Annotated in this window: 51 protein-coding genes and 1 tRNA gene (1 of these 52 only partly in view); 20 read left to right on the top strand and 32 right to left on the bottom strand. The window is 75.4% G+C overall.

The window, feature by feature from the left end; genetic code table 11:
* Positions 1 to 18 precede the first annotated feature (18 nt).
* The 4 genes from NP075_RS03045 to NP075_RS03030 form a co-directional block, all read right to left on the bottom strand.
* A complete protein-coding gene (locus NP075_RS03045; RefSeq protein ID WP_308054152.1) occupies positions 19 to 633 on the bottom strand; it encodes an RNA polymerase sigma factor in 615 nt (204 codons plus the stop codon).
* 137 nt (positions 634 to 770) lie between these two features.
* Positions 771 to 2,237 carry a MinD/ParA family ATP-binding protein gene (locus NP075_RS03040; RefSeq protein ID WP_227566241.1) on the bottom strand — a complete coding sequence of 489 codons (1,467 nt, stop codon included), beginning with the start codon at positions 2,235 to 2,237 and terminating at the stop codon, positions 771 to 773.
* A gap of 209 nt (positions 2,238 to 2,446) precedes the next feature.
* A complete protein-coding gene (locus tag NP075_RS03035; protein ID WP_227566242.1) occupies positions 2,447 to 4,108 on the bottom strand; it encodes a S41 family peptidase in 1,662 nt (553 codons plus the stop codon).
* On the bottom strand, positions 4,105 to 5,634 hold the full coding sequence (locus tag NP075_RS03030; RefSeq protein WP_227566243.1) for an amidohydrolase family protein: 1,530 nt from the start codon (positions 5,632 to 5,634) through the stop codon (positions 4,105 to 4,107). The genes NP075_RS03035 and NP075_RS03030 overlap by 4 nt, the downstream gene beginning before the upstream one ends.
* A gap of 234 nt (positions 5,635 to 5,868) precedes the next feature.
* Between NP075_RS03030 and NP075_RS03025 the strand changes: the two genes are divergently transcribed.
* On the top strand, positions 5,869 to 6,651 hold the full coding sequence (locus NP075_RS03025; RefSeq protein ID WP_227566244.1) for a uracil-DNA glycosylase family protein: 783 nt from the start codon (positions 5,869 to 5,871) through the stop codon (positions 6,649 to 6,651).
* A gap of 33 nt (positions 6,652 to 6,684) precedes the next feature.
* On the opposite strand, the gene NP075_RS03020 is transcribed toward NP075_RS03025, so the two are convergent.
* Both NP075_RS03020 and NP075_RS03015 read right to left on the bottom strand, forming a co-directional pair.
* Positions 6,685 to 7,119 (bottom strand): ATP-binding protein, encoded by a 435-nt coding sequence (locus NP075_RS03020; protein WP_227566245.1) that lies wholly within the window; start codon positions 7,117 to 7,119, stop codon positions 6,685 to 6,687.
* Positions 7,120 to 7,214: 95 nt separating this feature from the next.
* A complete protein-coding gene (locus NP075_RS03015) occupies positions 7,215 to 7,448 on the bottom strand; it encodes a PspC domain-containing protein (RefSeq protein WP_227566246.1) in 234 nt (77 codons plus the stop codon).
* Positions 7,449 to 7,897: 449 nt separating this feature from the next.
* On the opposite strand from NP075_RS03015, the gene NP075_RS03010 reads away from it, so the two are divergent.
* Together NP075_RS03010 and ligD are read left to right on the top strand one after the other, a co-directional pair.
* A complete protein-coding gene (locus tag NP075_RS03010; protein WP_227566248.1) occupies positions 7,898 to 10,807 on the top strand; it encodes a helix-turn-helix transcriptional regulator in 2,910 nt (969 codons plus the stop codon).
* Positions 10,808 to 10,844: 37 nt separating this feature from the next.
* A complete protein-coding gene (gene ligD / locus NP075_RS03005) occupies positions 10,845 to 11,909 on the top strand; it encodes a non-homologous end-joining DNA ligase (protein WP_227566249.1) in 1,065 nt (354 codons plus the stop codon).
* Between the two features lie 27 nt (positions 11,910 to 11,936).
* Here ligD and NP075_RS03000 read toward each other — a convergent pair whose 3' ends face one another.
* Positions 11,937 to 12,929, bottom strand: coding sequence for a M15 family metallopeptidase (locus tag NP075_RS03000; protein ID WP_227566250.1), 993 nt, complete (start codon positions 12,927 to 12,929; stop codon positions 11,937 to 11,939).
* Between the two features lie 183 nt (positions 12,930 to 13,112).
* On the opposite strand from NP075_RS03000, the gene NP075_RS02995 reads away from it, so the two are divergent.
* Positions 13,113 to 14,453: a hypothetical protein gene (locus NP075_RS02995; protein ID WP_227566251.1), complete on the top strand. Its 1,341-nt coding sequence runs from the start codon at positions 13,113 to 13,115 to the stop codon at positions 14,451 to 14,453.
* Positions 14,454 to 14,512: 59 nt separating this feature from the next.
* Complete coding sequence (locus NP075_RS02990) at positions 14,513 to 14,872, top strand: hypothetical protein (RefSeq protein WP_227566252.1); 360 nt, start codon at positions 14,513 to 14,515, stop codon at positions 14,870 to 14,872.
* 10 nt (positions 14,873 to 14,882) lie between these two features.
* On the opposite strand, the gene NP075_RS02985 is transcribed toward NP075_RS02990, so the two are convergent.
* From NP075_RS02985 to NP075_RS02940, 10 genes are all read right to left on the bottom strand, one after another.
* On the bottom strand, positions 14,883 to 15,593 hold the full coding sequence (locus NP075_RS02985; RefSeq protein WP_227566253.1) for a LiaI-LiaF-like domain-containing protein: 711 nt from the start codon (positions 15,591 to 15,593) through the stop codon (positions 14,883 to 14,885).
* A 51-nt stretch (positions 15,594 to 15,644) separates the two neighbouring features.
* Positions 15,645 to 15,842, bottom strand: a complete 198-nt coding sequence (locus tag NP075_RS02980; protein WP_227566254.1) for a hypothetical protein — start codon at positions 15,840 to 15,842, stop codon at positions 15,645 to 15,647.
* A gap of 154 nt (positions 15,843 to 15,996) precedes the next feature.
* Positions 15,997 to 16,069, bottom strand: a tRNA-Thr gene (locus tag NP075_RS02975).
* A gap of 78 nt (positions 16,070 to 16,147) precedes the next feature.
* Positions 16,148 to 17,671, bottom strand: a complete 1,524-nt coding sequence (locus NP075_RS02970; protein ID WP_227566255.1) for an alpha/beta hydrolase — start codon at positions 17,669 to 17,671, stop codon at positions 16,148 to 16,150.
* A 30-nt stretch (positions 17,672 to 17,701) separates the two neighbouring features.
* Entirely contained in the window at positions 17,702 to 18,838 is a 1,137-nt protein-coding gene (locus NP075_RS02965) for a DNA polymerase III subunit delta' (protein ID WP_227566256.1), read from the bottom strand.
* Positions 18,835 to 19,494, bottom strand: coding sequence for a dTMP kinase (gene tmk, locus NP075_RS02960; protein WP_227566257.1), 660 nt, complete (start codon positions 19,492 to 19,494; stop codon positions 18,835 to 18,837). The genes NP075_RS02965 and tmk overlap by 4 nt, the downstream gene beginning before the upstream one ends.
* Positions 19,495 to 19,545: 51 nt before the next feature.
* A complete protein-coding gene (locus tag NP075_RS02955; protein ID WP_227566258.1) occupies positions 19,546 to 20,559 on the bottom strand; it encodes a Gfo/Idh/MocA family protein in 1,014 nt (337 codons plus the stop codon).
* Between the two features lie 224 nt (positions 20,560 to 20,783).
* On the bottom strand, positions 20,784 to 21,800 hold the full coding sequence (locus NP075_RS02950) for a PDDEXK family nuclease (protein ID WP_227566259.1): 1,017 nt from the start codon (positions 21,798 to 21,800) through the stop codon (positions 20,784 to 20,786).
* A 370-nt stretch (positions 21,801 to 22,170) separates the two neighbouring features.
* Complete coding sequence (gene topA / locus NP075_RS02945; RefSeq protein WP_227566260.1) at positions 22,171 to 24,897, bottom strand: type I DNA topoisomerase; 2,727 nt, start codon at positions 24,895 to 24,897, stop codon at positions 22,171 to 22,173.
* A gap of 105 nt (positions 24,898 to 25,002) precedes the next feature.
* Positions 25,003 to 25,965, bottom strand: a complete 963-nt coding sequence (locus NP075_RS02940; protein WP_227566261.1) for a phosphatase PAP2 family protein — start codon at positions 25,963 to 25,965, stop codon at positions 25,003 to 25,005.
* 177 nt (positions 25,966 to 26,142) lie between these two features.
* On the opposite strand from NP075_RS02940, the gene NP075_RS02935 reads away from it, so the two are divergent.
* The gene (locus NP075_RS02935) at positions 26,143 to 26,895 is read left to right on the top strand and encodes a response regulator transcription factor (RefSeq protein ID WP_227566262.1); all 753 of its coding nucleotides are present in this window, start codon (positions 26,143 to 26,145) and stop codon (positions 26,893 to 26,895) included.
* Between the two features lie 2 nt (positions 26,896 to 26,897).
* The gene (locus NP075_RS02930) at positions 26,898 to 28,436 is read left to right on the top strand and encodes a sensor histidine kinase (protein ID WP_227566263.1); all 1,539 of its coding nucleotides are present in this window, start codon (positions 26,898 to 26,900) and stop codon (positions 28,434 to 28,436) included.
* 3 nt (positions 28,437 to 28,439) lie between these two features.
* On the opposite strand, the gene NP075_RS02925 is transcribed toward NP075_RS02930, so the two are convergent.
* The 4 genes from NP075_RS02925 to NP075_RS02910 form a co-directional block, all read right to left on the bottom strand.
* Positions 28,440 to 29,204 (bottom strand): hypothetical protein, encoded by a 765-nt coding sequence (locus NP075_RS02925; RefSeq protein ID WP_227566264.1) that lies wholly within the window; start codon positions 29,202 to 29,204, stop codon positions 28,440 to 28,442.
* 64 nt (positions 29,205 to 29,268) lie between these two features.
* On the bottom strand, positions 29,269 to 30,915 hold the full coding sequence (locus NP075_RS02920) for an ABC transporter permease (protein WP_227566265.1): 1,647 nt from the start codon (positions 30,913 to 30,915) through the stop codon (positions 29,269 to 29,271).
* Positions 30,912 to 31,832, bottom strand: a complete 921-nt coding sequence (locus NP075_RS02915) for an ABC transporter ATP-binding protein (RefSeq protein ID WP_207340402.1) — start codon at positions 31,830 to 31,832, stop codon at positions 30,912 to 30,914. The genes NP075_RS02920 and NP075_RS02915 overlap by 4 nt, the downstream gene beginning before the upstream one ends.
* The gene (locus NP075_RS02910; protein ID WP_227566266.1) at positions 31,829 to 32,491 is read right to left on the bottom strand and encodes a TetR/AcrR family transcriptional regulator; all 663 of its coding nucleotides are present in this window, start codon (positions 32,489 to 32,491) and stop codon (positions 31,829 to 31,831) included. Before NP075_RS02910 ends, NP075_RS02915 begins: the two co-directional genes overlap by 4 nt.
* Before the next feature lie 116 nt (positions 32,492 to 32,607).
* Here NP075_RS02910 and radA point away from each other — a divergent pair, with 116 nt between their 5' ends.
* Together radA and disA are read left to right on the top strand one after the other, a co-directional pair.
* A complete protein-coding gene (gene radA, locus NP075_RS02905; RefSeq protein WP_227566267.1) occupies positions 32,608 to 34,029 on the top strand; it encodes a DNA repair protein RadA in 1,422 nt (473 codons plus the stop codon).
* Between the two features lie 44 nt (positions 34,030 to 34,073).
* On the top strand, positions 34,074 to 35,150 hold the full coding sequence (disA, locus tag NP075_RS02900) for a DNA integrity scanning diadenylate cyclase DisA (RefSeq protein ID WP_227566268.1): 1,077 nt from the start codon (positions 34,074 to 34,076) through the stop codon (positions 35,148 to 35,150).
* A gap of 11 nt (positions 35,151 to 35,161) precedes the next feature.
* Here the strand turns inward: disA and NP075_RS02895 are convergent, their stop codons facing one another.
* Positions 35,162 to 35,803: a hypothetical protein gene (locus NP075_RS02895; protein WP_227566269.1), complete on the bottom strand. Its 642-nt coding sequence runs from the start codon at positions 35,801 to 35,803 to the stop codon at positions 35,162 to 35,164.
* 859 nt (positions 35,804 to 36,662) lie between these two features.
* Here NP075_RS02895 and NP075_RS02890 point away from each other — a divergent pair.
* The gene (locus tag NP075_RS02890) at positions 36,663 to 37,571 is read left to right on the top strand and encodes an HhH-GPD family protein (protein ID WP_227566277.1); all 909 of its coding nucleotides are present in this window, start codon (positions 36,663 to 36,665) and stop codon (positions 37,569 to 37,571) included.
* A gap of 22 nt (positions 37,572 to 37,593) precedes the next feature.
* Here the strand turns inward: NP075_RS02890 and NP075_RS02885 are convergent, their stop codons facing one another.
* Both NP075_RS02885 and NP075_RS02880 read right to left on the bottom strand, forming a co-directional pair.
* Positions 37,594 to 38,109, bottom strand: a complete 516-nt coding sequence (locus NP075_RS02885) for an amino-acid N-acetyltransferase (protein WP_227566270.1) — start codon at positions 38,107 to 38,109, stop codon at positions 37,594 to 37,596.
* A 49-nt stretch (positions 38,110 to 38,158) separates the two neighbouring features.
* Positions 38,159 to 39,139, bottom strand: a complete 981-nt coding sequence (locus NP075_RS02880; protein ID WP_227566271.1) for a sugar-binding transcriptional regulator — start codon at positions 39,137 to 39,139, stop codon at positions 38,159 to 38,161.
* 174 nt (positions 39,140 to 39,313) lie between these two features.
* On the opposite strand from NP075_RS02880, the gene NP075_RS02875 reads away from it, so the two are divergent.
* From NP075_RS02875 to glpK, 3 genes are all read left to right on the top strand, one after another.
* Positions 39,314 to 41,131: a glycerol-3-phosphate dehydrogenase/oxidase gene (locus NP075_RS02875; RefSeq protein ID WP_227566272.1), complete on the top strand. Its 1,818-nt coding sequence runs from the start codon at positions 39,314 to 39,316 to the stop codon at positions 41,129 to 41,131.
* A gap of 113 nt (positions 41,132 to 41,244) precedes the next feature.
* Positions 41,245 to 41,982, top strand: coding sequence for an MIP/aquaporin family protein (locus NP075_RS02870; RefSeq protein WP_227566273.1), 738 nt, complete (start codon positions 41,245 to 41,247; stop codon positions 41,980 to 41,982).
* 43 nt (positions 41,983 to 42,025) lie between these two features.
* The gene (glpK, locus tag NP075_RS02865; protein ID WP_227566274.1) at positions 42,026 to 43,546 is read left to right on the top strand and encodes a glycerol kinase GlpK; all 1,521 of its coding nucleotides are present in this window, start codon (positions 42,026 to 42,028) and stop codon (positions 43,544 to 43,546) included.
* 84 nt (positions 43,547 to 43,630) lie between these two features.
* On the opposite strand, the gene NP075_RS02860 is transcribed toward glpK, so the two are convergent.
* The 5 genes from NP075_RS02860 to NP075_RS02840 form a co-directional block, all read right to left on the bottom strand.
* Positions 43,631 to 44,269 (bottom strand): ANTAR domain-containing protein, encoded by a 639-nt coding sequence (locus NP075_RS02860; RefSeq protein WP_227566278.1) that lies wholly within the window; start codon positions 44,267 to 44,269, stop codon positions 43,631 to 43,633.
* Positions 44,266 to 44,607 (bottom strand): STAS domain-containing protein, encoded by a 342-nt coding sequence (locus NP075_RS02855; protein ID WP_227566279.1) that lies wholly within the window; start codon positions 44,605 to 44,607, stop codon positions 44,266 to 44,268. The genes NP075_RS02860 and NP075_RS02855 overlap by 4 nt, the downstream gene beginning before the upstream one ends.
* Positions 44,608 to 44,928: 321 nt before the next feature.
* Positions 44,929 to 45,516, bottom strand: a complete 588-nt coding sequence (locus NP075_RS02850; RefSeq protein ID WP_227566280.1) for a DUF3618 domain-containing protein — start codon at positions 45,514 to 45,516, stop codon at positions 44,929 to 44,931.
* On the bottom strand, positions 45,509 to 46,018 hold the full coding sequence (locus NP075_RS02845) for a phage holin family protein (protein ID WP_372456746.1): 510 nt from the start codon (positions 46,016 to 46,018) through the stop codon (positions 45,509 to 45,511). Before NP075_RS02845 ends, NP075_RS02850 begins: the two co-directional genes overlap by 8 nt.
* The gene (locus tag NP075_RS02840) at positions 46,015 to 46,746 is read right to left on the bottom strand and encodes a hypothetical protein (RefSeq protein WP_227566281.1); all 732 of its coding nucleotides are present in this window, start codon (positions 46,744 to 46,746) and stop codon (positions 46,015 to 46,017) included. The genes NP075_RS02845 and NP075_RS02840 overlap by 4 nt, the downstream gene beginning before the upstream one ends.
* A 543-nt stretch (positions 46,747 to 47,289) precedes the next feature.
* On the opposite strand from NP075_RS02840, the gene NP075_RS02835 reads away from it, so the two are divergent.
* Positions 47,290 to 48,438 carry a zinc-dependent alcohol dehydrogenase gene (locus tag NP075_RS02835; RefSeq protein WP_227566282.1) on the top strand — a complete coding sequence of 383 codons (1,149 nt, stop codon included), beginning with the start codon at positions 47,290 to 47,292 and terminating at the stop codon, positions 48,436 to 48,438.
* Positions 48,439 to 48,453: 15 nt separating this feature from the next.
* Complete coding sequence (locus tag NP075_RS02830) at positions 48,454 to 49,014, top strand: hypothetical protein (protein WP_227566283.1); 561 nt, start codon at positions 48,454 to 48,456, stop codon at positions 49,012 to 49,014.
* A 13-nt stretch (positions 49,015 to 49,027) separates the two neighbouring features.
* On the opposite strand, the gene NP075_RS02825 is transcribed toward NP075_RS02830, so the two are convergent.
* Positions 49,028 to 50,056, bottom strand: coding sequence for a family 43 glycosylhydrolase (locus NP075_RS02825; protein ID WP_227583007.1), 1,029 nt, complete (start codon positions 50,054 to 50,056; stop codon positions 49,028 to 49,030).
* Between the two features lie 164 nt (positions 50,057 to 50,220).
* On the opposite strand from NP075_RS02825, the gene NP075_RS02820 reads away from it, so the two are divergent.
* From NP075_RS02820 to NP075_RS02810, 3 genes are all read left to right on the top strand, one after another.
* Positions 50,221 to 51,015, top strand: coding sequence for an exodeoxyribonuclease III (locus tag NP075_RS02820; protein WP_227566284.1), 795 nt, complete (start codon positions 50,221 to 50,223; stop codon positions 51,013 to 51,015).
* Positions 51,016 to 51,103: 88 nt separating this feature from the next.
* On the top strand, positions 51,104 to 52,399 hold the full coding sequence (locus NP075_RS02815; protein WP_227566285.1) for a DUF4190 domain-containing protein: 1,296 nt from the start codon (positions 51,104 to 51,106) through the stop codon (positions 52,397 to 52,399).
* 116 nt (positions 52,400 to 52,515) lie between these two features.
* The gene (locus NP075_RS02810; RefSeq protein WP_227566286.1) at positions 52,516 to 53,007 is read left to right on the top strand and encodes a hypothetical protein; all 492 of its coding nucleotides are present in this window, start codon (positions 52,516 to 52,518) and stop codon (positions 53,005 to 53,007) included.
* A 7-nt stretch (positions 53,008 to 53,014) separates the two neighbouring features.
* Here NP075_RS02810 and NP075_RS02805 read toward each other — a convergent pair whose 3' ends face one another.
* Entirely contained in the window at positions 53,015 to 53,713 is a 699-nt protein-coding gene (locus NP075_RS02805; protein ID WP_227566287.1) for a DedA family protein, read from the bottom strand.
* 133 nt (positions 53,714 to 53,846) lie between these two features.
* Positions 53,847 to 56,447, bottom strand: a complete 2,601-nt coding sequence (gene clpB, locus NP075_RS02800; RefSeq protein WP_227566289.1) for an ATP-dependent chaperone ClpB — start codon at positions 56,445 to 56,447, stop codon at positions 53,847 to 53,849.
* Between the two features lie 195 nt (positions 56,448 to 56,642).
* Between clpB and NP075_RS02795 the strand changes: the two genes are divergently transcribed.
* Both NP075_RS02795 and NP075_RS02790 read left to right on the top strand, forming a co-directional pair.
* Positions 56,643 to 57,299, top strand: a complete 657-nt coding sequence (locus tag NP075_RS02795; RefSeq protein ID WP_227566290.1) for a histidine phosphatase family protein — start codon at positions 56,643 to 56,645, stop codon at positions 57,297 to 57,299.
* 63 nt (positions 57,300 to 57,362) lie between these two features.
* Positions 57,363 to 57,378, top strand: the 5' end (the start) of a protein-coding gene (locus tag NP075_RS02790; RefSeq protein ID WP_227566291.1) for an alpha/beta hydrolase. The gene runs 992 nt beyond the window's last position; only the first 16 of its 1,008 coding nucleotides appear in the window; it begins with the start codon at positions 57,363 to 57,365; the stop codon falls past the right edge of the window.

Below are 57,378 nucleotides of genomic sequence, written 5' to 3'. Positions count from 1 at the left end.
CGTCGCGCGAGCAGGCCCTCAGGCGGTCGCGTCGAACGCCGCGCGCAACCGGCTGCGGGCGCGCGACAGCGCCGCGTCGGCGCCGCCCCGCCCGATCCCCAGGGCCGCCGCCAGCGCCTCGCCCGTCAGGCCTTCCCAGGCGTGCAGCAGCAGCACCTCGCGGTCGCGCGCCGACAGGCCGGCCAGCACGGTGCGCACCGTCTCGTCGCGCACGGCACGCAGCGCCGGGTCGTCGGCGTCGGTCTCCTCCGGGACGTCGGCGACGGGCACCGGACGGCTCTTGCGCCGGTGGTTCGCGACGACGAAGCCGGCGGTCCGGTAGAGCCACGGCAGCTCGGCGCCCTCCGGCACGTCCTCGCGGCGGCGCCACGCGACGGTGAGCACGTCGGCGGTCAGGTCCTCGACGTCGGAGCGCGCGACGCGCCGCACGACGTACCGGTGCACCGCCGTGCCGTGCGCGTGCACGAGGCCCTCGAACCACGCGGCGTCGCGCGCGGGGTCGCCGGCCACGGGGACGGTGTCGGCGGCCACGGCCACGCGGACGGCCGCGACGCCGCCGCTGTCGGACGTCGTGCCGTCGGCGCCGCTCACGGCGGTTCGGACGTCGGTGTCGTGCTCAGGCTGCGCGGGCACGGCGGCTCCCGGGTCGGGCGGGGGGACGGGCGGGTGAGGACGGTGCGCGCACCGCCCTCACCCTCCGGGTGTCGCGAGACCCCGGCTTCTTGCACGTCACGGTGCACCCGTCGCCGCCCACCCGTCGCGGGCGCGCGTCAGAGGCCGTCGGCCACCACGGCGGTCGCCCGGAGCCACGCGTCACGCGTCGCCGGACGCAGGGAGGCGTGGTCGATCGGGCCGCCCGTGACGAGCGCCTTGTCGTGCGGCACCTCCACGACGCCGCGCGTCAGCGCACCGAAGTGCGAGCGCAGCCGCTGGCGCAGGTCCTTGTCGACCTTCGGCTCGGGGTAGGACAGGATCGTCACGGCCTGCCGGACGAGCTCCTCCTGCCCCGTCGCCCGCAGCGCGTCGAGCGCCCACGCGGCCGACTGCGCGGTGTCCTCGCGCAGCGTCGAGACGACGACCAGCTGGTCGGCCGACTGCACCGCGGCCTGCCAGTTGGAGGCCCGCATGTTGTTGCCCGTGTCGACGACGAGCACGCGGTAGAACTGCGTGAGCACGTCGTGCAGCGACCGGTACGACGCCGCGTCGACGCTCTCGATGGACGCCGCGTTCTCGTCCGACGCGAGCACGTCGAACTGCTCGTCCTGCTGCGTACGGACGAACTGGTCCAGGTCGCCGATGCGCAGCGTGCCGCGCTGCGTGAGGTCCGGCAGGGCGTGCAGCAGGTCGACCGCGGTGCGCGTGTGGTCCCCGTGCGACGAGCGCCAGCCCAGCGTGCCGCGGGTCTCGTTGTTGTCCCACGCGAGGGTGTAGCCGCCGCGGGCCAGGCCGAACGTCGAGGCCAGCAGCATGGTCGCGGTCGTCTTGTGCGCGCCGCCCTTGGGGTTGACGACGACGACCGTGCGCGGGCCGTCGAACGTGCGGCGGATCGCGTCGACCTGCGTGCGCCGGGCCCGCTCCTGCGCACCGGGGCGCGGCTTGACCGCACCGAACGTCAGGCGCCGCACCGTGCGCTGCCACCCCTGCTCCGCCGGTCCCTCGTGGCCCGGGTGGCGGGCGGCGAGCAGGTCGTCGAGCGTCGGCAGCGTGGTGCTGTCGGCCGAGCGCCGCTCCGAGCGCGTCCCGCCGCGGGCGGCCTCGCCGGCCACCGGCACCGCACCGGACGCCGGCTGCGCGACGACCGGCGTCGCACCGGTCGGCACGGCGGGCGTCGGCGTGGACAGGGCCTCCGGCTCGGACCAGGTGTCCACCACGGGCACGGGTGCGACGTCCGTCTCCTCGGCCTCGTCGACCCGGCCGTCGGGGTGGATGAGCAGCGCCCACAGCCCGTCCGGGTCGCGCACCTCGACGGGCAGCGCCCGCCCGGCCTCCGCGGCGATGGCGGCGATGCGCGCCGTGACGGCGGCACCGGCCTCCGCGAGGTCGGCCATCGCGACGCGCTCGCGCACGCCGTCGACGGAGATCTCACCCGTGCCGTCCTCGCGGACCTCGGCCGTGATCTGGGGCAGGCGGGGCGCGTCGACGCCCTCCGCCACGGCCGCGACCGCACCCGTCGTGGCCTGCACCGCACCCGTCGTGGTGCTCGGCTCCGTGGCCACGTTGCCGCCCTTGCGCGTCATGTCAGCTCCCTACGTCCCGCCCGGCACGCGAACGTCCGTCGACCGGCCCCCGCAGGCGCGAGCACGCCACATCCTGGACGAACGTATCGTCAGACCTGCGTGGCCGCACAACGGGCGGCACGTGGCGCTCGGCACACAGGGGCCGCGGCGGCCCGCGTCCGGGTCCGCCCGGTCGCCCGGTCCGCTCCGGGCACGGTGGCCGCCGCGGGTCACCCGCCCGCGAGCAGCCCGGTGCAGAACTCGAGCAGGTCGTGGTTGCCGTCGACGAGGTCGCGCTCGGTCATCTCGTGGTGCTCGTCCCCGACGACGCCGACGTCCTCGACGACGAGCCCCGCCCCGCGCCCGGACCGGACCATGCGCCGCACCGACACCGCGAAGCCGATGCCCGGCGGCAGCGGCGGCAGCTCGCGGCGGGCCGCGTGGTAGGCGTACTGCACGTCGTCCGCCATCCAGACGTTGGCACCGCCGGCCCCCGACGCGGCCCCCACCGAGACGACCCGCCCGATGCCGTGGTCGACGACGCCCGCGGCGAACAGGTCGCCGCACGAGTAGGTGTTCGCGTCCACGACCGCGACGACCGGCCCGTGGTAGGCGCGCTCGACGCGGTCGAACGCGTCGGGGTCGGTGATCGGCAGGTGCTGCGAGAACTCCTCCCCCAGCTCGAGCGCCGCGCGTGTCGAGCCCGCCCAGTCGGCGAGGTCGGCGCCGTTGCCGTCGGCCTCGGTGATCGCCACCATCGCCCGGGTCGCCCGGCAGGCGAACCGGGCCGGCTCCACGGGGGCGTCGGTGAACAGCCCGAGCACGCGCTCGGCGGTCTCGATGACGCCGCCGGGGTTGGCCCGCAGGTCGACGACCAGGCCCGACGGCGGCAGCGCGCGCAGGAGGCGGGCGACCTCGTCGACGAAGCGCCCGGTGTGCTGGACGTCGAACGTCCACAGGCGCAGGTACCCGAAGTCGCCGCGCGACGTGGTGACGGGCCGGGCCGCGACGGCGTCGGAGAAGTCCGTCGGCAGCCACCCGGCGTCGCCCGCGCGCGCGACGGCGTCCCGACGCTCCGCCTCCCACAGGTCCGTGGCGAACAGCAGCTTGCGGGCCCGGCGCGTGCTCTCGCCGATGGCGTCGATCGCGCGGCGCGTGCGCGTCCCGAGCAGCGTGTCCGCCGTCGCGGCCGACCGGGGCCGGATCGCCCGCCACTCGAAGCGGACGGTGCGGTCGGCGCCGGCCGCCGGGTCGTCGGCCTGTCGGTAGCCGACGTCGACCCACAGCTCGTCCGGCGGCGGCAGGTAGGCGAGCGGGCGCTGCGTGAGCGTCTGCAGCGCACGGGCGCGGCGGGCGTCGGGACGGCCGCCGGTGAGGGTGTCGGCGTACAGGTCGACGGCCCGCGCGAAGGGCACGCCGTTCCACGTGGTGACGTGCACGCCCGGCGCGAACGCCGGGTCGGGGACGTCGTCGGTGACCTTCGTGACGGCGAACGTCGGCGACGTGTAGGGCCCGAAGGACTCGACGAGGAACGGCATGGCCGCGACGTACGTGCTCGTCGCCTCGTCGGCCGACCCGACGAACAGCTGGGTGTGCTGGTCCCGCAGCCGGTTGATCAGCCGCGTCAGCGCACGCAGGAACCCCGCCGAGTCGAGGAACGGGATGTCGCGCCGCAGCGCCGCCAGGGCGGCGACGGCATCGAAGCCGTACAGCGCGCGCTTCTGGCCGTAGTGCACGTAGACGTCGGTGAGCAGCGTGGTCCACAGGTCGACGAGGTCCTGCCGCTGCGTGGCCGTCAGGACGACCGGGGACGACGCGTCGGCGCGCGGGACGACGTCGTCGAGCGGGGCGCCCGTGCGGGCCTTCCGCGCCGTGTCCCCGTCGGCGGTCACGGCAGGAACGTCGCGCGCAGGGGTGCGAGCACGCCGCCCTGGATGGGGGACGCGTCGAGGGCGTCGAAGAACGCCGCGTCGTGCTCGACGGCGGGCACCGGCGGGATCCGCACCGCGGCGGGGTCCTTGGGCGGGCCGGCGCGGCCGGTGCGCCGCGTGTCGGGCATGTCGAGGAAGAGCTCGAGCTCGGCGTCGGGGGCGAACCGGGGGCCGGCGGCGGCGCGTGCCTGCGCCGCGACGACGGCCTGCTGCGGGTCCCGCTGGACGGCGTCGAGCGTGCCGGTGACCTCCTCCCACGACCAGGCCGCCGCGGGGTCCTGCGGGTCGGGCAGCGCGACGCGTCGCGGGCGGCCACCGACGGTCGCGGTGAAGCTGGGCGGGGCGCCGGCCGCCTCCATGAGGTCGGCGTCGCCGTACCGCGGCACGCCGCCGACGACGACGAGGGCGACGTCCTGCTCGCGCGCGGCGACGACGCCCGCCCACGGGTCGCGGCCGTGCGCACGGATGACGACGACGTCGGCGAACGCCCCGGGCACCAGACGTCCGACGGGGCGGTGCCAGCACCGCTCCAGGAGCGTGCCGGGGTTGCTCGTGACCATCTCGACGATCTGCGCGTCGGTGAGGTCGTACCCGAGGTGGTCCGCGGCGATCCGCGCGACCTTCATCTCGCCAAGCAGGTTCTTCGTGCCCGACGGCCCCCAGTCGCTGCCGAGGCAGACGGTGACGCCGCGGGCGCGGGCGTCGTCGACGAGCGTGGTCTCGCCGTAGAGCACGAGGTTGGACAGCGGCGACCAGACGACACCGCCCGCGGCCGCCGCGTCCCAGTCCGCCCAGTGGGCGGCGTCCACGGCGCAGCAGTGGACGGCGATGAGCGTGCTCAGCAGCCCGTCGGTGCGCTGCAGGTCGGTGTAGTCCTGCAGGACGCGCGACCCCCGCCGCCCCTCCGCGCAGTGGTAGATGAACCCCGACCCGGCGTTCATCCGGCGCACCGACTCGGTGAGCGCGTCGGCCGTCCTGGTGACCACCGACGTGTAGATCAGGTCGTCCCTGCCCGTGCCGGCGTCCTCGCTGTCGACGTTGCGCACCACCGTGCGGTAGCCCCGGTTCGACGTCGGCCACCCCTGTGCCGCCGTCGCACCGCCGGCCATCGCGCGGACCTGCACGTACGCGAGCAGCGCCTCCGGGCACGCCTTGGCGTACACCCACGCCGGCTCGGTGACCGACCCGGTGTAGGTGTCCGCGTCCGGCCAGTGCTTGTTGTGGCGCCAGGGCTCCGTGCGGCCCGGCTCCGTCCACAGCGGCAGCGCGTCGTACGCGAGGTGGTTGTGCATGTCGACGAAGCCGGGCAGCACCAGGTCGTCGCCGACGTCGACCTCGGTCGCCCCGCTGAACCCGGCGCGGCGCCTGCGCCCCGGGGTGACCTCGACGACGCGGTCGTCCTCGATCCACACGCGCCCGCGGCGCGGCGCCGCGTCGGCACCCTGCGCCATCGGCAGGACGCGTCCCGCCAGCACCAGCTGTGCCATGACCGGCCCCCCGCCGACAGGCCCGACGTGCGGGGGTGGCGTCCGGGCGTGCACGTCGTGCTCACGGTGGATGCGGCCGCGCCACCGAGGCTCCCCCAGGCACCCGGGGCGGGTGTCGCCGATGCTACTCGGCGCGCTCCGGGGGGACACGGGTGAATCGCGGACGCCGCGTGTGGCGCCGGACCCGTTCCGCTGGGACGCTCGGGAGGAAGGGCTCGGGAACAGGGGGACCCGATGATCACCGACCCGTTCGACACCGGACCCACAGGCGTGTTCCGGACGCTGTGCCGCATCTACCCCGACGACACCGTCTTCCGCGGCGCCGACGGCTTCCGGTCCCTGTGGGGGCCGATCTTCTACCGCGGGCGCGCCAACGGCACCGCGCGCCTCCTCGTCATCGGTCAGGACCCCGCCCAGACCGAGGCGTTCACGCGTCGGATCCTGTCGGGGCAGGCGGGGCGCCGGGTGCAGGGGTTCGTCGAGAAGCTCGGGTTCACCAAGAGCTACCTCATGGTCAACGCGTTCCTGTACGGGATCTACCACCAGGGCATGGCGCTGCCGCACCTCAACGACCCCGGGATCCAGGCGTACCGCGACCGCTGGCTGCGGGCGGCGCTGGCCCCGGGCAGGATCGAGGCGGTCGTCACCTTCGGGACCCCCGCGTTCCACGCCTGGCAGGCGTTCACGCAGTCGCCGGAGGGAGCCGGGGTGGACGTGTTCCAGCAGCGGGCCCTGCACCCGACCGCGGACAAGGAGGGTGGCCCGATCACGCGCCAGGACCTCCTGGACAACTGGAACGTGGCGCTCGGTCGGCTGCACGCCCAGATCCGCGACCCCGACGAGCAGCGGCCGCTGGTCCCCTACGGGGACGACTTCACGCGGGCCGAGCTCCCCGAGATCCCGAGCCGGGACCTGCCGATGGGCCTGCAGCCCTGGATGCGCAGCACCGACTTCTGGGCGACGCTCGCGTCCCCGCCGGGCACCGAGCGCGCGAACATCTCGGTCGAGGTCCCGTAGGGCGGACCCGCGACGCCCGGCCGACGGGCGGTGTCACTCCTCCGTGTCGACCTCGAACCACACGGTCGTGCCGCCGTCCGGCAGCCGCGCCGATCCCCACACGGTCGACAGCGCCTCGACGAGCGCCATCCCGCGCCCGCTGGCCGCCGTGGGCTCGGGGTGACGGACCTGCGGGACGCCGCCGCCGCGGTCGGTGACGGCGACGCGCACGACGTACCCGTCGACCCGGACGGCCACGCGCACCGGCTCCCCGGCCGGCCCGTGGATGACGGCGTTGGTGACGAGCTCGCCGGTCAGTAGCTCGATGACCTGGTTCGACGCACCGCCGACACCCGCACCGGCCACCGCCCGCATCACCCAGTGCCGCGCCTGGCGCGGCGTGGTGCGCTCGGCGGTCAGGACCACCTCGTCGTCGAGCAGGGGCGGGGGTACGCCGCGGCGGCTGCGAAGGTCACGGACTTCTCCCACGGGCACAAGGGTGCCTGACGCGGGCCGGTCCCGCCGCCCGGGACCGCGGCGCGGACGGGTGACGGGACCGTGACCTGGACGGTCGACCGGGGCGGTCAGGGGGTGCGGGCGGGCGGCACCCACCCCTGCGACGGCATGCAGAACCACAGGCCGGCGTAGACGACCACCGACGGCCCGGGCAGGACGAGCAGCAGCACGAACACCAGCCGCACCACCCAGGTCTCCACGCCGAGCCGCGCCGCCAGGCCCGTGCACACCCCGGCGAGCCATCGTCCCGTCTGCGGCCGTGAGAGCCCTGCACGTGCGAAGGCCGCGCGTATGCCGTCCATCCGTCCTCCAAGTTCGTCGGTACGACGAGTCTGGTCGTCCGCCGCGCCCGGCGCCTCCGGGGCGGGCCCCCATCCGCCCCTGACCCGACCCCGAGCCGCCCTGAGGTACCTCAGACGCCCCCCGACGCCAGGTGCTGGGCGGTCGCCCGATGCCGCCCGGCACGCCTCAGGACGACCGTGGACGACGTGCCGGGGAAGGTCCGCGACCCGCGCGAGGGGGACCGCCGCGGACGTGACCAGGAGGACGACATGAGCACGGAGCTGTGGGGACCGGCGCTGGACGCCGAGATCGCCTACCGGCGCGAGTCGATCGAGGCCGGGGTGCGGCGGGCACGCGCCGGGAGCGCGGTACGGGCAGCCGCACCGCGCGACGCCGACCGCACCCGTGCGGCCCGCCGCCGCGGGCGTCGGTGGTGGCTGGTTGGATCGGGGGCGTGGCACGCGGTCCGATGAGCACACCGTTCGTGGCGCGCGCGGCGCAGGTCGCCCGGCTGACCGAGGCGCTCGACCGCGCGCGCACCGGCGCGCCCTCGCTCGTCCTGCTGGGCGCGGACGCGGGCGTCGGCAAGACCCGCCTGCTGCGGCACGTCGGTCAGGTCGTGGCCGGCGACGGCGCGCGCGTGGTGACGGGCCACTGCGTGGACCTCGGGGAGATCGGGCTGCCCTACCTGCCGTTCGCCGAGGCGCTGGGGGTGCTGCGGAGCGTGGAGCCGGACGCCGTGGCGGACGTCGTCGCGGCGCGGCCGGCGCTCGCGCGGCTCGTGGGCACGGCGGCGGACGTCGCGGCGCCCTCGGCGTCGGACGCCGACGAGCGGCGCGAGCTGTTCGAGGGCGTCGTCGAGGTGCTCACGGCCTGCGCGTCGCCCGGGCAGCCGCTGCTGCTGGTCCTGGAGGACCTGCACTGGGCGGACGCGTCGAGCCGTGACCTGCTGCGGTTCGTCGTGTCGCGCCTCGCGGCGCAGCCGCTGCTCGTCGTCGCGACGTACCGCACGGACGACCTGCACCGCCGCCACCCGTGGCGGCCGGTGGCCGCCGAGCTCGCGCGGCACCCGCGCAGCGAGCACCTGGCGCTCGAGCCGTTCGCCGGTGACGAGCTGCGGGAGTTCGCGGCCGCCGTCGCGGGCCGGCCGCTGCCCGACGCGCTCGTGCACCGCCTGCGTGAGCGCGCCGAGGGCAACGCCTACTTCACCGAGGAGCTCATCGAGGCCGGCGCGGACACCGACGCTCTGCCCTGGTCCCTCGCCGACGTGCTGCGCACCCGCGTCGAGCGGCTCGACGCGACGACCGTGCGGCTCGTGCAGCTCGCGTCCGCCGCTGGACGGCGCGTGCCCGAGCCGCTGCTGCGTGCCGCGGCCGACGCCGACCCCGCCAGCCCGGACGGCACCGTCGACGCGGCGCTGCGCGAGGCCGTCACCCAGCACGTGCTGGTCGTCGAGGACGGCCGGATCGCGTTCCGGCACGCGCTGCTCGCGGAGGCCGTCTACAGCGACCTGCTGCCGGGCGAGGTGTCCGCAGCGCACCGGGCGTTCCTCGTCGCCCTCACCACGGCGACCTGGCCCGGCGCGGCGGCGCAGCGCGCGAGGCACGCGCTGCGCGTCCCGGACCTGCCGGTCGCCCTGACGGCGTCGTGGCAGGCCGCCGAGCAGGCCCGGCGCGTGCTGGCCCCGGCCGAGGAGCTGCGGCACCTCGAGGCGGTCCTGCGGCTCTGGGACGCGGTGCCGGACGTCGCGGCGACGCTGCCCGAGCCGCGCGCCATGGTGCTGCGGCTCGCCGCGGGCGCCGCCAGCCGCGCCGGCGAGTCCGAGCGCGCGGTGCAGCTGGCCCGGGCGGCGGTCTCGGCAGCGGCGGACCCGGCGGCGCGCGCCCGGGCACGCACGACGCTGGCACGCCACCTGCTCGGCATGGAGGACGTCGACGCCGCACTGACGGAGGCAGCCACCGCGCTCACCGAGCTGGGCCCCGACCCGTCGTCCGAGCGCGCGTGGGCCCTCGCGACGTACGCCCGCGCGGCGCTCAACGTGGGGCGCGAGGACGAGGCGGCCGAGGTCGCGGCGCGCGCCGCCCAGGTCGCCCACGAGGCCGGTGACGCCGCCGCGGAGTCCGACGCGCTCACGACGACCGCGGTGGCCGAGCACCTCGACCACGAGCGCTCGACACGCCTGCTGACCGAGGCGCTCGCGCGGGCCGAGCAGACCGACGACCCCGCCACCGAGCTGCGGATCCGGTTCAACCTGACGACGAACGCCTACTACGCGGGCGACCTGCCGCGCGCGGCCGAGCACGCCGCGGCCGGGCGGCGGCGGGCCGCGGCCCTCGGGATGACGTGGGCGCCGCACGGTGTCGACCTGCGCACGCTCGACACGCTGATCCGGTTCGTGCGCGGCGACCTGTCGTCCCTGCCGGCGGACGCCGACGGTGCGCCGGGCTACGCGCGCGCCGTCGTCGCGGCCACCGACCTCTACGCCGCGACGGCCCGCGGGGACGCCGACGTGCCCGAGCGTGCCGCCGCGCTCGAGCCGTGGTGGCCGCGCGACGCGCTCCTCGCGCTGACGGCGGGCGGCAACGCCGTCGACGCCCTGACGTGGCAGGGCCGCACCGCGCAGGCCCGGGCGTACGCGGACCGGCTGGACGCCCACATGCGGTCCCTGTGGTCGCCGGAGTACCTGGGCGGGATCTGGCTGACCGCGCTGGCGCTGGCGGCGGTGGCCGACGAGGCGACCGTGCGGCGCGCCGCCGGCGACGACGTGACCGCGCTGCTCACGGAGGCGGGTGCGCGCCTCGCGCGCGTCGAGCACACCGCGCGGCACGGCAGGCCGCACGGCGGGCGGCTCGGGCCGGAGGGGCGCGCGTGGCTGGCGCGCGCACGTGCCGAGCACGCCCGGGCGGCGGGCGACGCCGATCCGGAGCTGTGGCGTGCGGCGGTGGCCGAGCTCTCGTACGGGCACCGGTACGAGACCGCGCGCACGCGGTGGCGGCTCGCGGAGGCGTTGCTGGCGACCGGGGACCGGGCCGCGGCGGGCGCGGAGGCGGGGACCGCGCTCGCCGAGGCCCGGGCGATCGGCGCGGTCCCGTTGGCCGAGGCCGTCGCCGGACTCCTCCGTCGCGCGCGGCTCGGGGGCCCGGCGGAGCCGCGCGGGGACGTGCTCACCTCCCGCGAGGCCGAGGTGCTGGCGCTCGTCGCGCAAGGGCTGTCCAACCGGCAGGTCGGCGAGCGGCTGTTCATCTCGGGCAAGACCGTGTCGGTGCACGTCTCGAACCTGCTGGCCAAGCTGGGGGCGTCGGGCCGCACCGAGGCGGTCACGATCGCGCACGAGCGCGGGCTGCTGGGCCGGCACGAGGCGGCCGACGCCGCCGGGTGAAGGGCGCGTGTCGGCGCGCGGCCCTACGGTGTGAGCCATGGCACAGACCTCGGCGGTGGAGCTCGACGTGCGCGGCCGCACGGTGCGGGTCAGCAGCCCGGAGCGCATCGTCTTCCCGGAGCGCGGGCTGACGAAGCTCGACGTGGTGCAGTACTTCCTCACGGTCGGTGACGGCATCCTCGGCGCCCTGTTGGAACGTCCGACGACGCTGGAGCGCTGGCCGAAGGGCGTCTTCGAGGGCGCGCGGATGGCCACGCGGCAGGACTCGACGGGCGACGCGTTCTACCAGAAGCGCGTCCCGCAGGGGGCGCCGGAGTACGTCGAGACGTCGCGCATCGCGTTCCCGTCGGGGCGGACGGCCGACGAGGTCGCCCCGAGCGAGCTGGCCGTGGTCGCGTGGGCGGCGAACCTGGGCACGCTCACGTTCCACCCGTGGCCCGTCGTCCGGGCCGACGTGGACAAGCCCGACCAGGTACGCATCGACCTCGACCCGCAGCCCGGCACCGACTTCACCGACGCGGCCCGCGTCGCCCCGCACGTCCGCGAGCTGCTCGCCGAGCACGGCCTGCAGGGCGTCCCCAAGACGTCCGGCGGTCGCGGTCTGCACGTCTTCGTGCCGATCGAGCCCGTGTGGTCGTTCACCGACGCACGCCGCGCGACCATCGCGTTCGGCCGCGAGCTGGAGCGGCGCCTGCCCGACGAGGTCACGATGAAGTGGTGGAAGGAGGAGCGGGGCCGCAAGATCTTCGTCGACTACAACCAGATGGCCCGCGACCGGACGATCGCGTCCGCGTACTCCATCCGCTCCAACGCCCGTGCCACGGTCTCCGCGCCGCTGACGTGGGACGAGGTCGACCAGGTCCACCCCGACGACTTCGACGTCCTGACCATGCCCGAGCGGTTCGCCGCCGTCGGGGACCTCTTCGCGCCGCTCGTCGCGCACGCCGCCCCGCGGTACCGCCTGGACTCGTTGCTCGAGCTCGCGGACCGGCAGGAGCGCGACGAGGGCCACGGTGACCTGCCCTACCCGCCCGAGTACCCCAAGATGCCCGGCGAGCCCAAGCGCGTGCAGCCGAGCAAGGACCGCGACCGGGCACGCTGACCCTGCGCGCCGGCCCTCGAGCGGTGCTCAGCCGCGGTACTCGTAGTGCCAGTACTCGGGGTTCGACCCGTTCTGGCGCGCCCACGCCGGCGACACCCAGCCGTAGGCCGGGCCGTTGGCCACCAGCCACGCGCGCGCCGCCGAGTCCCAGCCGTAGTCGCACGGCAGCTCGGGGACGTCGAGCGCCAGGCCCGTCCCGTGCGAGGACGTGCCGGGGACGGCCGCGACCGACCCCAGCGCAGCGCGCATCGCGACCTGCGTGTCGTAGTCGCGGTAGGTCAGGTCGAGGGCGAGGTCGTGGCCGAGCGCGGCCCGGAACGCCGCGTTGAGCCGCTCGAGCGCCGCTGCCGCGTCGGACCGCAGGTAGAAGGGCGTGCCACGGGAGTCGCGGGTCCAGGACACCGCGCTCAGCGCCGACGGCGCCAACCGGCCGTTCGAGCCGTCGCCGCCCTCGGTGGGCGTCGACGTGTAGAACGCGGGTCCGCCGTACGTCGTCGCGCAGCGGTCGCCGCCCCCGGACGACGACGAGCCCGCCGACGCGCCCGACGACCCGCGGCGCGCGGCTGCCGACGCCGCCGCACGAGCCGCCTCCTCCTCGGCCAGCCGCACCTCCTGCGCCGCGACGGCCGCCAGCACCGCCTGCTCCGCCGCGGCGACGGCGGACGCGAGGCCCCGGGCGGCGGTCGGTGAGGCCGTCGCCGCGGCGGCCTGGGCCGCGTCGAGGCGCGCGGCCAGCTCGACGCGCACCGCGTCGTCGCCGACGTCGCCCGCCGATCCGTCGAGCGTCGCACGCCCCTGGGCGACCGCGCCCTCCAGCGCCGAGCGGGCGTCCGCGAGCACGGTCCCCCCGGCGTGGGACGAGGCGCTCAGAGCCGCCCGCGCCCGCGCCTCGTCGTGCGCGGCCGACAGCGCCGCGTCGACCCGTTCCCGCGCCGCCGCGTGCAGCGCGCGCTCCTCGCGCTGCTCCGCCGACGCCCACAGGTGCAGGCCACCGCCCGCACCGAGCGCGAGCGAGACCACGGTGACGGCGGCGATGGCGGTGCGACGGATGGCGGACTCCCCTGACGGCGGACGCCCACGCTAACCGAGGGCCGTCCACGGGGCCCACCCGACCGTCGCGGGGGTACGCAGAAGGCCCCGACGCGGGACGGCTCACACGTCCGAGGGCTCAAGCCCGCTCCCCGAGGCGCCGATGTCCCGAGCATGGACACCGTCTCGCCCGCGATCGCGGCGAGGTCCGCCGCCCCCACGGGCCCCGTGCTGGCACGGTCGCTCACTCCCGGCGAGGCCGCGCACCTCGACCGGCTGCGGGACTGGCTGCGCCACGACGGCACCGACGCGCAGGACGTGGACGCGCTCGACGCCCGCTGGGAGCGCCTGCTCCTGACGCACCCCGCCGACGCCCCGGCACCGGCCGGCGTCGCGGCCGCGATCGGCATCGCGGTGGGCGACGTGCTCGTCGCGTCGGTCACCGGCGCGGTGTGGATGATGTGCCCGGGACCCGAGGGCGCCACCCCCGGCGTCCTGCTCCCGGCTCGCCCGCACATGCCCGTCCTGCCCGTGCTGGACGCCCACGCACGCTGGAGGGTGCGCTCCCCCCGCTGGACCGTCGACTACGCCGAGCGCGCCGCCGCCCACCTGCGGGCCGGCCGGCTCGAGGTGCCCACGCCGCACCCCGCGCCCGGGACGCCGGAGGTCGACACGGCGGCGGCCACGCCCGGGATTGGCAGCCTGCCCGCGGTGACCGACGCGTCGAGCACCGAGTCCGCGGCCTGGGAGGCGGCGTTCGCCGACGAGGCACAGCCCTCCGCACCGCCGCCCTCGGCACCGCAGGACGCCGCACCGTGGGTGCCGGTGTTCGTCGACGACACGCACGGCCGGCTCCCCGCCCGCACCACCACGCCACCGGCCGGGACCCCGCACGTGCCGGCCCCGCCGGAGCCCGAGGTGTGGACGCCGACGTTCGTCGACCGGCGCACCGAGGCGCCGGACGACCAGGCTCCGCCGCCCGTCGTGGCACCGCTCGATCCCGTCGCACCGCCCGCTCCCGTCGCACCGCCGGTCGTCCCACCGCTCGCTGCGGACGAGGCGTCCTCGGCCGTGACCCCCGGGCGCGGCATCGCGGTCCACACGGACCGGCCGCTGACGCCGGAGGACCTGCCGCACCGGCCGTCCGAGCGCGTCCAGGACCTCGCGCTGCGCGCCCTCGAGCTCGCCCTCGACCGCGCCGTCCGCGACGCCACCGGGTGCGCGCCGTTCGTGCTGGTCCGCGAGGGCGACGACATCGAGGTGCTCGACTTCGCGCCCTCGGCCTCGGGCCTCGCCGAGGCACGCGAGGCCGCCCGCTCCGGCGGGTACACCGCGGCGGCCGTCGCGTGGACGAGCCACGCGGACGCGACGCGCCCCTTCCCGCGGGTCGTCGTCGACGCATCGGCCCCCGGTCGTCCCGGCATCCGGGTCGCGCACTCCTTCGCGCACGACGAGGACGGCGGCCGCGAGGTCGGCGGCCCGCAGGTCGTCGGGCAGTCGGCGCCCGTCCTGTAGGCACGGCGGCCCGCCCTGCCGGCACGGCGGGCGTCGGTGGCCGGTCCTACGCTCGGCGCATGGCCGACCCGGGCACACCCTCACGGGACACCCCCTCGCACGCCGCGGCGGAGGCCCGCCTGCACGTCGTCGCCGGGGCGTTCGCCGACCGCCCGGGCGTCGTCCTGCCCGCGTCCGGCGGCCGCCACTTCGGCACCGCGACGCTGCGCGTGCACGGCCGGATCGCGGCGTTCACGCCCGGCGACCACCTCGTCGTCAAGCTGCCGGCCGCGCGGGTCGCCGCGCTCGTCGCGTCGGGCGAAGGGCTGCCGTTCCCCGACGGGCGCCCACCGATGCGCGAGTGGGTCGCCGTCGTGTCCGACGATCCCGGCGTCTGGTCCGACGTCCTGGACGAGGCGCTGATGTACGTCGGCGGGTGACGCGGCGAGGTCAGACCACCGGCGCGTCGGTGATCCCCGGCTGGACCGACCGCTTGCCGTGCCGGATCTCGGCACCGCCCATGATCGTCACGAGCCGCACGTCGAGCACCGGTCCCCCGCCGGCAGGGGGCTCGGTCTTGTTCTCCCAGGCGCCGAGCAGCGGCAGCCCGGACGTGCGGACCTCCCAGGTGCGGGGCACCTTGATCTCGACGCCGCCCCAGAACGCGAAGACGTCGACGCGCGCGGTGCCGTCGATGTCCGCCTCCCGCAGGTCGAGCTCGACGCCGCCCATGATCGCGGTCAGGCTCGCGGACCGGAACGTGCGGGAGCGCGTCCGACGCTCCGTGCCCCACCAGAACGCGATCGCCGTGATGCGCTCGCCCTGCTCGTCGCGCGCCGCCGCGCCGACGGTGATGCCGAGCCCGATGAAGATCACCGCGACCGGCCACAGGTAGTCCCAGACGCTCACGTCGAGCACGTCGAGCCGGTCGAGCAGCAGCACGACGCCGGCGACGGTGATCACCAGCGGGCCGTACCACGCACGCGGCACCAGGAGCAGGGACGTCACACCGACGAGGACCACGGCCAGCGGCCACAGCGTGGCGGCGACGGTGCCGAGGTCGACGTCCAGCGCCCCCGTGCGGTCCAGCAGGAGCACCACCCCCGCGAGCACGACGAGCACGCCGAGGAGAACCTGACCGAGGGAGCGACGACCGTCCATGACCGTCAACCTAGTGGCACCCGGCACCGGGGCGAGGGACGCAGTGCCAGGTCAGGAGACCGGGAGGGCGTCGACCGGGTGGTCCGCGCGCGTGGCGGCGGTCCGCACGCACTGCGGGCAGGGCTCGCAGTCCTCGCGGCCCTCGATCTTGTCGAACCAGGCGAGGTTCCGCCCGACCGGGCAGTCGTCGTCCTCGTGGAAGATGTGCGCCGCCGTGCTGCGGGCGGAGTGGTAGGGACGAACACGCATGTCGGCCTCCTTGCCGAGACGCCATGCCCCGTCGTGGGGGCCGTTCTCGCAGGCTAGGAGAACCGACCGATCGGGACCAGGGACCTCGGTCCGTGGTCGGGACGACGAAGGCCCCACCGCAGCGTTCACGCTGCTGGTGGGGCCTTCCGACCGGAGCCGCCTAAGGGAATCGAACCCTTGACCTTCTCATTACGAGTGAGACGCTCTGCCGACTGAGCTAAGGCGGCGTCGTCGGGCGGACACGCAGGAGCGCGGCCGTTCGGCGAGCGCGCCCACTGTACCCGGCGGGCGCCCCGACTCCAAAGTCAGCAGGTCGTCCCGTCGGCCGGGGCCTCGCCGGTGAGCAGGTACGTGTCCACGGCGCTCTTCACGCACTGGTTCGACCGGCCGTACGCCGTGTGCCCCTCCCCCTCGTAGGTGAGCAGCACCGCGGACGACAGCAGCTCGGACAGCGACTGCGCCCAGGCGTACGGCGTCGCGGGGTCGTTCGTCGTGCCGATGACCACGATGGGCGCCGCGCCCTGCGCCTCGTAGGACTCGAGCGCGCCGACCGCGGGGACGGGCCACGCCGCGCAGCCCGCGCCGCCGTAGGAGAAGAACTCCCCGACCGTCGGGGCCACGGCCTGCACCTCGGCCGCGTCCGCGCGCATGTCCGCCGGGTCCGCGGAGGGCCGGTCGTCGAGGCACATGATCGAGGAGAACGCCTCGTTCTGGTTCGACGAGTACGTGCCGTCCGGCTGGCGCCCGTAGTAGCTGTCGGCGAGCTGCAGCAGCACCGAGCCGTCACCCTTGTCGATCGCACCGGTCAGCGCCTGCGTCAGCAGGGGCCAGCTCGACTGCGTGTACAGGGGCGCGGCCACGCCGCTGAACGCCAGCGACACCGTCAGCTCGCGGTCCGTGCCCGTCGGCAGCGGGTTGGCCCGGATCCGGTCGAACATCTGCCCGATCTGCGCGAGGCCCTTGTCCGCGTCACCGTCCAGCGGGCACTGCGGACCCGCCTGGCAGTCCGTGACGTACGCACGCAGCGCGCTCTCGAAGCCGGCCGCCTGCCCGGCGGCGACCTCGCCCGAGTCGAGCGTCGGGTCGAGCGCCCCGTCGAGGACGAGGCGGCCGACGCGCTCGGGGAACAGCGCCGCGTACGTCGCACCCAGGTCGGTGCCGTAGGAGAAGCCGAGGAACGTCAGCGCCTCGTCGCCGAGGACGGCCCGCAGCACGTCCATGTCGCGCGCCGCGCTGGCCGTGTCGACGTGCCCCAGCAGCGGGCCCGTGCGCTCGAGGCATGCCTGGCCCAGCTCGCCGTTGCGGGCGACGGCCTCGGCGATGCCCTCGTCCGTCGACCAGTCCGGCACCCACGCGGTGAGGGCGTCGAGCTCCGGGGGGTCGACGCACGTGATCGGCGTCGAGTGCTGCACACCGCGCGGGTCGAACGCGACCATGTCGTACACCGCCAGCACGTCGCGCGAGACGACCTGCCGGAAGAACCCGACGGTGTCGACCGCGGACCGCCCGGGACCACCGGGGTTCACCAGCAGCGACCCCACGGGTGAGCCGCCCGACGCCGGCACGCGGCGCAGCGCGATCGTGATCGTCTCGCCGCCGGGCTCGGACCAGTCGAGCGGCACGGTCGCGTCGGCGCACTGCTCGTCGCCGCACGTGGTCCACTCCAGGACCTGGTCGTAGTAGCGGGACAGCGCGGGGTCACCGGTCGCGGACGCGGAGACTCCCGGGGTCGGGGACGAGGCCTGGTGCTTCGGCGCGACGCATCCGGTCAGACCGAGGGCGACGAGGGCGACGAGGGCGCACCGGCGCAGGGCAGGACGCGTCGGCATGCGTCTACGGTAGTCGCCCGCGCCCGGTGCTCAGCCCTGCGGACGCAGCGCGATCGCCATCGCCTCGACCGCCAGGAGCGGCGCGACGTTGCCGGCCAGCCGCGTGCGCGCCTGCCCGACGGCGTCCATGCGCCGCAGCGTCTGCTCGGGGGTGCTGCCCGCCGCGAGGGCACGCACCTCGCCCTCCTGCTCGACGTTCACGAGGTCGACGTCGGCGCCGAGCTGCACCACGAGGACGTCCCGGTACAGGGAGAGCAGGTCGACCATCGCGCGGTCGAGCACGTCGCGCTGCGCGCGCGTCGCCCGGCGCTTCTGCTCCTCCTCGAGCTGGCGCACCTGGGCACGCAGGGACGGCGGCAGGGTGTTCGCGCCCTCGGCACCCATCCCCCGCAGCAGCTCGTTGCGCTCGGCCGCGTCGCGCTCCTCGGTGGCCGCCTTGGCGTCGGCCTGCGCCGTCTCGACGAGCTCGCCCGCGGCGAGCACCGCGTCGCCGACGCCCCGCACGCGCGACGCGAGCGACAGCACGGAGGCGCGCGCGGCCCGGGCCTGCGGGTCGCGGGCGAGGCGCCGGGCGATGCCGATGTGGCTCTGCGCGGCGCGCGCGGCGACCTGCGCGACGTGGGGATCGGCGCCGTCGCGGCGCACCAGGAGCTCGACGACCGCGTCGACCGGCGGGACCCGCAGCGCGACGGACCTGCTGCGGGAGCGGATCGTCACCAGCACGTCCTCCGGGCTGGGTGCGCACAGCAGCCACACCGTGCGCGGCGGCGGCTCCTCGACGGCCTTGAGCAGCACGTTCGCGCTCTGGTCGTTGAACCGGTCCGCGTCCTCCACGACGATGACGCGCCAGCGGCCCTGCGACGGCGAGCGCTGCGCGAGCTCGACCAGGGGCCGCGTCGCGTCGACGCGGATGAACACACCCTCGGTCGCCACCAGCGTCACGTCGGGGTGCGCACCCGACAGCACGGTGGTGCACGCGTGGCACGTGCCGCACCCGTGCGACTCGCACTGCAGCGCGGCCGCGAAGGCCCGCGCCGCGTTGGACCGGCCCGAGCCCGGCGGTCCCGTCAGGAGCCAGGCGTGGGTCATCGCCGACGGGTCCTCCACGGCGTGCCGCAGCACCTCGACGGCAGGCTCCTGGCCGACCAGGTCGTCCCAGACGCTCACGACGCCCCCACCGCACCCAGCAGCGGCGCGAGCCGCTCCCGCACGAGCGCCGCGACGTCCTCGGGCGGCTGCGCCGCGTCGATCACGAGCCACCGGTCGGGGTCGGCGGCGGCCCGTGCGAGGAACGCGGCGCGCGTGCGGCGGTGGAACTCCGCCCCGGCGGACTCCAGCCGGTCGGGGTCGCCCGTCAGGCGGGCGAGGCCCACGGCCGGGTCGAGGTCGAGCAGGACCGTGACGTGCGGCAGCAGGCCCTGCACGGCCCACAGCGAGAGCTGCTCGACCTCGTCGGCGCCCAGGCCGCGGCCCGTCCCCTGGTAGGCGACGGACGAGTCCAGGTACCGGTCGGTCAGCACGACGGCGCCGCGGGCGAGCGCCGGACGCACGAGCGACGCGACGTGGTGCGCGCGGTCCGCCGCGTACAGCAGCGCCTCCGTGCGCGGGTCCAGGTGCTCGCCGTGCAGGACCGCGCGACGCAGCTCGAGGCCCAGCGGCGTGCCGCCGGGCTCCCGCGTCACGACGACCTCGCGGCCGAGCGTCGCCAGGTGGTGACCGAGCAGCGCGACCTGCGTCGACTTGCCGACGCCGTCGCCACCCTCGAAGGACACGAACACCCCGGGGGGTGCGTCGTCGACGAGGACGGCGGGGTCGGTGCTCACGGCGTCAGGCTAGCCGCAGCCGCCGACACCTCCGCGCACCGCCGACCGGCGTCAGGCGGTCGGCTCGCCCGGGTACGCGACCCCGACCTGCCGACGGATCTCGTCCATCGTCGCCATGACGTCGAGCGTCCCCTGCCACGACATGCGCGGGCTCTCGGTGTCACCGTCCGCCACGCGACGGGCGACCTCGGCCGCCTCGTACTGCAGGCCGCGCGACGCCGGCTGCTCGAAGACCCACCGGCGCCCGTCGCGCCGCTCGACGCGGAACGACGTGGGCGCGTAGAAGTTCCCGGCGACGCGGATGTACCCCTCCGTGCCGGAGATCGACGAGGTCGTCGGTGTCTTCGCCCACAGCGTCGTGCTCAGCGTCGCGAGCGTGCCCTGGCCGTACTCGAGCACCGTGGAGATCTGCCCGTCGACGCCCGTGCTCGTGAGCTGCCCGTACGCGTGCACACCGGTCGGCACGCCGAGGAAGTCGTGCGCCCACGCCACCGGGTAGACGCCCAGGTCCAGCAGCGCGCCGCCCGCGAGGGCCGGGTCGTACAGGCGGCTCGCCGGGTCGAACGCGAAGTACTGGCCGTGGTCGGCGCGGATGTTGACGATGTCACCGATCTCGCCCGCGTCGATGACCTGGTGCAGGGCGGCGACGTGCGGCAGGAACCGGGTCCACATCGCCTCCATGACGAAGACGCCCGCGGCCCGCGCCGCGTCGAACACCTCCTGCGCCTCCGCGACGTTGCGCGTGAACGCCTTCTCGACCAGCACGTGCTTGCCCGCCCGGATCGCGAGGAGCGCGTGGTCCCGGTGCTCCGAGTGCGGGGTCGCGACGTACACGGCGTCGACCTGCGGGTCCTCGACGAGGTCGCGGTAGCCCACGTGGGTCGTCGGGATGCCGTGCGCCGTGGCGAACCGCTCCGCGCGGTCCCGGTGCCGGGACCCGACCGCGACGAGCTGCGCACGCGTGAACTCGCGCACCGAGTGCGCGAACTGGCTGGCGATGCCGCCGGCGCCGATGATGCCCCAGCGGATCGGCGGGGCGCTGCGGGGGTCCTCGGTGCGAGCCATGGCGCCAACCTAGCGCCCGCCGGCGGCACCCGGCAGGCCGTACCTGCACGCCGCACCGGGGCCGAGCCTCGTCCGCGCGTGGCTCCGCCCCCGGTCGGCGGCGGACGCCCGGAGCCACGCGGCCCCGGCCCCGCACGCCCCCCTCACCCGGCGAGGGTCCGACACCCGAGACGCGTGCCCCGCGAGACCGGCCGTACGTCGCTCATGGACCTCGATGAGCCACCTCAGCCCGGTCTCGCGGGCGGCGGGTCCCGCATCGTGGACCGCGGCACGTAGCGGGCGACGGTCGCGGCGACCCGTCCCGCGCGGACGTCGGCCGCCGTGAAGCGCAGCAGCAGCGTGCCGGTCGCGACGACCGCGTTCTGCCGCTGCCGGTCACGGAACACCGCCTCCGGCGTGGTGTGCGGACCGGCCCCGTCGATCTCGACCACCAGCAGACGACCGTCCTCGAGTCGCCAGCCCAGGTCGCCCAGCGCCACGACCCGGCCCCGCCCGTCGCGCACGGGGACCTGCAGGTCGTGCGGCGCGACGCCCGCGTCGCGGCACTGCAGCCGCGCGCGCGTCTCGAGCGGGGACTGCGCACGCCCGTCGACGAGGTCCCACCACCCGGCCGCACGACGGCTGCCGCGCCGGCCGTGCGCGCGGCGCCGCACGTCGTCGAGCTGCTCGGGCGCCAGCAGCCGCCGCTGCACGGCGGAGTCGAGCACCGCGACCGCGTGCTCCCGGTCCAGCTCGCACACGGCCTGGGCCAGCGCGTCGACCGGCCCGGCGACGTGCAGGGCGCCGACCTGCTGCACCGCGCCGAGGTCCAGGCCCACGTCCAGGCACCGGACCCGGACGTCGCCGCCGGGGGCCCGGTGCGTGCCGTCGGGCAGCGCCGCCTCCGGGCGGATGCGAGCGGGCAGGCCCTGCACCCCGAGCAGCGCGAGGGCGCACGCACCCACGGCGACGGCGCGCGTGCGGTCCAGCGCGAGCACCGCGAGCCACGCCGCCCGCCGCCGCGCGTGATCGGCCGGGTGGACGCCGGCCCACACCTCGGGGCCGCCGCCGGCCGCCACCGCGAGCGCGGGTGCGGCGTCGTGCACACCGCGGACGACCGGCAGCAGCATCCCGGCGCGTCGCAGCGCCGCCCGCCGCGCGGACCCCACACCGGCCGCGTCGCACTGCCCGGAGTCGAGCAGCCCGTCCTGCACCTGGGCCGTGCGGAGCAGGTGGTCCGGGAGCGGGGCGGTCGGTCGCACGCCCCACCCGACCACGCGGCGCGTCCGCCGGCGGCGACCCTGGCCCGCCCTGTGGACGACGGCGTCACCGACCGCCCTGTGGTCGGCCCGACGCCCCCACCGACGTCCCGGACGGACGCCCCCGACGTCCCACCCCACGAGACGCCCCCGCCGCGAGACCGGGCGCAGATCGCTCACGACCCCCGTTGAGCGATCTACGGCCGGTCTCGCGGCGGGGGTGTCCCGGTGAGTGGGACGGGTCGGCACGGGACCCGGACGCCGGGGCGAGGCGCCGCGAGCTGGGCGGAGCCGTCAGCGACCGAGCCGGCCCGTCGCTCACCGGGCGAGCCGTCGCAGGGCACCCGGGCACCCCCGGCACCCGGCCGGACGGTCAGCCCTTGGCGGCGGACTTCTTCCGTGCCGGCGCCTTGCGGGTCGTCGTGCGCTTCTTGGCCGGACCGGCGGCACGCTTCTCCGCCAGCAGCTCCACGGCCTGCTCGGGGGTGATCGACTCCGGGGTGACGTCGCGCGGCAGGGTCCGGTTGGTCTCGCCGTCGGTGACGTACGCGCCGAACCGGCCGTCCTTGACGACGATCGGCTTGCCGCTCGTCGGGTCGGTGCCCAGCTCGCGCAGCGGCGGGGTCGCCGTCTGCCCGCGCCCCCGCTTGGGCTGCGCGTAGATCGCGAGCGCCTCGTCGAGGGTGATGTCGAAGAGCTGCTCCTCCGACGCCAGCGTCCGCGAGTCCGTGCCCTTCTTCAGGTACGGCCCGTAGCGACCGTTCTGCGCGGTGATCTCCGCGCCCGACTCCGGGTCGACGCCCACGACGCGCGGCAGCGACAGGAGGCGCAGCGCGTCGTCGAGGGTCACGGTGGCCAGCGACATCGAGGAGAACAGCGACCCCGTGCGCGGCTTCGGCGCCGCGGCCAGCGCCTTCTTGCGCGCGGCGGCGGACAGGCCCGGGTCCAGCTCGGGCTCCGGCAGCACCTCGGTGACGTAGGGCCCGTACCGGCCGTTGCGCGCGACGATCTGGTGCCCGGACTCCGGGTCCGTGCCGAGCACCTTGTCGCCGTCGGGCATGGTCTCGAGGAGCTCGCGGGCCTTGGCCACGGTGAGCTCGTCGGGCGCCAGGTCGTCCGGCACGGAGGCGCGGCGCGGGTCGGCGTCCGGCCCGTCGCCGGGCGCCTCGAGGTACGGCCCGTACCTCCCGACGCGCAGCGTGATGCCGTCGCCGATGTCGATCGAGTTGACCTCGCGCGCGTCGATCTCGCCGAGGTTGTCGACGAGCCCGCGCAGGCCGCCGGTCTCCAGCGAGTCGGACCGGTCACCGAAGTAGAACTCGGTGAGCCAGTCGACGCGGCCCTTCTGACCTGCGGCGATGGCGTCGAGGCTCTCCTCCATGCCGGCCGTGAAGTTGTAGTCGACGAGCCGGTCGAAGTTCTCCTCGAGCAGCCGCGTCACGGCGAACGCGAGCCACGTCGGCACGAGCGCCTGCCCGCGGTTCGTGACGTACCCGCGGTCCTGGATGACGCCGATCGTCGCCGCGTACGTCGAGGGGCGGCCGATGCCGCGCTCCTCGAGCGCCTTGACGAGCGACGCCTCGGTGAAGCGCGGCGGCGGGGACGTGCGGTGGCCGTCGGCCGTCAGGTCGGACGCCGTCAGCGGGTCGCCCTGGGCCATCTGCGGCAGCCGCGCGTCGTCGGACGCGCCCGACGACGCACCCTCGGCCTCGTCGTACCGGCCGCGGTCGCGGCCCTCCTCGTACGCCGCGAGGAAGCCGCGGAACGTGATGACGGTGCCCGAGGCGGAGAACACGGTCTCCACGGGGCCGTCGGCCGGGGTCGCGGTCGCGGCCAGGCGCACGGACGCGGTCTGGCCGCGCGCGTCGGCCATCTGGGAGGCGACGGTGCGCTTCCAGATGAGCTCGTAGAGCTTGAACTGGTCGCCGGACAGCTGCCGCGCGACCTGCGCGGGCGTGCGGAAGTGGTCGCCCGCGGGGCGGATGGCCTCGTGGGCCTCCTGCGCGCCCTTCGCCTTCGACGCGTACACGCGCGGCTTGTCCGGCACGTACTCCGACCCGTACAGCTCGGCGACCTGCCGGCGCGCGGCGTCGATCGCCTGCGTCGACAGCGTCGGCGAGTCGGTCCGCATGTAGGTGATGTAGCCGTTCTCGTACAGCGACTGCGCCGTGCGCATGGCCTGGCGCGAGCTCATGCGCAGCTTGCGCGACGCCTCCTGCTGCAGCGTCGACGTCGTGAACGGTGCGGCGGGACGCCGCGTGTACGGCTTGGTCTCCAGCGACTGCACGGTGAAGGCGGCACCCTCGAGCCCGGCGACGAGCGCCGACGCGCGCGCCTCGTCGAGGGCCACGGTGTCGCGCGTCTTCAGCGTCCCGCGGTCGTCGAAGTCCCGGCCCGAGGCGACGCGCGCGCCGCCGACCCCGGTCAGGCGGGCGGAGAACGTCGGCTCGCCGTCGTCCGCGACGGCGAACGTCCCGGTGACGTCCCAGTAGTCGGCCGCGACGAACGCCATGCGCTCGCGCTCGCGCTCCACGACGAGCCGCGTCGCCACGGACTGCACCCGCCCGGCGGACAGGCCCTGGCGGACCTTGCGCCACAGCACGGGGCTGACCTCGTAGCCGTACAGCCGGTCGAGGATGCGCCGGGTCTCCTGCGCGTCGACGAGCCGCTCGTCGAGCTCGCGCGTGTTCTCCAGCGCCCGCGTGATCGCCTCGCGCGTGATCTCGTGGAACACCATGCGCTTGACGGGGATCTTCGGCTTGAGCTCGGCCAGCAGGTGCCACGCGATGGCCTCGCCCTCGCGGTCCTCATCGGTGGCGAGGTAGAGCTCGTCGGACTCCTTGAGGAGCTTCTTGAGCTCGGCGACCTTCTTCTTCTTGTCGGCGTCGACGACGTAGTACGGCGTGAACCCGTTCTCGACGTCGACGGCGAACTTGCCGTACGGGCCCTTCTTCATGTCCGCCGGCAGCTCCGAGGGCTGCGGCAGGTCACGGATGTGACCCACGGACGCCTCCACGTCGAACTCCTCGCCGAGGTACCCGGCGATCGTGCGCGCCTTCGCGGGGGACTCCACGATGACGAGCTTGCGACCTGCAGACATCTGAGCGGCCTTCCGTGCCGTGGGCGGTGACGACGTTCTCGTGGCGGGCCATGGGCGCGCCACGACGCGTGGACACCGCCTCCGAGGGGACTCTACGTGCTGACGTCAAACGGGTGTGGACGCGGTCTCGTCCCGCGAACCTGCGGCGTGGCGCAGCAGGAGCATGACCGCGAAGGCCAGGCAGCAGGCCGCGACGACGCCCGCGACGCCCCCACCGTAGGCCAGCAGCTCGGCGCCGCGGCCCGCGAGGTCCGCCCGCCCCGCCCACGTACGCGTCAGGAGCAGGACGGCCACGCCGCCGGTCACGACGCCGAGGGTCGCGAGCGCGAGGGCCGTGCGGCGCGTGCTGGCCCACCAGGGGTCAGGGGCGTCGACGCGGCGGAGCATCGCGGTCGCGGTGCCGGCGGGGCCGGGCCGGGCCGCCATCGCGCCGCACACGATCGCGGTCCAGCCGAGCACGACGAGGGTGGCGGCGACGACGTCGGACGGCCGGTGCCACTGACCCACGAGGGTCGAGACGCCCGTGAGCGCCGTGTACGCCACCCCGAGCACCGCGACGAGCGGGCGTGCCCGCGGCGGCACGACGAGCAGCAGCGCGGCGGCGACGGAGCCCGCGGCGGTCGTGTGACCGCTGGGCAGCGTGTTGCCGTAGTCGGCACCGACGCCCAGGACCGGGCGGTCGAGCAGGTCCTGCTTCACCAGGCGGGTCGTGAGGTTCGCACCGCCGACGAGGACGGCGACCTGCACCGCGAGGGACCAGCGCCGACGCACGACGGCGACGGCCGCGGCACCCAGGATGCCGCCGGCGACGAAGCCGACGGACACGACGTCGAGCACGGGGTCCGCGACGCGCCACAGCCGACCCTGCCCGATGGCCGCGCCGTCCAGCGCGGTGTCCTCGACCCGTTGACCGGCCCACGTGTCGACGAACACCCGCCACAGCAGCCACACGCCGACCGCGCACAGCACGGCGACGACGCCGCAGACGACTGCGAGCCCGCGGCGAGCGCGCGGTCTGCTCTGCGCGGACGGGCCCGGGACGACCGGGACGGGGAGGCCCTCGTGCACCGTCACACGGTAGGCCACCGGAGCACCCCGGTGGTCACGTCCGCGTTCCTGCCCGCAGCTCGTCGGGGTGCGGCGTCCCCCGGCACCGCTGCGCACCCCGACGCCGCACGTGCTGCGCCCAGGCAACTCACAGGGGTGCTCCAGCGCGGCCACAGCGCACCGTCCCACCATGGGGTCATGACCACGACCGCCTCCGCCCCGCACCCGATGCGCCGGCCCGACCCGCTCACGCGAGCCGACGGCAGCCCTGTCCGCGCACTGGTGGTCGACGACGAGGCCAACCTCGGCGAGCTGCTGTGCACCGCGCTGCGCTACGAGGGCTGGCAGGTCGAGCACGCGCTGACGGGGCAGGCCGCGATCCGCAAGGCCCGGACGCTGCAGCCCGACGTCATCCTGCTCGACGTCATGCTCCCCGACCTGTCCGGCCTGGACGTGCTGCGCCGCATCCGCCAGACCCTGCCTGCCGTGCCGGTGCTGTTCCTCACCGCGCGCGACGCCGTCGAGGACCGTGTCGCCGGCCTGACCGCCGGTGGCGACGACTACGTGACCAAGCCGTTCAGCCTGGAGGAGGTCGTCGCGCGGCTGCGCGGCCTGCTGCGGCGCGCCGGCGCGGTCGCGCAGCGCGAGGACTCGGTGCTCGTCGTCGGCGACCTGCGGATGGACGAGGACAGCCACGAGGTGTGGCGGGGCGACGACGAGATCCGCCTCACCGCCACCGAGTTCGAGCTGCTGCGGTACTTCATGCGCAACCCGCGCCGCGTCCTGAGCAAGGCGCAGATCCTCGACCGCGTGTGGCAGTACGACTTCGGCGGCCAGGCGAACATCGTCGAGCTGTACGTGTCGTACCTGCGTCGCAAGATCGACAAGGGCCGGGAGCCGATGCTGCACACCCTGCGCGGCGTGGGGTACGTGCTGCGCCCGGCGTCCTGACGATGACGCCGGCTCCCGCGGGACCGGCTCCGCGCGCGCGCTGGTCGCTGCGCCGACGGCTGGTGGCCGTCGTGCTCGGGCTCGTGCTGCTCGTGAGCGTCGTCATGGGCACGGTGTCGACGGTCGCGCTGCGCGACTCCCTCGTCGCCCAGGTCGACGACCGCGCCGTCGCCGCGGCCGAGCGCGCGCTGCGCGCGACCCAGGTGGGCCCGGACGACGGCCGGGACCGGCAGGGCGCCGACGACCGCGGGCGTCCCGGGGACCGGCCGCGGCCGCTCGCCGTGCCCGGGCAGGACGTCGGCACCGTGAGCGTGGTCGTCGAGGACGGCACGACGCGGGCGCAGTACCTCGACACCGACGGCGACCTCGTCGACCTCGACGACGCGCAGGTCGCCGCGCTGCGCGCCGTGCCGCCGGACGGGACCGCGCACCCCGTGCCGCTCGACGGGCTCGGCCGCTACCGGGCCGTGGCGCTGCTGACGGACCGCGACGACCTCGTGGTGACCGCGCTGCCGACGACCACGGTCGACGCGACGGTCCGGCAGTACGTCGTCATCGAGGTCCTGCTCGTGGCCGGCGCCCTGCTCGTGGCGGGCCTCGGGGGGTCGGTGCTGGTGCGCCGGGAGCTGCGGCCGCTCAACCGCGTCGCGGCGACCGCGACGCGCGTGGCCGAGCAGCCGCTCGCACGGGGCGAGGTCGCGATCACGGCGCGCGTCGACGACCGCGACACGGACCCGTCCACGGAGGTCGGCCAGGTGGGCGCCGCGCTCAACCGCATGCTCGGGCACGTCGACCAGGCCCTCGCGCAGCGGCAGGAGTCCGAGTCGCAGGTCCGCCGGTTCGTCGCCGACGCGAGCCACGAGCTGCGGACCCCGCTCGCGTCGATCCGCGGCTACACCGAGCTCGTCCGCCGCTCCCCCGAGGAGCTGCCGGCGGACGCCCGGGCCGCCCTCGCGCGCGTGGAGGCCGAGGCCACGCGCATGAGCGCGCTGGTCGACGACCTGCTGCTGCTCGCGCGCCTCGACGCGGGCCGGCCGCTCGAGCGCGCACCGGTGGACCTCGCGGCGCTGGCCGTCGACGCGGTGGCCGACGCGCACGTCGCCGGCCCGGACCACGTGTGGCGCCTGGACCTGCCGGGGCAGGCCGACGCGGGTGCGCCGGACGACGAGGTCGGTGCCCTGACGGTGCTCGGCGACGACCACCGGCTGCGCCAGGTGCTGGGCAACCTCACGTCCAACGCGCGGCGGCACACCCCGGCAGGGACGCACGTGACCGTCGCGGTCCGCCGCGACGGCGCCGACGTCGTGGTGTCCGTGACCGACGACGGGCCGGGCGTGCCGCCCGAGCTGCGCGACCGGCTGTTCGAGCGGTTCGCGCGCGGCGACGAGTCCCGCAACCGCGCCTCCGGGTCCACAGGGCTGGGGCTCGCGATCGCCCGGGCCGTCGTCACCGCCCACGGTGGCTCGCTGACGTGCGAGAGCGCGCCGGGACGCACGTCGTTCGTCGTGCGCGTGCCGGCCGCTGCCGACGTCGGCCGGTAGCGGCTACAGCCCGTAGGCGGCGTACGCGTCGCGCACGTCGGCCAGCGGCGCCGTGAGCCGGAAGACTGCGGTGGCGTTCTGCCAGACCGCCACCCCGGTGCCGTCGCCCGCGTCGACGACCGTGAACGTCCCAGCGGGCGCGCCGCCGACGGTGACCTCCCCCGTCTGCGGCAGGTCGGGCCCGTCGGCCTGCGCCGACTCGGTCGACGTCGTCGCACCGGTGTCCGGCGCGACGACGGGCAGCGCGGCGGTGAGCCCCTGCAGGAACGTCGCCGCCTCCTGCGCCGTCTCGAACTGGGCGGCGCGGACCGTCAGCGTGCCCGCGTCACCGTCGGTGAACGTCTCGGTGTACGCCTCCAGCGCGCCTGCGCCGAGCCACTCGGCGTCGTCCTGCGACGACGCCAGCGCGTACTGCAGCACCGAGGCGGGCAGGGCCGACGCGAACGCCGTGGTGGCGGGACGCCCAACGGGCGCGACCGCCGGCGTCGGAACCGGCAGCGTGACGGTCTCGGCGGGCGCCGCGTCGTCCCCGCCGCGGGCACCGAAGAACGCGACGGAGCCGGCGACGAGGCCGGCGACGACGAGCACCGCCACGCCGATGATCACGGGCAGCAGCCAGCGCGGGCGCCCGGCCGGTGCACCCTCGCCGGGACCGTCGTCGCCGACGGACGGGCCGGGCGCGCCCTGCGGCGTCACGGCCGGTCGGTGCGTGGGTGCCGTGGCTCCCGGCACCCACTCGGGCTGCCCGGGTCGTCCCGTGTCGCTCATGCGCCGAAATCTCCTCGTGTCGCGTGGTCGGCCGCTGCCGAGCCACGCGCAGCCTACCGAGCGCTCAGCCGTCCACGTCGCGCCGCCGCACCCCGGCGAGGCCCGCCACGACGAGCAGCGCCGCGACCGCCGTCACGCCGAGGACCGGCGGCCAGTCCATCGGGGCGGCCGGCAGGGCCGGCAGGTGGGTGAACGGGGACAGCGCGTCGACACCGTCCGGCAGCAGCTCGCCGAACAGCCCGACCGTCCCGACGTACGCGACGTACAGCCACACGGCACCGGTCGCCCGCGGCAGCAGGCCGAGCAGGGCGGTGGCGACGCCGAGGACGAGCAGGACACCGGGCACCGTCACGGCGGCCGCGCCGAGCAACCGACCGACCTGTGACGCGTCGTCGAGCGTGGAGGCCGCGCCCGCCCCCATCACGACCCCGGCGAGCAGCAGCATCACCGTCGCGGCGACGGCCGCGAGACCGACCTGCGCGCCCAGCCAGCGCACGCGCGACACCGGCAGCGCGAGGAGCCCGGCGGCGCGGCCGGAGCGCTCCTCGGCGCGCGCCGCGCCGACCGCGGTGCCGACGTACGCGGCCGCGACGACCGCGATGAACACCACGTACAGGCCGAACGCCGCCGCGACCGCGTCGTCGACGTCACCGAGGATCACGGCCAGCTCCGACCCCTCGGCCACGAAGTCGACGACCGCCGACGCCAGCAGCCCGATCAACGCACCCGTCCCCACGACGCCCGCGCCCCAGGCGAGCACCGACGTGCGCTGGCGGCGCCACGTGAGCCCGACGAGCCCGCCGACGCGCCCGCGCGCCGGGCCGAGCCGTTCCGGCAGCAGACCCGTGCCCAGGTCACGCCGCCGCACGAGCACGGCCGCGACCCCCACGTTCACGGCGACCGCCGCGACGCCCACCGCGAGCGGCCACCACCGGTCGAGCGTGTACGGCGCGGTCGCCTGCGACCAGCCGAACGGCGACAGCCACGTCCACACGCTCGTGCTGCGCGGCCCCTGCACGTCGCCGACCGCGCGCAGCACGAACGCGAGCCCGAGCAGCGCCATGCCGATCGCGCTCGACGTCCGGGCGTGCGTCGTCAGCTGCGCGGCCACCGCCGTCGCGGACGCCAGCACGAGCGCGACGACCACGACGGACGCGACCATCAGCACCGAGCCGCCCGGGTCGAGGTCGGTGGTGAGCAGCGCGACGAGCAGCAGCGCACCGACGACGAGCACACCCGTCGCCGCGGCCAGGAGCCCCGCGACGACCGGTGCCGCCCGGCCCACCGGCTGGGACCGGACGATCTCGAGCCGCCCGTCCTCCTCCGGGGCGCGCAGGTGCCGGGACACCGCGAGCACCCCCATGATCCCCACGGGCAGCATCAGCCACAGCGCCAGCTCGTTGGCCGTCATCGCGCCCAGCGTGTAGTCGTCGAGCCCGAAGCCCGGGCCCGCGAGCGCCGTGGCGGCGGGTGACGCGATGAGCGCGGCACGTGCCTCGCGCTCGCCGGGGGGCGCGTAGAGCTCCGCGAGCGCGACGACCGAGACCTGCGTCATCCCCGCCACCGCGACCGCCCAGATGCCGGTCGTCCAGCGGTCGGTGCGCAGCGCCAGCCGCAGCAGCCGGCCCGTGCCCGCGAGCGGGCCGTGGGGCGTCGTCCGCCGCGGGCCCGACCGTGCGGCGGTCGCGCGCCGCACCGCCGTCGTCGTCACCGCTCCCCCACCCCGAGCGTCGCGAGCTCGTCGCCGTACTCCCGCAGGAACACGTCCTCGAGCGTCGGTGGGTGCGCGACGACCGAGCGCACACCGTGCGCGGCCAGGGTCGCGAGCACCGCGTCGAGCGCGACCCCGTCCGCGGCGAGCGTGACGTGCGCGTCGTCGGCCCGCAGGTGGTGCACGCCGTCGAGCGCGGTCAGCGCGTCGCGCGCCCCGGGGACGTCCGCGAGGCGGGCGACGACGGTCGTGCGCGTCAGCCCGCGCAGGTCGTCCAGCGTGCCCGTGCTCACGGCACGGCCGCGCCGGATGATCGTCACGCGGTCCGCGAGCGCCTCGACCTCGGCGAGCACGTGGCTCGACAGGAGCACCGTGCGGCCCTGTGCGGCGGACTCGCGCACGACCTCCTGGAACACCGCACCCATGAGCGGGTCGAGACCCGAGGTCGGCTCGTCCATGAGGAGCAGCTCGACGTCGGCCGCGAGCGCCGCGACCAGCGCGACCTTCTGCCGGTTGCCCTTCGAGTACGCCCGGGCCCGCACGCGTGTGTCGAGCTCGAACCGCTCGACGAGCGCGTCACGGCGGTGCGGGTCCAGCCCGCCGCGCAGCCGGCCCAGCAGGTCGATCGTCTCGCCGCCCGTCAGCTGCGGCCACAGCGTCACGTCGCCCGGCACGTACGCGAGGCGGCGGTGCAGTGCGACCGGGTCGCGCCACGGGTCGCCGCCCAGCAGCACCGCCTCGCCCCCGTCGGCCCGCAGCAGGCCCAGCAGCACGCGGATCGTCGTGGACTTGCCGGCTCCGTTGGGCCCGAGGAAGCCGTGCACCTCCCCCGTGCGCACGTGCAGGTCGAGGCCGTCCAGCGCGCGCGTGCGGCCGAACGTCTTGACCAGGCCCTGGACCGCGATCGCGTCCGTCATGGCTGCTCCCGGGTGGCGGGGACGGCGCCTTCCCCGGCGCGCCACGCGTCGAGGTAGGCCGAGTCGGCGAGCAGGCCGTGCGTGAAGATCTCCAGCCCGGCCTGCATGGACGTGGTGGTGATGTGGGCGAGTGCCGCCGCCGTGTCCGTGGTCGGCGACGGTGCGCGGCCCGCGGCCGCCTCGAGCTGCGCGAGCAGCAGCAGCCCGAGCTGCCCGGCGACGACGTAGCGGGCGCGCCCCTGCGGGTCGGACGTGGGGCGCACGGCACCCGCGCGCTCGCCGTGCTCGAGGTAGGCGACCGTGTCCGCGACGAGCCCGTCGACGAACGCCGCCGCCCCGGGCCCGCCGTCGAGGACGACGCGCACGAGGTACGCGACCAGCGGCGCGTACTGCTCCGTGCCGGCGAGCTCGGCCATGACGTCGCCCGCCGGACGGTCCAGCGCGTCGGACTTCACGGCCCGCAGCTCGTCGTGCACGTACCGGTCGCAGGCCTCGCGCAGGCCGTCCTTGGACCCGAAGTGGTGCAGCACGAGCGCGGGGCTCACGCCGGCGTCGGCGGCGACCTGCCGCAGGCCGACGCCGAACCCGTCGCGGCCGAAGCGGAGCATCGCCGCGTCGCGGATCCGCGCGCGGGCGGTGAGGTCGTCGACTGATCGCACGTTCAGCAGACTAAACGCGCGTTCAGCCTTCCACAACCCCTTTCGCGGGACAGGTCGATGCGCGCTGCGCGCGCGGCCCGACGCCGGTGTCGGTGGCGGCACGTACCGTGCGTCCCGTGAGCCAGACGACCACGCGCCGTGCCCGCGCCGGGGGCGAGCGGGCCCCCGACCGCCCGGGGTTCCGCTGCACCGAGTGCGGGTGGACCGCGACCAAGTGGGTGGGGCGCTGCGGCGAGTGCCAGGAGTGGGGCTCGGTGGTCGAGGACGCCGGCCCCGGCTCCGGTGGGCCGCGCACCGTCGCCGTCGCCCCCACGCGCAACCCCGCCCGGCCGATCGACGAGATCGACGTCGAGTCGGCCGCCGCACGGCCGACGGGCGTGGAGGAGCTCGACCGCGTCCTGGGCGGTGGCCTGGTGCCCGGTGCCGTCGTGCTGCTGGCGGGCGAGCCCGGCGTGGGCAAGTCCACGCTGCTGCTGGACGTCGCGGCCCGCGCCGCGCGCACGGGCCGGCGTGTCCTGTACGTCACCGGGGAGGAGTCGGCGGCGCAGGTGCGGCTGCGCGCCGGACGCATCCACGCGCTCGCACCCTCGCTGCTGCTGGCCGCCGAGACGGACCTGGGCACCGTGCTCGGGCACGTCGAGAGCGTGAACCCCGACCTGCTCGTGCTCGACTCGGTGCAGACGTTCACGTCCGCGCAGGTGGACGGGTCGCCCGGTGGCGTGTCCCAGGTGCGCGAGGTGACCGCCTCGCTCATCACCGCGGCCAAGTCGCGCGCCCTGCCGGTCGTGCTCGTCGGGCACGTCACCAAGGACGGCTCCGTCGCCGGGCCGCGCACCCTGGAGCACCTCGTGGACGTGGTGTGCCAGTTCGAGGGCGAGCGCCACTCGCGCCTGCGGCTGCTGCGCGCGACCAAGAACAGGTACGGCCCGACGGACGAGGTCGGCTGCTTCGACCTGTCCGAGCACGGCATCGTCGGCCTGGCCGACCCGTCCGGGCTCTTCATGACCCGGCTGATCAGCGACGTGCCCGGCACCTGCCTGACCGTGACCCTGGAGGGCAGGCGCCCGCTCGCGGCGGAGGTGCAGGCCCTCGTCGCGCCGAGCGTCGTGCCGAACCCCCGCCGCGCGACCAGCGGCGTCGACGGCACCCGGCTCGCGATGGTGCTGGCGGTCCTGCAGCGCAGGCTCGGCGCACGGCTCGCCGACCAGGACGTGTACGTCTCCACCGTCGGCGGCGCACGCGTCGTCGAGCCGGCCGCCGACCTCGCGCTCGCGCTCGCCGCCGTCAGCGGCCGGGAGAACGTGCCCGTGCACGCCGGCCTCGTGGCCATCGGGGAGGTCGGGCTGGCCGGCGAGATCCGCCCCGTCCCGGGCGTCGGTCGACGCCTCGCGGAGGCGGCACGGCTCGGCTGCACCCGCGCCGTCGTCCCGTCGGGCACCCTCGAGGAGGTCACCGTGCCGGACGGGCTGCGCGTCGTCGAGGCGGCCGACCTCGCGGCCGCCGTCCTGGCCGGGCTCGCGCCGTCCGGCGACGCGTGACCACAGTCGCGGACAACACGTCACGCCACCGATACGATTCGACGGTGCCGCATCCGCACCATCAAGACGACCTGCTGAGGTCGACGCTCGCCGCTGTCGCGCCCGGATCCGAGCTGCGTGACGGACTCGAGCGGATCCTGCGCGGCCGCACGGGCGCACTCATCGTCCTCGGCATGGACCCGACCGTCGAGTCGCTGTGCTCCGGCGGCTTCGTCCTCGACGTCGAGTTCTCCGCCACCCGCCTGCGCGAGCTCGCGAAGATGGACGGCGCCGTGGTCATCGACCCCGTGCGCGACCGCATCGTCCGCGCCGCCGTGCAGCTGCTCCCCGACCCGTCGATCCAGACGTCCGAGTCGGGCACGCGGCACCGCACGGCCGAGCGCGTCGCCAAGCAGACCGGCCTGCCGGTCATCTCGGTGTCGGCGTCGATGCGGATCGTCGCGCTGTACGTCGGCGCGCAGCGGTACGTGCTCGAGGACTCCACGACCATCCTGTCGCGCGCCAACCAGGCGCTCGCGACGCTCGAGCGGTACAAGGCCCGCCTCGACGAGGTCAGCGGCACGCTGTCCGCGCTGGAGATCGAGGACCTGGTCACGGTGCGCGACGTGTCGGCGGTCGTCCAGCGCCTCGAGATGGTCCGCCGCATCTCCGATGAGATCGCGGGCTACGTCGTCGAGCTCGGGACCGACGGCCGCCTGCTCACGCTGCAGCTCGACGAGCTCGTCGGCGGTGTGGGCACGGAGCGTGAGCTCGTCATCCGCGACTACGTCGACACGTCGCGTCGCACCATCGAGACGGTCCCCGACGCGCTGGCCGAGCTGGACTCCACCGAGCTGCTCGACATCGCCCACATCGCGCGGGTGCTCGGGCTGCCCGGCGGCGGGGAGGAGCTCGACGCGGCCGTCGGCCCCCGCGGCTACCGCCTGCTGTCGAAGGTCCCCCGCCTGCCCGGCCCGGTCGTCGACCGGCTCGTCGGGCACTTCGGAGGCCTGCAGAAGCTGCTCGCCGCCACGATCGACGACCTCATGGCCGTCGACGGCGTCGGGGAGCAGCGCGCCCGGTCCGTGCGCGAAGGGCTCTCGCGGCTCGCGGAGTCGAGCATCCTCGAACGCTACGTCTGAGGAGCGACCGCTCAGCCGAGCCCGAACACCGCTGCGGGCGACGTGGCGCCGCCCAGCGAGACCGTGACCGCGTACGTGCCGGCGCCGGGTGACGGCAGTCCGTCGGCGCACCCCAGCGCCGACCGCTCGCGCGACCAGCCGAGCTGCGTGACGTCCGACTGGCCACCGGCCAGCAGCAGCGTGCGCTCCTGACCCTCGGCCGGGGCGCAGTCGCGGCTCGACCACACCCGGTCGTCGCCCGACGTGATGATCACCTCGCGCTGAGCGTCGCCCGCGTCGACGAGGCACGGCTCGGGACCGGAGTTGGTCACGGCGATCTCGAACGTCGGGTCGACGCCGGCGGGGAACGACTGGGCACCCGGGGTGGCCGCGAGCGCGAGCTGCGCCGGCGCGCACGCCGGGACGCCGCCCTCCGGCTCCACGGACGGTGCCGACGTGTCCGCCTGAGGGGTCACCGGCGCCTCGGTCTGCGGGGTGCCCTCGCCGCCGCGACCCGTCAGCCAGACCACCAGCACGACGATCAGCACCAGCGGGATCCCGAGGACCACGAGCCGGCGGACCCAGAAGACACGGGCCGGCGGTCGCGGGGCCGGTCGCGGGGCCGGTCGCGCGGGCCGCGGAGCGTTGCCCGGCGGGCGCGTCCGGTCGTTCATGGTGACCTCCGTGGGTGCGTCCGCGGATCGCCGCGGGTGCGACCACGGTACGAGCCCGACCCCCGCGCACGCCTCCCGCCACGCGCACGACCCCCCCACCCCCGGCAAGAGAGCAATCCAGCCCACCCCCACCCGCGCGAGAGAGCAGTCCCCCACCCCTCCCCCGTGAGAGTGCAATCCAGTCCAGCCCACCCCCACCCGTGAGAGTGCAATCCAGCCCACCCGCGAGAGAGCAATCCCGCCCAACCCCCATCCGTGAGAGTGCGATCCAGTCGCACCCCTCGCCGCGACATGTCGATCCAGATCCATCCGCTCACCCGCGTGCGGTCGGTGGAGCCCTGGCGACCGGTCGGATCGAGCGCCACCGCACCGACGTGGCAAACGCCCGGCGTCGCGCCCCCCGATGGGCGAGACCGGGCTGGATCGGAGGCGCTCTGGCGGGTGCAGCAGGCGTTCGTCGACCCCGGCGGCGTGGTGCCTCCTGCGGTGGGGCGGACCGGATTGCTCTGTCACGGGTGAGGGCGGGCGGGCTGGACTGCCCTCTCGCGGGAGGGCTGGATTGACATGTCACGGGCACGGGGTGGGGCGGACTGGATTGCTCTCTCGCGGGGGGGTGGGGGCAGGCGGACTGGATTGCTCTCTCGCGGGTGAGTGGAGTTGGACGGGGTGGCGGGGGGTTGCACCATGAGGCGTGCCCCTCGACGATCCCGCTGCCGGCGGCCCGGCTGCCGGCGGCCCGGCTCCCGGCGGCCCGGCTGCCGGTGGCCCGGCTCCCGGCGGCCCGGCTCTCGGCGGCGTGGGCGGCGGGGACGGCCCGCCGGCCGTGAGGGCGTCGTCGGCCGCGGGTGCGGGGTGGGGGGTGGCGGACGTCGCGGTGGTGCGGGCCGACGTCCTCGCGTGGTTCGACGTGCACGCGCGCGACCTGCCGTGGCGCGCGCCGGACCGGACGCCCTGGGGCGTGCTGGTCAGCGAGGTCATGCTGCAGCAGACGCCGGTCGTCCGGGTCGAGCCGGCGTGGCGGGCGTGGCTGGAGCGCTGGCCGACGCCGGGCGACCTCGCCGCCGCCCCGACGTCCGACGTGCTGCGCGCGTGGGACCGCCTGGGCTACCCCCGCCGGGCGCTGCGGCTGCAGGAGTGCGCGCGGACGGTCGTCGAGCGGCACGGCGGCGTGCTGCCGGACGACGAGGCCACCCTCCTCGCGCTGCCGGGTGTCGGGCCGTACACGGCGGCCGCGGTCCGGGCCTTCGCGTTCGGGCGCCGCTCGGTGGTGCTCGACACGAACGTGCGCCGGGTCCTGGCGCGGCTCGTCGCCGGCGAGGCCCTGCCGGCGCCGGCGCAGACGGCGGCCGAGACGCGGCTCGCGGCCGCGTGGGTGCCGGACGACGACGCCACGGCGGCCCGCTGGTCGGCCGCGTCGATGGAGCTCGGCGCCCTGGTGTGCACGGCCCGCTCACCCCGGTGCGACGCGTGCCCCGTCGCGGACCGGTGCCGCTGGCTCGCCGCGGGCCGCCCGGGCGACCTGCACGCCCACCGGCGGCGGACGCAGGCGTGGACGGGCACGGACCGGCAGGCCCGCGGCCGGGTGATGGCACTGCTGCGCGACGCCCTCGGGCCGGTCCCGCACGACGCCGTCGCTGCCGTGTGGCCCGACGCGACCCAGCTGGCGCGGTGCCTCGACGCGCTGGTCGCCGACGGCCTGGTCGCCCGCGACGACGCCCCGGGTGACGCCCCGGACCCGGACGCCGCGACCTACCGGCTCCCCCACTGACGCCGCGAGAGCGGCCGGCGGCTCACAGGTGCAGCAGCATCCGCGTGTTGCCGAGGGTGTTCGGCTTCACGCGCGCGAGGTCGAGGAACTCGGCGACGCCGTCGTCGTGCGACCGCAGCAGCTCGGCGTAGACGTCCGGGGGCACGGGCGTGCCCTCGATCTCCCGGAAGCCGTGGCGCGCGAAGAAGTCGACCTCGAACGTCAGGCAGAACACGCGGCGCAGGCCCAGGGCGCGCGCACGGTCGAGGAGCGCGTCGACCAGGGCGTGCCCGACGGCGCGGCCGCGGAGCTCCGGCGCCACGGCGAGCGTGCGGATCTCCGCGAGGTCCTCCCACATGATGTGCAGCGCACCGCACCCGACCACGTCGTCGCTGCCGGCGGCGCGCGCCACGAGGAACTCCTGGACCGCCTCGTAGTACGCCACCCACTCCTTGGCGAGCAGGATGCGCTCGTTCGCGTAGGGCTCGACGAGCCGGCGGATGGCGCGCACGTCGGTGGGCAGGGCAGGCAGGACGTCGACGGCGGCGTGGGAGGTCACGGGCACAACCTACGCACGGACGCGCACCGGCGTGCTCGCCGCGCCACCGTCAGCGGTGGCGTGGCAGGGCGCGGGCGGGGACCGACTCGACCAGGGCGGTGGCCGTGACCTCGTCGACCACGAGGTCGGTGACGGCGCGCGCGTGCAGGGCCGCGAGCAGCGGGGCGACCTTGTTGTCACCGGCGACGACGCAGACCCGGCGCGGGATCCGCTGCAGCTCGTCGGGGGTCGGGCCGGTCGCCCGGCTGTTGAGGGACACGTCCGCCCAGGACCCGTCGGCGCGCAGGAACACCGTGCACACGTCGCCGACGACGCCCTCGTCGTGCAGGCGGCGCACGTCCGCCTCGTCGAGGTAGCCCGCGGAGTACACGTGCGACGGGACGGCGCCGGCGACGGCGCCCGCGGAGAACACCGCGATGTCGGCGCGGCGCTGCATGTCCAGGACCCGGCGCACGGACCGCTCGCGCCACATGGCGTCCTTCGTGTCGGGGTAGTCGAAGAACGCGGGGACGGAGAAGTGGTGCACGGCCGCGCCGAAGGCGGACCCGAAGGACGAGATGAGGTCGGACGCGTACTCGACGCCGGACGTGCGCATGTTCGCGGCGCCGTTGAGCTGGACGACCGCCGACCCGCGCGTCGGCTTCGGGGCCAGGTACCGGCTGACGGCGGCGATGGTGGTGCCCCAGGCGACGCCCATGACCATGTCGGAGTCGAACCACGACGCGAGCAGACGTGCGGCGGTCATCGCGACCTGGTCGAGCCGCTCGACGGACCCGGCCGAGTCGGGCACGGGTACGACGTAGGTGTCGATGCCGAAGGTGGAGGAGATCGACCGGCCGAGCCCGGGCGCGCGCGTGCTGGAAGGGCGCAGCGTGATCTCGACGAGCCCCGTCTCGCGGGCCCGCTTGAGCAGGCGGGACACGGTCGACCGGGACGTGCCGAGGTGCCGCGCGATGACCTCCATCTTGAGGTCCTGCAGGTAGTACATGGACGCGGCACGCAGCACGTCCTGCTCCCGCTCGACGAACACGCGGCACCACCCTCCGTGCCCGCCGGACGTCGTGCCGTCGTGCACGTTCGTGCACACGAGTTGCGCGTCCGTTCTGGACGTGATGACGATAGCGGCGACGCACCCGGCGAGCGAGGGGGGCCACCACGCCGGGAGCCGCGACCACCGAGCCACGGCTCCACGGAGGGACCCGCCATGAGGACCGCACCGCTGACCGCGCAGGCACGCCAGGACGCCCTGGGGGCGTTACGCCGCAGCTCCGAGGTCGGCCAGGAGCTCGACGTGCTGGTCGTGGGCGGTGGTGTCACCGGGGCCGGGATCGCGCTCGACGCGGTGACGCGCGGCCTGTCCACCGCGATCGTCGAGGGCCAGGACTGGGCCTCGGGCACCTCCAGCCGGTCCAGCAAGCTCGTGCACGGTGGCCTGCGCTACCTGCAGATGCTCGACTTCCACCTGGTCCGCGAGGCCCTGACCGAGCGCGACCTGCTCATCACGCGGCTCGCGCCGCACCTGGTCAAGCCCGTGAGCTTCCTGTACCCGCTGGAGAACCGGGTGTGGGAGCGGGCGTACGTCGGTGCGGGCGTCGCGCTGTACGACACGCTCGCGTCCGTGTCGGTCTCCGGCAACCGGCGTGCCATGCCGATCCACCGGCACCTGACGCGCAAGGGCATGGAGCGGCTGTTCCCGGACCTGCGGCACGACGCCGCGATCGGCGCGGTGCGGTACTGGGACGCGAGCGTCGACGACGCGCGGCTCGTCGAGACCCTCGTGCGCACGGCCGTCAGCTACGGCGCGCACGCCGCGTCGCGCACGCAGGTCGTCGACCTGCAGACGACCACCGGCGGCGCCGTGACGGGCGCCGAGATCGTCGACCTCGAGACCGGCGAGCGCATCGACGTGCGCGCCCGCCACGTCATCAACGCGACCGGCGTGTGGACCGAGCAGACGGAGTCGCTCGCCGGCAGCGAGGGCGGTCTGCGCGTGCTGGCGTCCAAGGGCATCCACATCGTCGTGCCGCGCCAGCGGATCGAGGGCAACACGGGCCTGATCCTGCAGACCGAGAAGTCGGTGCTGTTCATCATCCCGTGGTCCCGGTACTGGGTGATCGGCACCACGGACACCCCGTGGGAGCAGGAGCTCACGCACCCCGTCGCGACCAGCGCGGACATCGACTACGTGATCGAGCACGCCAACCAGGTGCTGTCCCGCCCGCTGACCCGCGAGGACGTCATCGGCACGTGGGCCGGCCTGCGGCCGCTGCTGCAGCCGGGCACCAAGGAGGGGACGTCGTCGGCGAAGGTCTCGCGCGAGCACACCGTCGCCTCGCCCACCCCGGGCCTGACCGTCATCGCGGGCGGCAAGCTCACGACGTACCGGGTCATGGCGAAGGACGCGGTCGACTTCGCGCTCGGCTCGCGGGCGACGACTCTGCCGTCGATCACGCAGGACGTGCCGCTCGTCGGCGCCGAGGGGCTCAAGGTCGTGCAGCGCCAGGCCCGCGCGATCGGCGCCCGCTACGGCTGGGACCGTCCGCGCATGGACCACCTGCTGCACCGGTACGGCTCCCTGCTGCAGGAGCTCACGGACCTGTGCGACGAGCGGCCCGAGCTCGCGCGGCCGCTGCAGCACGCACCGGCGTACATCGGCGCGGAGATCGTCTACGCGGCGAGCCACGAAGGCGCGCTCCACCTCGACGACGTCCTCATGCACCGCACGCGCCTCAACTACGAGCAGCTGGACCGGGGCGTCGGAGCCCTCGACGAGATCGCGGACCTCATCTCGCCCGTCCTGGGCTGGGACGACGCGACACGGGCCCGCGAGGTGGAGGCGTACCGCGCCCGGGCGCAGGCCGAGGAGGCCGCGGCGGCCCAGCCGGACGACGCCGCCGCCGAGCGCGTGCGCCTGGAGGCTCCCGACCTCGCACCGCTGCTGCCGCTGGGGCCCGACGCGGACCCCGGCACCAAGCCGGGGTCGCCCGCGGGCCGCGGCGCCTCGGGACCCGCCGGCACCTGAGCACCGGGGGTGCGGGGCACCGCCGCCCCGCACCCCCGGCCGCCGCGCGCAGCGTGGCGACGACCCACCGGCGGTGACCCGCGTGACAACGACGTCGACGAGAGAGGTCTGAAGTGGACTACACGATCGGTGATGCGTTCTGGTCGGAGACCATCGGCACCGCGATCCTGATCCTGCTGGGTGCGGGGGTCGTGGCCAACGCCATCCTCCCGCGCACCAAGGGGTTCGGCGGCGGCTGGCTGATGATCAACTTCGGATGGGGCCTGGCGGTGTTCGCCGGCGTGTACTCGGCGTACAAGTCCGGCGCGCACCTGAATCCCGCCGTCACGATCGGCATCTGGGCGGCCGGTCGCGAGGAGTTCGCGCCGGGCATCCCGGTGACCGCGCTCAACGGCGTCCTGTACGTGACGGCGCAGATGCTGGGCGCGGCCGTCGGCGCCGGGCTGGCGTACCTGGCGTACAAGAAGCACTTCGACGAGGACGCCGACCCCGCCGTCAAGCTGGGCGTGTTCGCGACGGGGCCCGAGCTGCGCTCGTACGGCTGGAACTTCCTCACCGAGGTCGTCGCGACGTTCGTCCTCATCTTCTTCGTGCTCGCGTTCGGTGAGACGCCCGCGGAGATCGGCCCGCTGGCCGTGGCGCTGGTCGTCGTCGGCATCGGCGCGAGCCTCGGCGGCCCCACGGGCTACGCGATCAACCCCGCGCGTGACCTCGGGCCGCGCATCGCCCACGCGCTGCTGCCCATCAAGGGCAAGGGCTCGTCCGACTGGGCCTACGCGTGGGTGCCGATCGCCGGTCCCCTCGTCGGCGGAGTCCTCGCAGGGCTCCTCGCAAGCGTCTACGTCGGCTGACCCGACCACTTCGACACGACCGTCCCGGAGAAAGGCTCCCCCGATGACCGAGAAGTACGTCCTGGCGATCGACCAGGGCACCACCTCGACCCGCGCGATGATCTTCGACCACGGGGGCAACGTCGTCTCCGTGGGTCAGAAGGAGCACGAGCAGATCTTCCCGAAGGCCGGGTGGGTCGAGCACGACCCGAAGGAGATCTGGACCAACGTCCGCGAGGTCGTCGGCCAGGCGCTGGGCCGCGCGAGCCTCACGCACGAGGAGATCGCGGCCGTCGGCATCACCAACCAGCGCGAGACCGCGGTGGTCTGGGACCGCGAGACCGGTGAGCCGGTCTACAACGCGATCGTCTGGCAGGACACCCGCACGCAGAAGATCTGCGACGAGCTCGCGGCCCTGGGCGGCGGCGCCGAGCGCTACAAGGACAAGGTCGGCCTGCCGCTGGCCACGTACTTCTCCGGGCCCAAGATCCGCTGGATCCTCGACAACGTCGAGGGCGCGCGCGAGAAGGCGGAGGCGGGCCGGCTCGCGTTCGGCAACACCGACGCGTGGATCCTGTGGAACATGACGGGCGGGACCCGCGGCGGCACCCACGTCACGGACCCCACCAACGCGTCGCGCACGATGCTCATGAACATCGACTCGCTCACCTGGAACGAGGAGATCGCGGGTGAGATGGGCATCCCGGTGTCGATGCTGCCGGAGATCCGCTCGTCGTCCGAGGTGTACGGCGAGGGCCGCAAGGGCGGCCTGCTGCCCGGTGTGCCGATCGCCGGCATCCTCGGCGACCAGCAGGCCGCGACGTTCGGGCAGGCCTGCTTCGAGGTGGGCCACGCCAAGAACACGTACGGCACGGGCAACTTCATGCTCATCAACACCGGCACCGAGCCGATCGCGTCGAAGAACGGCCTGCTCACCACGGTCTGCTACAAGATCGGCGACCGCGACACCGTGTACGCGCTCGAGGGCTCGATCGCCGTCACGGGGTCCCTGGTGCAGTGGCTGCGGGACAACCTCGGCATCATCTCGTCCGCACCGGAGGTCGAGAAGCTCGCGGCGAGCGTCGAGGACAACGGCGGCGCGTACTTCGTCCCCGCGTTCTCCGGGCTCTTCGCGCCCTACTGGCGGTCCGACGCCCGCGGTGCGCTCGTCGGCCTGACGCGCTACGTCACCAAGGCGCACATCGCCCGGGCCGCGCTGGAGGCCACGGCCTTCCAGACGCGCGAGGTGCTCGACGCGATGAACGCCGACTCGGGCGTGGACCTCACGGAGCTGAAGGTCGACGGCGGCATGGTCGCCAACGACGCGCTCATGCAGTTCCAGGCCGACATCCTCGGCGTGCCGGTGGTCCGTCCGAAGATCGCCGAGACCACCGCGCTGGGCGCGGCGTACGCGGCCGGCATCGCGGTCGGGTACTGGTCCGGCGAGCAGGACGTCATCGACAACTGGGCCGAGGACAAGCGCTGGGAGCCGTCGATGGAGGAGGGCGAGCGCGACCGGCAGTACCGGCTGTGGAAGAAGGCCGTCACCAAGTCGTTCGACTGGGTGGACGACGACGTGCGCTGACCCGGCGACGCGGCACGGCCCCGGCGACCGACGACGCGGCGCCGGGGCCGTGCCGCGTCCGGGGGTGCCCGTACCGGCATCCGGTCAGGGGCTGCCGGCTCCCTGGTGGTCGGACCCGGGGACGCCGACGTGCTTGCGCGGCTGGAACGGGGTGCCGCTCACGGGGCGGGTCCCTGCCGCCTGGGCGACGACCCGCGTGGCGACCGCACTCACCTTCTCGTCGCGGCGCTGCGCCGTGGTCCGCAGCACCTCGAGCGCCCGCACCGGGGAGCAGCGGCGGTGGGCGACGACGACCCCGATCGCCTGGTCGATGACCTCACGGCTGCGTATGGCCGCCGTCAGGTCGGCAACGTCCCGCCGCAGGACGTCCGCGTCCGCCCGGTCGGCGATCATGCCGGCCAGCACCCCAGCGGTCACGCGCAGGTCGTCGCTGACGTCGGACCAGTCGACCGTGCCGGAGGTCCGGACGGCGACGCAGGTGGTGCCGTGCCGCACGGCGGTGGACACCGGCCCGGCGGTCCCCGGCTCGGGCCACGGCACGTCCGGCGCGACGGGGCCGGGCGTCGAGACGACGTGCGGGGGGCGCCCGGGCACCTCGGCGACGACACGCAGGTCGACGCCACGGCGCAGCTCGTGCTCGAGCACGCGCCGCAGGAGGGCGAGCACCACAGGCATCCCCGGCGGGACGACGGCGGTCGCCGTGCCCGGCGCGACGGCCGTCATGAGGACATCGACATGCGGCTGCCGTCACGGTGCAGGACGGAATGGAGCCCGAGCACGTCGAGCAGGCGGGCGATCACGGCAGGGACGTCGCGCGCGATCCACTCCACCCCGGTCTCCGCGCAGATCCGCTCGCACTGCAGGAGGAACGCGATGCCGGGGGCGCCGAGCAGGCGCACCTCGGCGAGATCGACGACGACCGGGAGCCCTGCCTCGGCGATCGCCGCCAGCGCGTCGCCAGCCTGGTCGCGCAGCGAGAGGTCGATCTCGCCGCTGAGGTGCACGACGACAGCCGTGCTGTCGCGCCGGACGGTGATGGAGCTGGGCGTAAGGCTGGGCATGTGGCTCGCCCCCAAAGGCGGTTGCCTGTCACCCCCGGAGACCCCGGGACGACCGTGCACGCCATGGGCTGGGCCCGTACCTCGCGCGGCGACGCCCCGTGCACCTTCCACTGTCTCACGCATCCGGGCAAACCGACACCGGCCGGGCATCTCGCCGCCGGACGCGCGTCGGTTCTCGTGCGCGTAGCGGTACGGGTGGGCCACGGTGACCCCCCGCTCGTCGGCGCGCAGGTAGCCACTCACGTAGGCGCGCGCCGACGCACCACGCCGGGGGCGGGCACCGTGATCCTCACGACGCCCACCCCCGGCCCGTCACGGTGGTCACTGCTGCTGCGGGGCCTTCCGCACCTCCTGCGCCGACTGCTGCGCCTGGTCCCGCAGGTCGGACGCCGCCTGCGTGCCCTGCTCCTTGACGCCGGCGGCCGCCTCGGTGGCGGTGTCCTTCACGGCCTGCAGGGCGTCCTGCGCCGGCTCGCGCAGGTCGGACGCCATCTGCTGCGCCGCCTCCTTGGCCTGCGGGGCCATGGCCTGCGCCTGCTCCTTGACGGCCTGCGCGGCCCGCTGCTCCGGCGCCGAGGTCGGCACCAGCGAGGACGCCAGCCACCCGAGCCCGAAGGCGACCAACCCGGCCGCGAGCGGGTTGCCCTGCGCCTGCTGGAGGGCGGCGGTGGGTGCGCCCTTCACGCCCTGCGCGACGGAGCCGGCGGACCCGCCGGCCGCGTCGCGGGCGCCGCCGACGGTGCCCATCACACGCTCGCGGACGGCCCCGACGCGGCCGCGCACCTTGTCCGCCTGGCGGTGCGCCATCTGCCGGGGGTCGATCGTGTCGCCGACGGCGTCGACGTTCGCCGACAGGTCGGCCCGCGTCTCCTCGATCCGCTGGCGGATCTCCTCGGGGCTCTCACTCATGGTTCGCCTCCTCGTCACCCTTCAGGGCGTTCGGGATCTTCTTCATGGTCTCGGCGGTGCGGGGTGCACCCTTCACACGGCGGAGCTCACCGCGTCCTCGCACGGCGAGGACCGCGGCGATCACCGCCCAGATCACGGCCACGACGACCGCGGACCAGGCCCTGCCCAGCGGCAGGCCCCACCACAGGGCGAACGACAGGAACATCAGCACGAAGTGCCCTGCCACCCCCGAACCGGCGAGCAGACCGCCGCCCTTGCCCGCACGCTTCGCGGACTCGGTCAGCTCGGCCTTGGCCAGCTCGACCTCCTGGCGGACCAGGAGGGACAGGTCCTCGGTGACGGACCCGATCAGGTCACCCAGGGACGGGCGCTCGTCGGGCGCACCGTCGGCGGCCGGCGGCGGCGCGCCGGCCCCGGGCAGAGGACCCGTCCCGGGCAGGGGACCTGCCCCCGGCACCGCGCGCGGGTCCGCCGCCACCGTGGGGTCGAACTGCCCGGTCACGGTCGGTCCTCACGGAGCACCCCGGCCAGCGGGTCACCGCCGGCCGTGCCGTACGGGTCGGCCGCGGGGACGTGGCCGGAGGTCGGTGCCACCGGTGCGGGGCCGCCGGCGGCGACCCACGCCTCCTGCTCGGGGCTCTGCCCGGGGCCGCTCGGGGCCGGGGTGCCGGCGTACGCCGGGGCGGGGTCCACCGGTGCCGGCGTGGCGGGTGCCGCCGCCGTCGCACCCGTGCCCGCCGACGGCGGTGCGTCCTTCAGCCCGCGGGTGACCCGCCCGGCGAGGACTCCGGCACCGGCCGCGAGCGCCAGGAACAGGCCCGGACGCCGGCGCGCGAAGTCCGTCACCTCACCCAGCAGGTCGCCGGGCTCCCGGTCCTCGAGCCAGCTCGCCACGCCGGCGGTGCGCTCGCCCGCCTGACGGACCAGGTCCGTCGCCAGTCCGCCGTCCTGCGAGCCGTCGGCCATGCGACCCAGCTCGTCGCCGAGCGCGCGCAGGCCGGCCGCGGCCCGCACCTGCTGCTCCGACGCCTGCGTGGTCAGCCCCGTGCGGGCCTCCGACCACAGGTCGCGGGCCTGGCCCGCGACCTCCGACGCGACGTCGGAGGCCCCGCTCTTCGCCTCGCCGAGCAGGCCCTGCCCGCTGTCCGCGGCGGCGTGCGCGAGGCTCGACGCCTCGTCCTTCGCGGTGCCCGCCGCTGCGGCGGCGCCACCTGTGCTGTCCGTGCTCATCGTCGTCTCCTCACTCACTCGTGACTGTGTCCTTGAGCTTCCCGCTGACCGTTTCCGCCAGGTTCGGCGTGGCGGTCGTGCCGCACAGCCGCGGTCGGGCTGCGTGGCGCGGGGGGCATGGGAGCGCCGGCCGGCGGCTCGGCGACGTTGCTGAACTCGCCCTTGTCCGCGTCCCGCCGGTCGGAGAGTCGCTCGGCACGGGGCGGTCGGGTGAGGACGCGTGCTGGAGCTCTTGCCGGTGGAGGAGCTCGTGCCGGTGGAGGAACATGGCATCTCCGTGACCCGTCACCGAGTGACGTGAATGGGGGGGATGCGGTCGCAGGGGGAACCCGGGTCGGGCGCCGCCCGGCGAGACGCCGTGGGCGCCGACGGGCTTCCTCCGCCGGTGCGGTACGAGCGACCCGGCGTGATGCCCTGGTCCCTCGTCCACCTCGACCCTAGGCGCCCACGGACGATGCCGCACGGCGAGGGCGGAGCGGCCTGCGGATGCGCTCCGCGCCAGACCTGCGCACCCTTGAGGCCACCCGACGTGGAGGAGACCCGATGCGAGCGATGGTCTACCGCGGGCCCTACAAGGTCCGCGTCGAAGAGAAGGACATGCCGGCGATCGAGCACCCGAACGACGCGATCGTCCGAGTCGTGCGCGCTGCCATCTGCGGCTCCGACCTGCACCTCTACCACGGGATGATGCCGGACACGCGCATCGGTCACACGTTCGGTCACGAGTTCGTGGGCGTCGTCGAGCAGGTCGGTCCGTCCGTGCAGCACCTGCAGGTCGGTGACCGCGTGATGGTGCCGTTCAACATCTACTGCGGCACGTGCTTCTTCTGCGCGCGCGGGCTGTACTCCAACTGCCACAACGTCAACCCCAACGCCACGGCCGTCGGCGGCATCTACGGGTACTCGCACACCACGGGCGGGTACGACGGCGGCCAGGCCGAGTACGTGCGCGTGCCGTTCGCGGACGTCGGCCCCTCGAAGATCCCCGAGTGGCTGAGCGACGACGACGCGGTGCTGATGACCGACGCGCTGGCCACCGGCTACTTCGGGGCGCAGCTCGCGGACATCGTCGAGGGCGACACGGTCGTGGTGCTCGGCGCCGGGCCCGTCGGCCTGTTCGCGGCACGGTCCGCGTGGCTCATGGGCGCCGGGCGCGTCATCGTCGTCGACCAGCTCGAGTACCGGCTGGAGAAGGCGCGCGAGTTCGCGTACGCCGAGACGCGCAACTACCTCGAGCACGACGACATCGTCGTCGAGATGAAGAGGACCACCGACGGGCTGGGCGCGGACCGGGTCATCGAGGCGGTCGGCGCGGAAGCCGACGGCAACCTGATCCAGCACGTCACCGCCGCGAAGCTCAAGCTGCAGGGCGGCTCCCCCGTCGCGCTCAACTGGGCGATCGACGGCGTGCGCAAGGGCGGCACGGTCTCCGTCCTGGGTGCGTACGGGCCGATCTTCTCGGCCGTGAAGTTCGGTGACGCGCTCAACAAGGGCCTGACGCTGCGCATGAACCAGGCCCCGGCGAAGAGGCAGTGGCCCCGCCTGCTGGAGCACATCCGCTCCGGCTACCTCACACCGAGCGACGTCGTGACCCACCGGATCCCGCTGGAGCACATCGCCGAGGCGTACCACGTGATGTCGTCCAAGCTCGACGGCTGCATCAAGCCGCTGATCATCCCGTCCGAGGACTGAGAGGGACCCGCGACCATGCCCTACACCGCCGACAAGCCCCCGCTCCCCGAGACCCCCGAGCAGCTGCGTGCGCGCATCCCGGGCTGGGGCGCCGACCTGGACCCCGCCGACCGCCCGCAGGTCCCGCGGGAGCGGTTCGACCTGCCGACGGGCGCGCACTGGGACTTCCCGGACCGGCAGCCCGAGACGTACCCCCGTGAGCGGTCCATCGAGCACGAGATGCTGACGCCCGTCTTCGGCACCGCGCAGCCGCCGCACGGCCTGGCGGGGCGGATCCGCCGCTACTCCTACGAGCGCTTCAGCGAGGGCCGCGCCGCGCACTGGCTGCTGCTCATGGCGGCCGACCGGGTCGACGCGGCCGGCGCGCACCTGCGCTCGATGGCGACCCTGCGGCCGGACAACCCGATCACCGAGACCGGCGTGCTGTCCGAGCTGCACCGGCACCCGGTCGCCTCACGCCGCGGGCGCGTCGACGTCCGCCACCAGGTCCTCGACCCGCTGATCGTCGGCGGTCCGTGGATCGTCGGCGCGGCGGTGGCCCTGATGACGGTACGCGCGCTGCGACGTCGCGGCTGACGGCCGGCCCGCGTCAGCGCGGGTCGGCCGTCAGCCGGCCGTCGGGGTGGACGGTCAGCGGCGCGATGCGCACGTTGCGCAGGTGGTCGCGGCCCGAGGCCTGGGCATCGTGGTAGAGCAGGTACCAGCGCTCGCCCATCCGGACGATCGAGCCCTGGGTGGTCCACCCCTCGACGGGTTCGAGCACCGTGCCGCGGTAGGTGAACGGCCCGTACGGGGAGTCGGACGTGGCGTGCACGAGCGTGCGGGCGGCGCCGGTCGAGTAGAGCAGGTGGTAGACGCCGTCGATGCGCGAGACCCACGGCCCCTCGAAGAACCGGCGCGGGTCGCCCTGGGTGAGGGCGCGGCCGGCGTCGTCCGTGACGACGACCTCGCGCGTCGGCTCGGCCAGCGCCAGCAGGTCGTCGGTGAGCCGCGCGACGCGCGGGCCGATCGCCGGGGCGTCCGGCGCCGGGTAGGCGTCGACACCGGTGTAGGTGTCGCCGTCCCAGCGCTGCAGCTGGCCGCCCATGATGCCGCCGACGTACAGGTACGCGCTGCCGTCGTCGTCGGTGAGCACGGCGGGGTCGATGCTGCCGACGCCGGCGATCGGCTCCGGCTCGGCCACGAAGGGCCCGGTCGGCGTGGACGACGTCGCGACCCCGATCCGGAAGACGCCGTCGGCGTCCTTGGCGGGGAAGAACAGGTAGAACGTGTCGCCGCGGCGTGCGGCGTCGGGCGCCCACATCTGGCGCGCGGCCCACGGCACGTCGTCGACGTGCAGCACCCGGTCGTGCTCGAGGGCCGGCCCGCCCACGTCCCGCAGCTCGATCACGCGGTAGTCGCGCATGTCGTAGTGGCTGCCGTTGTCGTCCTTCGGCGTGCCCGTCTCCTCGTCGTGCGACGTGTAGACGTACAGCACGTCGTCCCAGACGTGCCCCGAGGGGTCGGCGGTCCACACACCCTCGACGAGCGGCCCGTCCACCGGCGCGACCTGGTCCGCCGTGCCGTCCCCACCCGTGCGCGACGCGTTCTCGACGCTCGCGCCCACTGCGCTCACCACGTGCCGACCACCTCTTCCAGAGCCGCCTGCCCCCGGTGGGTGCGACGCGTCCGCACTTTACCGTCGCGCGCGCCGCGGGTGTTGCGCCGGATGTCCCGAAAGTCCCCGCTCCCGGGCTCGACGACGGTCGAGCCTGTCGGGGGGCGCCGGTAACCTCGGGCGCCATGCGCCTCGCGACCTGGAACATCAACTCGATCCGCGCCCGGCTGGACCGTGCCGTGGCCTTCGTGGAGCGCACGGGGGTCGACGTGCTGGCGCTGCAGGAGACCAAGGTCAAGGACGAGGCGTTCCCGCGCGAGCCCTTCGAGGCGCTCGGCTACGAGGTCGCCACGCACGGGTACTCGCAGTGGAACGGCGTCGCGATCCTCTCGCGCGTGGGCCTGACCGACGTCGAGCGCGGCTTCCCGGGCCAGCCGACGTGGGGCGACCCGGCCGCGGTCGAGGCGCGCGCGCTCGGCGCCACCTGCGGGGGCGTGCGGGTGTGGAGCCTGTACGTGCCGAACGGCCGTGAGATCGGCGACCCGCACTACACCTACAAGCTGGACTGGCTGGCGGCGCTGCGCGACGCGGCGCAGGGCTGGCTGTCCGCCGAGCCGGACGCGCAGGTCGCGATGGTCGGGGACTGGAACATCGCGCCGCTCGACACCGACGTCTGGGACATCGGGCTGTTCGCGGGCCGCACGCACGTCACGCCGGCGGAGCGCGACGCGTTCGAGGCGATCGCGCGCGCCGGGTACACCGAGGTGTCCCGCGTGCACGCGCCCGCCGAGCACACGTACACCTACTGGGACTACCAGCAGCTGCGCTTCCCCCGCAACGAGGGCATGCGCATCGACCTCACCTACGCCAGCCCCGCGCTGGCCGCGCGCGTCACGGGGGTGCGCATCGAGCGCGACGAGCGCAAGGGCAAGCAGCCGTCCGACCACGTCCCCGTGGTGCTCGAGGTCGACGCCCCGTGACGCGCGGCGCGCCCGGGAGGGTGGCCGCGGGCGCGAGGTGCGGCCCGCACCGCCCCTCGCGCGCCCACGCTCGGCTAGGTTGCCGTCCATGACGCCCGACGACCGCGCGCCCGAGCCTCCGCAGGAACCGGCCGCGCCACCGGTGCCGGGGCCGCCGGCCGTGGACCCGTCCACGGCGAACGACTCGGCGACCTGGGGTACCACCGCCTCACCCGTGTACGCGGCCGGCGGGCACGACACCCAGCCGCTGCCGCGGGGCGGGTATGCCGCGGGCCGGCACGACACGCTGCCGATCGCGACCGGAGTGGGGATGACGCAGCCGCTCGCGACGGTCCCGCCGGCACCCCCGGCCGTCGTCCCGGGGCACCCGGCGGCGTCGGCCGCGCCACCCGTGCACGGAACCCCGCCGACGCCCCCCGGCCCGCCGACGGCACCCGGCTACGGGGCCGCACCCGGCTACGGCACGCCGCCCGGTCACGGCGCCGGTCCCGGCTACGGACCTGGCCCCGGCTACGGCACACCGCCCGGCACGGGGGTCATGCCCGGCTACGGCACGCCGCCCGGCGCGCCGGTCCGGCCGTACGGCTGGACCCCGCCCGTCCCGACCGACGGCCTCGCGGTCGCGTCGCTGGTGACGTCCGCCGGTGGGCTGCTGCTGCTGGCGGGCCTCACCGGGCCGATCGGCGTCGGGCTCGGGATCGGCGCCCTCGTCCGCATCCGGCGCACGCGCGCGCCCGGACGCGGGCTGGCGATCGCCGGCATCGTCGTCGGCGCGGTGGGCACGGTCGTGATCGCCCTGCTCACGTGGCTCGTCGTCGCGCTCGTGCAGTGGGGCAACGCGACGGCGCAGCAGGCCACGGACACGTTCGGCGGGCAGGACGAGCTGGGCAAGGAGCTCGAGGGCCTGCTGGAGGACCTGGGCAGCGGCAGCGGCAGCGCGCCCGGCGACCTGTTCGGCGAGGACCTGTTCGGCGACCTCGGCGAGGAGGGCAAGGGGACGGGGACCCTGCCGCCGTACGCGCTCCCCCAGGACGTCGCGGTCGGCACGTGCTGGCAGGCGCTGCCGGAGTACTACGACCTGTCCGACGCGGTGGTCGTCCCCTGCACGGACCTGCACGACGTCGAGGTGGTCGCGCACGTCACGCCGACGGGCGCGCCGGCCACGGACCTGACGGCCGAGGACCCCGTCCTCGCCGAGGCCCTGGACCGGTGCGAGGCCGCCGTCGCCGCGATCGACCCCGGCCTGCTGGTGTGGGGGGCCGTCGACGTGTGGCTGCCCCACCCGGACCAGGTGGCCGCCGGGCAGCTCGTCGGCTACTGCGTGCACGAGGACACGTTCGGCAGGACGGACTCGCTCGTCGCGCCCTCCGGGGTGGCGTCCTGAGCCCCGTCGACGACGACGTCCCCGACGTCCCCGAGGACCCGAACCCGCCGACGTACTACGCCGACGGGTGGCAGGAGGCTGCCGACGCCCGGACGCGCGGTCGACGGCGCGTCGTCGTGGGATCCGCCGTGGCCGGTGCGGTCGTGCTGCTCGCGGTCGGGGCGGTCGTCGGGACGCAGGCGGTCACGGACGCGCGCACGCGCCCGCTGCCCCCGGACGTCTCCGTGCCCACCGACGCGTACGCCGTGCAGCTCGTCAGCGGCTCGTGCCTCGCCGAGCTGCCGGCGGACGGTGAGGTCGGCCGCGTCCGCGTCGTGCCGTGCTCCGAGGCGCACGCGGCGCAGGTCGTCACGCAGTACGCGTTCGACCCCGCCGGGGTGTGGCCCGGGCAGGACGGTGCGCACGCGCGGGTCGCGCGGGCGTGCGTCCTGAGCGACGAGGAGGTCGCGGCGGGCGTGCGCCTGGTGACGTGGGCACCGACCCGGTCGGGGTGGTCGGACGGCGACCGCACCGGGCTGTGCGTCGCGGTGCCGACGAGCCCGGTGACGGGGTCGTTCGTCGACGGCACCGTGGCGCCGGCCGAGGGCGCGGCGACGCCCTCGGGGTGACCCGGGGTCAGGCCCCGACGTTCCCGGTCCGCGGTGCGCGCGCCGCGCGGCGCCGCTCGCCGCGTGTGCCGGTGCGCGTCCAGACGAACCGCACGAGCACGACGGCGATGACGAGGTACACGGCCGCGTTGAGCCAGTCGCTGTAGCGGCCGACGTCGCTCCACCGGGAGCCGAGCAGGTAGCCGACCCACACGAGCCCGCCGTTCCACACCGCGGACCCGACCAGCGTGTAGAGCGTGAACCGCACGACGCCCATGCCCTCGACACCGGCCGGCACGGAGATGAGGCTGCGCACCACCGGCACGCAGCGGCCGATGAGGACCGCCGCGCCCCCGTGCCGGTCGAACCACCGCTCGGCCTGGTCGAGGTCCTCGGCCTCCATGAGCGGGATGCGCTCGAGCCAGCGGCGGATCCGCACGCGCCCGACCCAGGCGCCGAGCCCGTACAGCAGCCACGCGCCCACGACGGCACCGATCGTCGCGGCGACGATCGTCCAGGTCAGGGACATGTCACCCTGCGACGCGACGTACCCGGCGACGGGCAGGACCACCTCGGACGGGATGGGCGGGAAGAGGTTCTCGAGCGCCACGAGCAGCCCGACGCCGACGGGCCCGAGCGACTCGATCACGGACACGACCCACCCGGCGAGCCCGGTCAGCTCGGTCCCGGATGCGGCCGCGGCCAGGGCGGCGGTCGTCACGAGCATGCTTCCGCATGCTGCCACCCGCGTCCGCGCCCCGCAGGTCGACCCCACCCGCCGAGCGCGGTACTCGACCGCCGAGCGCGGGCGAGACGAGCACCGCGCTCGAGCGTCGAGTACCGCGCTCGGCGGGGGTGGGTCAGTGGGTGGGGGTGAGCGTCAGGCCGCCCTCGCCCAGGTCGACGTGCAGGGTGTCGCCGTCGCGGATCTCGCCGGCCAGCAGGCTGCGGGCCAGGCGGTCGCCGATCTCCTTCTGGACCAGGCGGCGCAGCGGACGGGCACCGTACGCGGGGTCGTAGCCCTCGAGGGCGAGCCACTCGCGCGCCCCCTCGGACACGTCCAGCGTGAGGCGACGGTCGGCGAGGCGACGGCCCAGCGACTCGACCTGCAGGTCCACGATCTGCCCGATCTCCTCGATCGACAGCGCGTCGAACAGGACGATGTCGTCCAGCCGGTTGAGGAACTCCGGCTTGAACGCCGCACGCACGGCCCCCATGACGGCGTCGCGCTTGGCGGCGTCGTCCAGCACCGGGTCCACGAGGAACTGCGACCCGAGGTTCGACGTCAGCACGAGGATGACGTTGCGCAGGTCCACGGTGCGGCCCTGCCCGTCGGTCAGCCGGCCGTCGTCGAGCACCTGCAGCAGCACGTCGAAGACCTCGGGGTGCGCCTTCTCGACCTCGTCGAGCAGCACGACGGAGTACGGGCGCCGCCGCACGGCCTCGGTGAGCTGGCCGCCCTCCTCGTAGCCGACGTACCCGGGGGGCGCGCCGACGAGCCGCGCGACCGAGTGCTTCTCGGCGTACTCCGACATGTCGATGCGCACCATGGCGCGCTCGTCGTCGAACAGGAAGTCCGCGAGCGCCTTGGCCAGCTCGGTCTTGCCGACGCCGGTGGGGCCGAGGAACAGGAACGAGCCGGTGGGCCGGTCGGGGTCGGAGATGCCCGCCCGGGCGCGGCGCACGGCGTCGGACACCGCGGCGACGGCCTTGCGCTGGCCGATGAGCCGCTCCCCCAGCACCTCCTCCATGCGCAGCAGCTTCTGCGTTTCGCCCTCGAGCAGGCGGCCGGCGGGGATGCCGGTCCAGGCGGCGACGACCTCGGCGACCTCGTCGGGGCCGACCTTCTCGGCGATCATCGGCGTCGCCTCCACCGCCAGGTCCGCGTCCTCGGCGGCCTCGGACGCCTCCGCGTCGGCGATCTCCTTCTCGACGGTCGGGATCTCGCCGTACAGCAGCCGCCCGGCGGTCGCCAGGTCGCCCTCGCGCTGGGCGCGCTCGGCGTCGGCCCGCAGCTGGTCGAGCCGCACGCGCAGGTCACCGACCCGGTTGTGGCCGGCCTTCTCCTTCTCCCACCGCGCGTTGAGCGACGCGAGCTCCTCGCGGCGGTCCGCGAGGTCGGCGCGCAGCCGGGCCAGGCGCTCGACGGAGGCGGGGTCGTCCGCCTCGGACAGCACGACCTCCTCCATCTCCAGGCGTGTCACGGCGCGCTGCAGCTCGTCGATCTCGACCGGCGAGGAGTCGAGCTCCATGCGCAGGCGCGACGCGGCCTCGTCGACGAGGTCGATGGCCTTGTCGGGCAGCTGACGGCCGGTGATGTAGCGGTCGGACAGGGTCGCGGCCGCGACCAGCGCGGAGTCCGCGATGGTCACCTTGTGGTGCGCCTCGTAACGCTCCTTGAGCCCGCGCAGGATCGCGACGGTGTCCTCCACGGACGGCTCGCCGACGAACACCTGCTGGAACCGCCGCTCGAGCGCCGGGTCCTTCTCGATGCGCTCGCGGTACTCGTCGAGCGTCGTCGCGCCGACCAGGCGCAGCTCGCCGCGCGCGAGCATCGGCTTGAGCATGTTGCCCGCGTCCATCGCGCCCTCGCCGCCGGCACCCGCGCCGACGACCGTGTGCAGCTCGTCGATGAACGTCACGACCTGCCCGTCGGACGCGGTGATCTCCTGCAGGACGGCCTTGAGCCGCTCCTCGAACTCGCCGCGGTACTTGGCGCCCGCGACCATCGACGCGAGGTCGAGCGACACGAGCTTCTTGTCACGCAGCGACTCGGGCACGTCGCCCGCGACGATGCGCTGCGCGAGCCCTTCGACGACCGCCGTCTTGCCGACGCCGGGCTCACCGATGAGCACCGGGTTGTTCTTGGTGCGCCGCGAGAGCACCTGGATGACGCGGCGGATCTCGGCGTCGCGGCCGATCACCGGGTCGAGCTTGCCGTCACGCGCCCGCTGGGTCAGGTCGACGCCGTACTGCTCGAGCGCCTTGTACGTGCCCTCGGGGTTGGGGCTGGTGACACGCGCGCTGCCGCGCACGTTCGGCAGCGCGGCGAGCAGGGCGTCGCGCGACGCACCGGCGGCCCGCAGCGCGTCGGCCACACCCGACTGCCCGGCCGCGAGCCCGATCAGCAGGTGCTCGGTCGACACGTAGTCGTCACCGAGGCTGCGCGCCTCGGCGTTCGCGGCCTCGAGCGCGGCGGCCGCCTGCCGGGACGCGGACGGCTGCGCGACGGAGGCGCCGGACGAGGACGGCAGGTTGACGAGGATGCCGCGCACCGCGCGACCGAGCGCCCCGCGGTCGGCACCGACCGCGTCGAGCAGCCCGTTGGCGACGCCGCCCTCCTGCCGGAGCAGGGCGTCGAGGATGTGGGCCGGCTCGAGCTGCGGGTTGCCGGCAGCGCTCGCGGACTGGATGGCGTCACCCAGCGCCTCCTGCGAGCGGGTGGTGAACTTCGCGTCCAATGAGACCTCCCTGTGCGGTGTCCGCACGTCGACGTCATGCCTCCTGGGTCAACGGACTCCGAAGTTGAGTCTATTCCGCTCAAGTTCGGCCGCCAACCGGCGCGCAGCCGTCACCCGGGCGTCACGCCGGCGTCGCCGGGACGACACGCCACGCGCCTAGCGTCGGGCCGACCACCGAGAGAGAGCAGGGCACCGATGACCCTCACCATGACGCTCGTCCGCCACGGCCGTACGCACTTCAACGCCCGCCGCATCCTGCAGGGCCGCTGCGACTCACCGCTCACGCGCGACGGCCGGGCCGGCGTCCGCGCCACCGCCCGCCACCTGGCCGCGACACCGTTCACGGCCGCGTGGTCGTCGCCGTCGGGACGTGCCGTCGCGACGGCCGTCGAGCTGCTGCGCCCCCACGCCGAGGTGCCGTTGCGCACCGACCGCGGGCTGCTCGAGTACGCGTTCGGTGTCTACGAGCAGCGGCCCGAGCGGGTCCTCGACGACGTCGTCGCGTGGCCGGAGCTCGTCACCGACGTGCTCGCCGGCACGCACCCCGGGCTGCCGGGCGGGGAGCCGGCCGCCGACTTCATGGCCCGCACCCGCGACGTGTTCGCCCGCATCGCCGCCGAGCACGACGACGGGCACGTGCTCGTGGTCGGCCACGGGCTGGCCCTGGGCGCGTACCTGGCGACCGTCGACGAGGTCGGCCTGGTGCCGCTGCCCAACGCCTCGGTGTCGACGGTCGAGGTCGACGCCGACGGGACCGCCCGCATCACCGGGCTCGCGCTCGACGTCGCCGGTCAGGGGCACGTCGCCGCACGGCCGATGCGGACGCCGACGCCGGTGCCGTCGGTCGCCTGAGCGGCGCGGCCCGGCCCGGACGCCCTGCCGCGCCGGCGACGGGCCGCGTGCGAGGATCACCGCGTGGACGACGACGTGG

The sequence above is a fragment of the Cellulomonas wangsupingiae genome (assembly GCF_024508275.1).
GTDB lineage: Bacteria > Actinomycetota > Actinomycetes > Actinomycetales > Cellulomonadaceae > Cellulomonas > Cellulomonas wangsupingiae.
This window is presented reverse-complemented; position numbering and strand designations above follow the sequence as displayed.

Bases quoted from the DNA above. Each gene is read 5' to 3' on its own strand.
- NP075_RS03040 (WP_227566241.1), bottom strand. From the start codon at position 2,237: ATGACGCGCAAGGGCGGCAACGTGGCCACGGAGCCGAGCACCACGACG.
- NP075_RS03030 (WP_227566243.1), bottom strand. From the start codon at position 5,634: ATGGCACAGCTGGTGCTGGCGGGACGCGTCCTGCCGATGGCGCAGGGT.
- NP075_RS03025 (WP_227566244.1), top strand. From the start codon at position 5,869: ATGATCACCGACCCGTTCGACACCGGACCCACAGGCGTGTTCCGGACG.
- NP075_RS03015 (WP_227566246.1), bottom strand. From the start codon at position 7,448: ATGGACGGCATACGCGCGGCCTTCGCACGTGCAGGGCTCTCACGGCCG.
- NP075_RS03010 (WP_227566248.1), top strand. From the start codon at position 7,898: ATGAGCACACCGTTCGTGGCGCGCGCGGCGCAGGTCGCCCGGCTGACC.
- ligD (WP_227566249.1), top strand. From the start codon at position 10,845: ATGGCACAGACCTCGGCGGTGGAGCTCGACGTGCGCGGCCGCACGGTG.
- NP075_RS02995 (WP_227566251.1), top strand. From the start codon at position 13,113: ATGGACACCGTCTCGCCCGCGATCGCGGCGAGGTCCGCCGCCCCCACG.
- NP075_RS02990 (WP_227566252.1), top strand. From the start codon at position 14,513: ATGGCCGACCCGGGCACACCCTCACGGGACACCCCCTCGCACGCCGCG.
- NP075_RS02985 (WP_227566253.1), bottom strand. From the start codon at position 15,593: ATGGACGGTCGTCGCTCCCTCGGTCAGGTTCTCCTCGGCGTGCTCGTC.
- NP075_RS02980 (WP_227566254.1), bottom strand. From the start codon at position 15,842: ATGCGTGTTCGTCCCTACCACTCCGCCCGCAGCACGGCGGCGCACATC.
- NP075_RS02970 (WP_227566255.1), bottom strand. From the start codon at position 17,671: ATGCCGACGCGTCCTGCCCTGCGCCGGTGCGCCCTCGTCGCCCTCGTC.
- NP075_RS02955 (WP_227566258.1), bottom strand. From the start codon at position 20,559: ATGGCTCGCACCGAGGACCCCCGCAGCGCCCCGCCGATCCGCTGGGGC.
- topA (WP_227566260.1), bottom strand. From the start codon at position 24,897: ATGTCTGCAGGTCGCAAGCTCGTCATCGTGGAGTCCCCCGCGAAGGCG.
- NP075_RS02935 (WP_227566262.1), top strand. From the start codon at position 26,143: ATGACCACGACCGCCTCCGCCCCGCACCCGATGCGCCGGCCCGACCCG.
- NP075_RS02930 (WP_227566263.1), top strand. From the start codon at position 26,898: ATGACGCCGGCTCCCGCGGGACCGGCTCCGCGCGCGCGCTGGTCGCTG.
- NP075_RS02925 (WP_227566264.1), bottom strand. From the start codon at position 29,204: ATGAGCGACACGGGACGACCCGGGCAGCCCGAGTGGGTGCCGGGAGCC.
- NP075_RS02915 (WP_207340402.1), bottom strand. From the start codon at position 31,832: ATGACGGACGCGATCGCGGTCCAGGGCCTGGTCAAGACGTTCGGCCGC.
- NP075_RS02895 (WP_227566269.1), bottom strand. From the start codon at position 35,803: ATGAACGACCGGACGCGCCCGCCGGGCAACGCTCCGCGGCCCGCGCGA.
- NP075_RS02875 (WP_227566272.1), top strand. From the start codon at position 39,314: ATGAGGACCGCACCGCTGACCGCGCAGGCACGCCAGGACGCCCTGGGG.
- glpK (WP_227566274.1), top strand. From the start codon at position 42,026: ATGACCGAGAAGTACGTCCTGGCGATCGACCAGGGCACCACCTCGACC.
- NP075_RS02860 (WP_227566278.1), bottom strand. From the start codon at position 44,269: ATGACGGCCGTCGCGCCGGGCACGGCGACCGCCGTCGTCCCGCCGGGG.
- NP075_RS02855 (WP_227566279.1), bottom strand. From the start codon at position 44,607: ATGCCCAGCCTTACGCCCAGCTCCATCACCGTCCGGCGCGACAGCACG.
- NP075_RS02850 (WP_227566280.1), bottom strand. From the start codon at position 45,516: ATGAGTGAGAGCCCCGAGGAGATCCGCCAGCGGATCGAGGAGACGCGG.
- NP075_RS02840 (WP_227566281.1), bottom strand. From the start codon at position 46,746: ATGAGCACGGACAGCACAGGTGGCGCCGCCGCAGCGGCGGGCACCGCG.
- NP075_RS02835 (WP_227566282.1), top strand. From the start codon at position 47,290: ATGCGAGCGATGGTCTACCGCGGGCCCTACAAGGTCCGCGTCGAAGAG.
- NP075_RS02830 (WP_227566283.1), top strand. From the start codon at position 48,454: ATGCCCTACACCGCCGACAAGCCCCCGCTCCCCGAGACCCCCGAGCAG.
- NP075_RS02820 (WP_227566284.1), top strand. From the start codon at position 50,221: ATGCGCCTCGCGACCTGGAACATCAACTCGATCCGCGCCCGGCTGGAC.
- NP075_RS02815 (WP_227566285.1), top strand. From the start codon at position 51,104: ATGACGCCCGACGACCGCGCGCCCGAGCCTCCGCAGGAACCGGCCGCG.
- NP075_RS02805 (WP_227566287.1), bottom strand. From the start codon at position 53,713: ATGCTCGTGACGACCGCCGCCCTGGCCGCGGCCGCATCCGGGACCGAG.
- NP075_RS02795 (WP_227566290.1), top strand. From the start codon at position 56,643: ATGACCCTCACCATGACGCTCGTCCGCCACGGCCGTACGCACTTCAAC.